The sequence below is a fragment of the Alkalihalophilus lindianensis genome (assembly GCF_032843265.1).
Taxonomy (GTDB): domain Bacteria; phylum Bacillota; class Bacilli; order Bacillales; family Bacillaceae_D; genus Alkalihalophilus; species Alkalihalophilus lindianensis.
Map to the genome: position 1 here is coordinate 576,713 of NZ_JAWJBA010000002.1, position 57,671 is coordinate 634,383.

Below are 57,671 nucleotides of genomic sequence, written 5' to 3' on the forward strand. Positions count from 1 at the left end.
GGTTGTGACACGGATCATATTGAATTCAAAGATCAAATTATTGATGGATACAATTTCACAACGGATGATAACGGAGAAGCGACTAACTACGAAGACTATAATGGACATGGCACACATGTATGCGGCACAGTCGCTGCTGCTGAGAACGGAGTGGGAGTGATTGGTGTCGCTCCTAAAGCGAAGCTTCTTGTCATCAAAGTTTTAAGCGGACAAGGATACGGGGATACCAAATGGGTTACTGAGGGCATCCATCACGCCATCAAGTGGAGAGGTCCTAATAATGAAAAGGTTCGCGTGATTTCAATGTCACTTGGTGGACGTATTGATACACCTGAGCTTCACCAGGCCATTAAGCAAGCTGTAGACGAAAATATATTGGTAGTTTGTGCAGCTGGAAATGAAGGAGACGGGAATCACGATACGGATGAGTACGCTTACCCTGGCGCTTATCCGGAAGTGGTTCAAGTCGGTTCAGTTAATTTAGATGAAGAAATCTCTGAGTTTAGTAACACTAATTGTGCCATTGATCTTGTAGCTCCTGGTGAGGAGATTGTCTCCACTTATTTAAACAATGGATATGCCGTACTCTCAGGTACTTCTATGGCCACCCCTCATGTCTCAGGTGCCGCCGCACTTTTAATTGAACAATGTGAAAGAGAATTCGAACGGACACTGACAGAAACAGAATTATTTGCACAATTAATTAAACGAACCGTCTCTCTAAACTTCAGTAGAAGAGCTCAAGGGAGCGGAATTCTCAAACTAACCTCTGGGCTCGTTTCTAAAACTGAAGAGCCGATGATTTCCACGTTAGAAAAATAAAAAAGCCTGACCTGCTCATAATGAGCAGGTCAGGCTTGTTCATTTCTTATTTCTTTTTTTCAGCATCTTCTTTTAATCCAAGAATCCATGTAGCAACAAACGCGCCACCTGCTGCGATTAAAATACCAATGGCATAATTTATAATATTTGCCATTCCAAAAGGTGCTACAATCGCAAACATAGGAATCCCTGTTAATCCGTATGCATTTGTGACAACATTTGTGAATACAACATACGCACCACCTAAGGCACCACCGATTGCCGCTCCGATAAACGGTCGCATAAAGCGCAAGTTAATACCGAAAATAACCGGTTCCGTAATACCAAGGAATGCCGAGAATGAAGCTGGAATAGCAATCTCTTTAATTTTAGGGTTTTTCGTTAAGAAGAATACCGCAAGACCGGCTCCCCCTTGTGCCACATTTGCCATTGCCCAGATTGGTAGTAGGAAGTTAACTCCAAAGTCAGCAATAAGTGCTGCTTCGATTGCGTGGAAGCTGTGATGTACTCCTGTAATGACAATCGTCGAGTATAACCCACCAAAGATCAGACCAGCAAAAAGGCCAGCTGTGTTGTAAATATAATCAAGACTCCATGTTAAGCCATTTCCAATCAGTGTTCCAAGAGGTCCAACAAATAGCATTGCAATAAACCCTGTTAAAATTACTGTAACAAATGGAGTAACTAATAGATCAATTGCATTTGGTACTACTTTTCGTACGCCACGTTCAATCTTACTCATGATATAGACTACGAGTAAAATCGGAATAACCGTTCCTTGATAACCAAGTAAATCAACATTCATGCCAATAAATTGGATTGTTTCCGGTTCTGCATCAGCCAAAGTCCACGGATTTAATAGTGCCGGGTGAGTCATAATTCCACCAAGTACAGCGCCAAGGTAAGGATTGGCACCAAACTCTTTTGCTGCACTAAAACCAATTAATATAGGCAAGATGATAAAAGCAGCGCTTGAGAACATATCAAGAAATAGAATCCATGGGCTATCAGGTGGCACTAGTTCAAATGCCTGCATCATTCCCAGTAGACCCATCAAAAGACCACTCGCAACAATTGCCGGGATAATAGGCACAAAGATATTCGATAAAGTTCTAGCAATTCTAGCAAGAGGATTCATCTTCTTTTTGGCTGCTTGGGCATGATCAACCTGCTTCTCTCCACCATCTGTATCTTTTGAGCCGACGCCAGTCAACTGAGCAAATTCAGCATACACTTTATTAACAAGACCTGTTCCAAAAATAACTTGGTATTGTCCTGAAGCTTTGAAAACACCCTTTACTCCTTCTAACTCTTCAATTTCTTCTTTATTAGGCTTATCGTCGTCATTTAAAACGATTCGAAGTCGGGTTGCACAATGGGTAGCACTAACAACATTGTCGGCTCCACCTAGTAACTCAACAAGCTCGTGGGCTACTTTTTTTGTATCCATCTCTTTTCCTCCTCAAATGAAAATCTCTATAGTTTTTGTATAAGCAGAATCATTATCCAAAGAATGCAAAAAAAGACCTAAAATGGCCAAGGTTTACGTATTTAGGTAGACGTATCCCATTGGTTCATTTTAGGTCTTGCCTGCTTTATCAGTAACAATCCCGCTTATTATGTTTTCGCTTACATTTTACCCGCTTTGGTTCGTTTTCGTCAAATGGTTTGTTTACTTTTTGGTTTTTTATTTCGAATCACGATCTCATCAACAGAAAGATTGGATCTCTCTTCTAAATTATGGATAATGATCTCTGCAATATCATCCGGACGCATCAAAGTTTTCCTCTTTTCCTCATTGAAAATCCCATCCCAAAAAGGTGTATCCATACCACCCATATAAATGCCACTCACACGAATCATCGTATCTGCTAGTTCAGCTTGCAAGCTTTCCGTAAAACCACGTACAGCAAATTTACTTGCGACGTAACCTGATTCATTTGCTTTCCCTTGAAGTCCTGCAGTTGAGACGACCGAAACAATCGTTCCCTTATTACGTGTTTTCATCTTGGGTAAGACTGCTTGTGTACAATAGATCGTTCCTTTGACATTGACATCTAGCATCGTACTAATCTCTTCTTCTTGTAGGTCTTCTGCTAAACCGAAGTAGCCAACCCCTGCATTATTAATCAGCATATCAATAGAGCCATACTCGTTTTCAATTTCTTGAAATACGTTTGCCACATCTGTCTTGGTTGTAATATCTAAAGAGTGGATTGAATAGCTGCCCACTGTATTCTCCACCACTTTTTCAAGTGTTGTATTCGATCTTCCTAATAAACATACATGTGCATCCTGTTTCAAATATTGCTTTGCTAGTGCAGCACCTAAGCCACTACTTGCCCCTGTTATCGCAATGATTTGTTTTGTCATATTGACCACCTACTTATCATTTGATAGTGAATGTCTGTCAATTAGAGAGGCTGGGACAACAGTATTTTAACTAATGGAAAATCGAACATTACTGATGCGGTCTAGTTATACCGCTCCTGAAATATACTTCGCTTTCCGCGGGAAGCTGGTGAGCCTCCTCGTGCTATGCACTGTGGGGTCTCACCTCTGCTTTTCATCCCGCAGGAGGTCTACGTATATTTCATCCGCTCATTTAGCGCTTCGTTCGTATCTTGAGTTAAACCTCTAGATATGTCCCAGCCCTCTTCATCATTTCATTAGAAAATTAAATGGGCCATTAACACAACGACCGGCAATGTAATTAGTGTACGCTCAATAAAAATAATTACTAGGTCAAAAAACTTAACAGGTAGCTTTGATGCAAGCAATAAGCCACCAATCTCAGACATGTAAATCAGCTGAGTAACTGATACACAGGCAATAATAAAGCGAGTCATTTCACTTTCAATACCACTACCAATAATGGCTGGTAAGAACATATCGGCAAAGCCAATAACCATTGTTTGCGCTGCTTCTGTCGCTTCTGGAACTTGCATAAGCTGAAGAAGTGGAATAAATGGTGCCCCTAACCATTGGAAAATGGGTGTGTATTCCGCAACGACAAGAGCAATTGTTCCAAGCGCCATAACAACTGGAATGACACCTAACCACATATCAAGTACATTTTTCAATCCGCCACTTACATTTTTAGCAACACCATTATTCGTTGTTGCACGAGTTAATGCTTGCTCTAATCCTGATTTAAACGAAGCAATAAAGCTTTGTTTCTCTTCTGTTGCATCAAATTTCTTTTCTGTAATATACGTATCTGCCTTTCTTGATAAAGGGGGGATACGCGGGCAAATAACAGCCGCTACAAAACCAGCAAGTACAATTGTGCCGTAATATTGTAAGAATAAGTGCTCTAAACTCATGTACGTTAAAATAACTATACTAAATGTGATCGAAACGACCGAGAATGTTGTTCCAATAACTGCTGCTTCACGCTTTGTATAATAGCCATCCTCATACTGCTTGTTCGTAAGTAATACGCCGATCGTACCGTCTCCCATCCAAGAAGCCATACAATCAATCGATGATCGACCAGGAAGGGTAAATAAAGGACGCATGATGCGGTTTAACACCGATCCAACTAACTCCATTAAGCCAAAGTTCATTAATAAAGGTAAGAAGAATCCGGCAAAAAGAAAGACTGAGAACAAGATTGGAATGAGTTCAAAAAGCAATAAACCACCTGTATCTTCAGACCAAATGAATTCAGGTCCCCACTCCATTAGTGTAAGAACCGCAAACAATACTCCGACTGCACGGATAATCGTCCAAGTCCAACCTACATCAAATAAAGCTTGTGCCATTTGACTTTTCTTTACGAAAGCAGGCTTTATTGCCACAACGATAACCGTCATAATGACCGATAGAATAAGTAAAATAGTCATCCATAACGGAAGCACATCTATGAGCGCCTCTTCTAGAATTCCTGCAAGAAAAGCAACAGGAATCGTGATCTCCTCATTAATGACGAGAGGAGTCATAAAAAGTAAAATACCGATTAAAGAAGGAAGGATGAAGGCTAAATAATGCTTAGCTGTAAATCTCTTCTTTCCTTTCACCTGTTTATACGAATCCATACTATCCCTCATTTCAACCAACTAATTTCTAGTATGACCTAAAACCATGATGAGTGATCAATCATCTCATCGTATAAATATGCTTTTATTACAAAGAAAAAAGTCTACACATTGACCCTTGCTACGGTTGTGTAGACTTTGTGCGTTTAGTTGTCATACTAGCTTAGTATAACATCCAACCTCTCAATTGAACAGATGCAGCTTGTCCCGACTTAAAGGTAATACTTTTCTCCTCAACGTCAGGATAGATACGGGCTGTGAAAACTTCTTCTCCATCATTAATGAAAATCTCAATGGTTGAAGAGTCTAAAAATACCCTTAAATTACGAAGCTCTTCTAGTTGACAATGACGCTCTTCAATCGTCTTTCCATCAACAAAGCTAATACGTGTTAATGTAAAGCTTTTGTTCTCAGCGGAGTAAATAATCGATGCATGATTACGTATGTCAATGGTAATCGGTCCTGTTGGCTGTTCTTCTAATTTAAGCTCAAACTCTAAACGCTCTCCTTCAATCCCAACAAAAGCTTGCTCCGTTTCATTTAGTATGACATCAGGATAGCTTACCTCGTCGTGTCGAAGTTTCTTCAATTCGTCCACTGGTAATTGAAGAAGCTTACCATCTCGCACGCGAAGTTCCCGAGGCAGCGTCATGGCATGAATCCACTTATGTTCAATGGTTGGATGATCTTCTTCCCGCTCTTCAGGAATACCAAGCCATCCAAATAAGATTCTCCGTCCTTTATCATCCAGAGTCGTTTGCGGTGCATAAAACTCAAAGCCGCGATCCATCTCAATAAATTCACCATGGTTATAGCGCACATTTTCGTAATCCATTTTCCCAATAAAATAACCAGCTTGATAAATATTGTTATATAATATTCCGTCAGCTTCTATTCCTTGAGGTGAGAAAATAAATACATCTTCACCATCAAGTTCAAACAAGTCCGGACACTCCCACATGTAACCGAAATCCTCTAATGATCCCATATGAGCTCCCGCAATAGCACCAAGATGTTTCCAATCATAGAGGTCCGAGGAACGAAGAAGAGCGACTTTACCTGTCAGCTCCTTACTTTGGGCACCTACCACCATATAGTAGTATTCACCGTGCTTCCATACTTTCGGGTCACGAAAATGAGCTGTATAGTCCTCCGGGAGTTCCACGACAACTCCTTTTTTCTCAAAAGTGTAGCCATCACGAGACTCCACAAGCACTTGGTAGCTCTCACGTTGGTTGTTTTCATCCTTCACGTTCCCTGTGTAGAATAAGTACATTTTCCCTTCATGCTCTATGGCACTCCCGGAGTAACAACCATTTTTATCAAACCAATCACTTGGAGCAAGAGCTATCTCATGATGATCCCAATGAACCAAATCCTCTGATGTATAATGTCCCCAGAATTTCGCACCATGGCCTGTACTAAAAGGATTCCATTGATAAAACAGGTGATACACTCCGTTAAATTGGATAAAGCCATTCGGGTCATTTAATAATCCGACTGGTGGCATGAGATGATACCCTAATCGAAAATGGTCCTCCTCTACCGTAGCTTTATATTTTTCTACTTCTTTATAAGCAGCCTCGCGTAATTGTTTGTCACGATCTATCATCTAGCATCGTCTCCTTTTTGAACCGTTTAATCACTAAGTCAATCTTCTATGCGTTATCGTATCGCAGAGCGAGTTGAGGTGCAACTTCTTCCTTTTACTTTATTCGTATCTCCAAGCAAGCTATTACCTTATCTTCTAGATATACGTTATAATACACATATCTTATAAGATTAATAAGGATTAATGAGAGGAGCTTTTTGATGAACGCTAAAATATACGTTATTCATGAAAATGATGAGTGGACTGAGCCACTTCAGAAAGAGTTAGAAGTACTTGGTTACCCGTTTGAAACATGGCACCTTGACCAAGGAAACATCGATCTTACAAAAGAGCCTCCTAAAGGCATTTTCTATAATCGTATGAGTGCCTCTTCTCATACACGAGAGCACCGTTTTGCCCCTGAATTTACTGGCGCCGTTCTTGATTGGTTAGAGGCTCATGGGCGAGTCGTACTTAATACGAGCCGCGCCCTAAAGCTTGAAGTTAGTAAAGTCGCTCAATATACATCACTTGAAGCCTTTGGAATTGAAACTCCGAAAACTCTTGTAGCTGTCGGGAAAGAACATATTTTAAAAGCTGCAGAATCTTTTAAAGATGAGTCTTTCATTACAAAGCACAACCGTGCAGGTAAAGGACTTGGCGTGCAGTTATTTGATAACCATGAAGCTTTGAAGAAATATGTTGAGGGACCAACCTTTGAAGAACCGGTTGATGGCATCACCCTTTTGCAGCAATATATTAAATCATCTGATTCGACGATTACTCGTTGTGAATTTATTGGTGGTAGATTCTTTTATGCTGTAGAAGTAGATACATCAGAAGGGTTTGAGCTATGCCCAGCGGACGCTTGCCAAATTGGGGATGCCTTTTGCCCTACAACGGAGCAACCACGTGATAAATTCACAATCATTAAGGACTTCGATGATCCAATTATTTATAAATACGAGGCATTCTTACTTGCCAATGACATTCATTTTGCAGGCATTGAATTTATACGTGATGCCCAAGGGAATTTGTACACTTACGACGTAAATACAAACACGAACTATAATCCAGACGCAGAGCAAAAAGCCGATATGTATGGAATGAAAGAAATTGCTAAAGAGTTAGCTGCTCAACTTGAATCAGCGTATCAGCTTTCATAAACAAAAATCCTGGTCATCTAAGTGATGAACCAGGATTTTTTTGGATCTATTTTATTTCACAAAGCTGACGCTGAGGAAAAAGATTAAAAGGCTTTAGCTGTTTTTCTTACTTCTTCTAACCCGTCTGCAATGATTGTTTCTGCTTGATCAGGCATTTGGTTATGACCTTCGATGACTACAGTTGAAAGTTGCTCAACGCCCCAGAATCCCATCACATTACGCATATAATTCATTGACATTTCAAGCTGTGCCGTTGGTCCATTTGAATAGATACCACCACGAGCGTTAAGTAATGCCACTTTTTTATCGCCCATTAGACCAAGAGGACCTTCTGGTGTGTATTTAAACGTTTTGCCCGCTCGACTTAAGTAATCTATATACGTATGAAGAGCTGCTGGAATTGTAAAGTTCCATAGTGGGAAAGCAAATACAACTTTGTCCGCATCAATAAATTGCTCAAGATAACGATCCGACGTTTCTCTTGCTGCATCTTCCTCAGGAGTTGTCGCAATTTGTTGGAGTGGCTTGAATAATCCATTTAACATATCTGCATTTAAATACGGCAGATTTTCAGCGTACAAGTCTAATTCTACAATTTCATCTTCTGGGTTTTCTTGTTTATAAGTAGAGAGGAACTCTTCATACATCTTGACACTAACTGATTCCTCTTTTGTTCTTGGATTTCCTTTTACAAATAATACAGTAGCCATTTCTGATCTCTCTCCTTTTGTAATAAATAAGTAAACTTTCTATACTTTTTTGTTTACTTACTAAAGTATAGTTACGATTTTTTAATACGTCAACTAATTAGCTCACTAGCCTGTAGATTATTTTTCCCAAATATCAAGATTTCATCATTTAACTCTTTAGTGCAATCCCGTATAATGGAGAACAAGCAAATCGACTATATTAGGCAAGACCTATACAGAAAAGGGAGTGGACATCTATGACAATGAAAAAAGCATTAACCGTTGCAGGTTCAGATACAAGCGGAGGAGCAGGATTACAAGCAGATCTAAAAACCTTTCAAGAGCTAGGTGTTTACGGAATGAATGCCTTAACCGTTGTGGTAGCCCAGGATCCTCATAACAACTGGAATCATGAAGTGTTCCCACAAGATGTTGGACAATTAGAGAAACAAATGGAGACGGTATTAGCAGGTATTGGAATCGATGCTGCTAAAACAGGAATGCTCGGACGCACGGAGATTATTGAGCTTGTTGCCAAAAAAGTGGACCAATATCAAATCTCTAACTTTGTAGTTGATCCCGTAATGGTGTGTAAAGGAGCAGATGAAGCTCTAAATCCGGAAACAGATGCTTGTTTACGTGATGTGCTTGTTCCAAAGGCACTAGTTGTCACACCTAACTTATTTGAAGCCGGTCAACTTAGTGGACATGGATCGATTACTACAATCGGAGAAATGAAAGAAGCAGCCGCGACAATTGCCGAACTAGGAGCGAAGCACGTTGTCGTAAAAGGTGGAAGTAAACTTGATCATGATAAAGCAGTAGATGTTTATTTTGACGGTGAAGATTTTACTTTACTTGAATCTGAAAAAATTGATACAACTTTCACTCATGGTGCTGGTTGTACGTTTGCAGCAGCTATTACAGCGGAACTTGCAAAAGGAAAATCAGTAAAAGAGGCCATTCATACAGCTAAAGATTTTGTAAACACTGCGATTAAACACTCTTTCCGTTTAAATCAATATGTTGGTCCACTTAAGCATATTGCCAATAGAGGATAGATCGATTCAGGCCTGACTCTTCGTCAGGCCTGCTATATTTATAAGAAAGGCTGTGACATCTTGCAACAGTCGGAACATCGGGTCGGTATGATAGCAGCAATTTTCGCTTACTTATTATGGGGGATCCTTCCGCTTTACTGGAAGCAATTAGAGCATGTGACCCCAGGTGAGGTGCTCGCCTACCGTATCATTTGGTCGCTTGTTTTTATGATTGGCATTCTTGCCCTTCGGAATCAACTTGGCTTTTTTGTGGTAGAAGTTCGGAGGCTACTGACAAGTAAGAAGCAAACTTTCGGCATGATTTTAGCCTCTGTTTTTATTTCAATGAACTGGTTCGTCTTTATTTGGGCGGTGACAAGTGAACGCATGATAGAGGCAAGTCTAGGCTATTACATCAACCCTTTAATTAATGTTTTATTAGCCATGTTTTTTCTTAAAGAACGGTTTACACGCTGGCAAGGGATCTCTTTTGCTCTCGCTTTTACTGGCGTTTCTCTTATGACCGTTTATTATGGCGTTATTCCATATGCTGCCTTTTTACTTGCGTTCACTTTTGGCATTTACGGATTAATGAAGAAAATGGTTAATGTCGGGGCTCTCGTAGGACTTACGATTGAAACGTTGATCATGACACCTTTTGCACTGCTTTATGTATGGCTATTTCATTCATCGACTTTAAATCTAGCAACCTATTCAATAGAGACATGGGGCCTCTTAATGGGAGCCGGGGCTGTCACAGCGATTCCCCTTCTGCTCTTCTCAATCGGAGCAAAGCGAATCTCTTTATCTCTTATCGGCTTTTTGCAATACATCGGGCCAACTTTAATGCTGATTATGGGTGTATTTTTATATAACGAACCATTTAGTATCGTTCAGTTGATCGCCTTCCTCTTGATTTGGAGTGGATTGCTCATCTTCACAACCTCTAAGACTCCAGCCTTTCAAAAGGTTACAGCCAAATGGGGGTTCCCGGCAAAAACGAAAGAGAAAAGTATGTAAACAAATAAAAGCACGCAGACCTTTTGGTTTGCGTGCTTTTTCACCTTAAAACTTCGCTTGATATGCTGCCACTTCCCAATCTGAAACCGTGGTACGGAAGTCATCCCACTCGCCACGCTTTAATTCGACATATTCCGTGTAGGCATGCTCACCTAGAGTATTTCGACCAATCTTTCCACTTTCAAAATGATCAAGTGCCGACTCAAGGTTCGTTGGTAGATTTTGAATTCCACGCTCAAAGCATTCTTGACGAGACATGCTGAAAATATCATCATTAATTGCAGGCGGTGCTGTTAACTCACGCTCTACCCCATCAAGGCCAGCTGATGCTACTACCGCAAATGCAAAGTATGGATTAGCTGAAGGATCTGGACAACGAATTTCAACGCGTGTCCCTGCTCCGCGTGTGGCTGGTATACGAATTAATGCTGAACGATTCGATGCTGACCAAGCGATATAGCAAGGAGCTTCATACCCTGGCACCAATCGTTTGTACGAGTTAACAAGTGGATTTGTAACAGCTACAAAATCTTTCACGTTATCAATTAACCCCGCAATAAATTGGTAGGCTGTTTCAGATAAACCAAGCTCATCTGCGTCATCAAAGAAAGCATTCTCTTGTTTCTCAGTGTCAAAAAGTGAGATATTCGTGTGCATTCCACTTCCATTTGCTCCTGCAAGAGGCTTCGGCATAAAAGTTGCGTGTAAGCCGTATTGGCCCGCCACTGTTTTAACAACCCATTTGTAAGTAGTAGCAGCATCAGCCGCGCCTAGAGCATCTGCATATTTAAAATTAATCTCATGTTGACCAATTGCTACCTCGTGGTGAGATGCTTCAATCGTGAAGCCCATTTTCTTTAATGCTTTATAGATCGCTAAACGAACTTTTTCTCCGTTATCTTTAGGCGAAGGTTCAAAATAACCGCCGACATCCTGTGTTTTTAAAGTAGGTTGCCCTTCTTCGTCTGTTTCAAATAGGAAAAACTCAAGCTCAGGTCCAACATTGATTGAATAGCCTTTCTCTTCAGCACGCTTAACTGTTTCCTTTAAAACGTTGCGGGGGTCGCCTAAAAAGTCCGACCCATCAGGCTTTTTTACACTACATAAAAACCTCGCTTCAGAATAGCCATCTTCTTCTGTCCAAGGTAAAACAGCAAATGTATTTAAATCTGGAGTTAGATATAAGTCTGATTGGTTAATAGGAGTAAATCCAGTTATAGACGAGCCATCAAACATCACTTGTCCATTTACTACTTGATCAAGTTGTTCTGACGTCACAGTAACATGCTTTAATGTTCCTTCAATATCAACAAATTGCATATGAAGTAACTCTACATTTTTCGTTTCAATCGTTGCACGAATCTCTTCAATTTGGCTCTCTCTAGTCGGTACAGAAACAGTTGTCATCCCCACACACTTCCTTTTCCTTAAATATTTTCTCTGTTTTTTATTACTTTATGTCGTTGAGTGAATTTTCGCAATACTTACGTTAGATTATCTGACATAGAATATGAGCTCACTAATTTTCCCCATAAAAAAAGGAGCTAGAAAGGAATTCTAGCTCAATGAAAAATGAAAAAAGGTTAAGGGGGTCGTTCTAAAAAATGGATTGCTAGCTGCTACACCCCTACCTTATCAAGAACGACAAAGAGTGACAATAGCTTTTCCTGACTCTTAATAAGAACTCAACACACTTTATCTTTTCTTTACATAAACAGTTATTTTGTCAATCTCATTAATGATTGAATCGTACTTAAATGCATTGCTTCATGACCTACTGCAAACATCGCTAAATCCCCAATAGTCGGCATGTTAAAAATATTTCCTTTAGGCTCCTCACCTAAACGACCTTGTATACTATCTTGTAGTTTTTCTACTTGTCCTTCTAGCTCGGCCATAATTTCATTCAACGATGGTACTTGATCATCCCAATCATCAGGACTTGTCCCTTTGTCAAAATACGTGGCATACCCATCTGGATAGCTAGGAGCCTCGCCAAGCATTTGTGCGGTTAGACGATCATGGATCACTACAATATGACCTGCATTCCAACGAATATTATTATTGAAACGCTCAGTGATTTTATCGACCTGAGCTTCTTCTACTCTTTGTAAGGTTTTCAAAGTAAGTGTACGCCATGTATTCCATTGTCTAAAAATCTCAGTTTCCATCTCTAACGCCTCCTAGAAAGTAGTTTCTCTTTCAGTTTAAATGGATCAATCAAATTAAGAAAGCGATTACACCCGCTCCTGGTACAACTTAATAAGCGCCTGTGTGCCCTCATCCTCACTGCCACGCTCGATTAACTCTTCATACATTTTTTTTGCTAATTCAAGTCCTGGAGTCTTTAGACCGAGTTCTTTTGCTGACTCGAGAGCAATCGTCATATCTTTAACAAAATGCTTAATATAAAACCCTGGCGAATAATCTTGCACTATCATTCTCGGTGCTAGATTGCTTAGTGACCAACTTCCTGCTGCCCCGTTTTCAATACTATGTAAAACTCTACAAGGATCTAGCCCTGCTTTTTTCGCATAGCTAATCGCTTCTGATACACCAATCATATTTGAGGCAATCGCTATTTGGTTAACCATTTTTGTATACTGGCCCATTCCCGCTTCGCCTTGTAAAACAACGTTTGTGCCCATCGCTTCAAATATTGAAAGAGCTTCAGTGTATGCCTTCTCTTCTCCACCAACCATAATCGTCAAACGAGCTTCTCTTGCTCCAATATCTCCGCCTGAAACAGGAGCATCAAGAGCCGTCATATCCAGCTCTTTTGCAGCTTTTGCAATTTCTTTTGCTAGAGTAGGACTCGATGTGGACATATCAATTAAGATGGTTCCTTTTTTACAGTTTCTTAATAGACCTTGCTCATCAAAATAAACGTCTTTTACCTCACTTGGAAAACCGAGCATCGTAATGACTACGTCAGAAGTGTTGGCTATTTCAGAAATCGATTCACACCAATGGCAACCCTCGTCAAGAAGGTCTTCCGCTTTCGATTTCGTTCTTGTGAAAACTTCTACTAAAAAGCCAGCTTTCATTAAGTTACGAGCCATGCTTTTCCCCATAACTCCTAATCCAATAAAACCGATCTTTACTTGTGTACTACTCATTTTCAACACACCTTTCGTATATGTCTAGTATTCTCCTTTTCATTTTATATTCCTTTAATACAATAAAAAAAGTCCACCTTCACATCATTTTCTGTTGTAAAGGTGGACAATATGTCTTATTCGATTCCAGCACTTACTTCTTGTACCATTTCAGATACAGCCGTTAAACCGCCACTCGTAATATACCAGTTAACAGCATCAAGGTAGACGATCTTACCCTCTTCATAAGCTCGAGTAGTTTGTACTAGTTCATTTTCAATCGTCTGCTGACCTGATGTTTCACCACCGACAACAGCTACACGATCAATCACAAATAAGTATTCAGGATCTTGCTCAACAATGTATTCAAATGAGATATTTTGACCGTGGTTTGATACTTCAATTGTTTCATCTGTAGGAGCTACACCAAAGTCATCATGCAAAAGACCAAATCGTGAACCAGCACCATACGCACTAATATCGCCATCATTAGCCATAATCAATAGACCGCTTGCTTCTTTAGCTGTCGCTTTTTCATATAGATCATCAATTGATTGTTCAATTTCAGCTATCTTCTCTGATGCTTCATCTTCTTTTTCAAAAATTTCTGCTAGTGTTGTTACATTTTCTTTAAATGATTCTACGTAATTTGTTGTATCAACACCCATGAAGATTGTTGGAGCAATATCATTTAATTCCTCATATGCTTCAGAAGCACGACCGCTAATAATAATAAGATCTGGATCCATGCCATAGATTGCTTCAAAGTCTGGTTCAAATAATGTTCCAGCATTTTGGTAATCATCGCCTTTATACTTCTCAAGGTAATCTGGGACATTTTCTTGTGGTAATGCCATTACATCTACTCCAAGTGTATCTAATGTATCTAGAACACCCATGTCAAAAACTACAACTTTTTCAGGATTTTTAGGAACAACCGCTTCTCCTAAATCATGCGTGATCGTAAGCTCGGCACTATCTGAAGCTTCCTCATTTTCTTCCTCTTCGACTACTTCTTCAGTCGATTCTTCTGCCTCTACCTCTGCTTCTGAGATCGTTTCAGTAGCATTATCACTACCGCAAGCCACAAGGGCAATTGTTAAAAATACAAGAACGAACATGAACATCAATGAACGTTTCACTCCACTCACTCCTCTATCTATTTTTCTATTTATTTAATAGAATGACGGTTAAATCATCCTTCTATTACTAGTAGAACTAAACAAAATATACACACACTCGTTGGTTATTAATATCATTGATTTGAATATCCATATCATAGATCTCTTTTAAAGCCCCATTATTAATAATTTCATGAGTAGGGCCTTCTTTAACCACTCTTCCATCTTTTAAAGCGACAATATAATCTGAGTAGAAGGAAGCAAAGTTAATATCATGAAGGACAATGATGATCGTTTTCCCGAGATCTTTCACCATTCTCTTTAATACCTTCATGATTTGTACAGAGTGCTTCATGTCTAAGTTATTAAGCGGTTCATCTAAGAGAATATACTCAGTGTCTTGAGCAATAACCATCGCAATAAATGCTCGCTGTTTCTGACCTCCACTTAACTGATCAAGGTACTTATCTTGAATGTCACGCAACTCCATATAATCAATGGCCTCATCAATAAAGGCCCAATCTTCTTTCGTTAAATTTCCTTTTGAGTATGGAAACCGACCAAATGAAACTAAATCTCTAATCGTTAACCGAATGTTGATATTGTTTGCTTGCTTTAAAATCGATATTTTTTTTGCGAGATCTCCACTTTTGGTTTCATTGACCTTCGCATTATCAATAATGACTTCACCCGTGTCCGCATCAATGAGACGACTAATCATTGATAGTAACGTACTTTTCCCTGCGCCATTCGGTCCAATAAAAGACGTGATTTTCCCTTTTTGAATCGTTACCGAGACGTTATCGACCACTTTCTTTGCACCGTATTCTTTCGTGATGTTTAGGACTTCTACCATTTTTTACTCTCCTTTAATAAAAGATAGAGGAAGTACACACCTCCAACAAAATTCACAATGACACTGAGCGGCGTTGCAAATGAAAAGATCCTTTCAACAATTAACTGACCACCAACAAGAGCGATGATGCTAATAAAAATGGACGCGACGATGATGTAGGAATGCTTGTACGTTTTCATAAACTCATAGGCTACGTTGGCCACGAGTAAACCTAAAAACGTAATCGGCCCCACTAGAGCAGTTGCAATTGATATCATCATCGCAATGATTACGAGCAACCGCTTAATAACATAGTCATAATCAACACCTAAATTAATCGCATGCTCCCTTCCTAGCGAGAGTACATCAAGGTATTTATTAAACTTGAAATAATACAGGCAAATCATTCCAAACAATAAAAGAGAAAGCCATAAGAGGTCTGTGTTCACATTGTTAAAGCTGGCAAACATTCGATTTTGAACCGATAAAAATTCATTCGGATCAATAATAACCTGCATGAATGTGGAAAGACTGCCAAACAATGTCCCAAGAACGATACCGACTAACAAAAGGAAGAAGATATTTTGTCCGCCTTTTTTAAATAATGCCCGATATAATACCCCTGCAAAAAGCACCATCACAATGACTGAAATACCAAAGTTCACATGCTTATTTAGTACCAATACACTCGTTGATCCAAATGAGAAGATCAAAAACGTTTGAATAAGCATATACAATGAATCAAGCCCGATAATACTAGGCGTTAAGATTCTGTTGTTGGTAATCGTTTGAAAAATGACGGTAGAAAAGGCGATAGCAGCGCCTGTAATGATGATCGCTAAAATTTTCGTCGCTCTTCTAGGTAGTGCATACTCCCAGTTATTCAAGTCAATGAATAAAAAGAGCGTAACCAATGTTAATGCCAAGACGATTAATAGATAAATTTTTGTTTTAGAACCCATGTTTTGCTCTCCCAAGTAACAGATAAAGAAAGATTCCACTTCCAATTACACCGACTGTTAAGCCAATTGGGATCTCATATGGATAAATAATAATTCGGCCAAGAATATCACAAGCCAATACGAAGACTGCACCTAATAAAGCCGTGTGAGGTAAGTTTTCTCTTAAATTATCTCCTTTGTAAATCGTTACGATATTAGGAATAATTAATCCCAAAAATGGAATCATTCCCACTGTGAGGACAACGACTGATGTAATAGCTGCCACAATCACTAAACCAATGTTTACGACTTGCTTGTACTTCAATCCTAAATTCTTTGAAAATTCCTCACCCATTCCCGCAATGGTAAAGCGGTTTGCAAATATGTACGCAAGTATAAGTAATGGAATGCTTATGTACAACAACTCATATCGCCCGCGAATAATGACAGCAAAGTTCCCTTGTAGCCAAGATGACATGTTCTGGATTAAGTCATATCGATAAGCAAAAAATGTGGTGATCGATCCGACGATATTTCCAAACATCAAGCCCACGAGTGGGATGAAAATGGTGTTTTTAAATTTAATTCGCTCAAGTATTTTCATGAATATGAACGTACCAGCTAAGGCAAAAAGAAAGGCAATAATCATTTTGTGAAGCGGACTAGCTGATGCAAACAAAATCATACTCACTAAGATTCCTAGCCGGGCAGAGTCTAGAGTCCCCGCAGTAGTCGGAGAAACAAATTTATTTCTCGTTAACTGCTGCATAATTAATCCGCATATACTCATCCCCACACCAGCAATAATGATACTAACTAGCCGAGGAATGCGACTCGTTAAAAAGATATGCGCTTGCTCCTCCGTCATACTAAATATTTCTAAAGGCGAAATACTAGACACACCTACAAACAATGAAGCAATCGATAACACAATAAATAACAATACTAAGTATTTAATCTTCATAGCTCTTCCTAACCTGTTTTAAACGTTTATCAACATGAAAATTTATTTGATATTCATTATCATTCTCATTAGTAATGATATTCATTATCATCAATAATGTCAATCATTCTTAATGAATTTGACGAAACTTTTTTAAGTTACTGGTCATTTTTTTCGTTTTTTCACACAAAAAAAGTCATCCTCAAGTTGAGAATGACTTTTTACCAAGCTATTATGCTTGTTTAGATTTACGGTATTGTCCACCACTACGGCTACCTTGGCTTTGGCCACCTGAACGACGATCGCGGTTACGATCATCTTTGCGGAAGCTGCCACCTGGGCGACGACGATCACGACTGCGATCATCACGACGTCCACCACCGCTACCACTACGGTAAGGCTTACCGCCACCTTGTGAACGATGCTTCTTAGCACGTAATGGTGCTTCACCAGTTAACTTCACTTCAGTCGTATCTGGCTCTTTTGTAAGAAGCTTTAATGCAGCTGCAAGAGCAGTTGTTGCATCTGTTTCTTGAAGAAGTTCTTTTGCAATCACACGGTATGCATCTGCATTGTCCTCTGTGATTAATTGACGAAGCTGATCAACTGCAAGCCCTTGTTGGCCTTTAATTGCTTCCTCGTATGAAGGAACATCTTTACGAACCATTTTCTTTTTAGAAACTTGTTCGATTGCTTTAATATGATCTTTCTCTCGTGGTGTAGCAAATGTTAATGCTACACCTGATTTACCTGCACGTCCTGTACGTCCAATACGGTGAACATAGCTTTCAGGATCTTGTGGTAAGTCGAAGTTATAAACATGTGTAACGCCGCTGATATCTAACCCACGTGCCGCAACATCTGTTGCTACAAGGACGTCAATTAAACCACCTTTAAACTTACGTAATACGCTATCACGCTTCGCTTGGTTTAAATCACCATGAATCCCCTCAGCACGGAACCCGCGTTTTGATAATGCTTCAGAAAGCTCATCAACACGACGCTTTGTACGACCAAATACAATCGCAAGCTCAGGTGCATGGATATCCATGAAACGACATAGAGTATCAAACTTTTGACGTTCATGTACTTCTACATAGAACTGTTCGATATTTTCCATTGTAACTTCTGTTGATTTTACAGCAATCAGCTTTGGCTCAGTCATAAATGTTTGAGCAAGCTTTTCGATACGCTTAGGCATTGTAGCTGAGAACAACAATGTTTGGCGCTCTTTAGGCGTTTCACTTAAGATTGTTTCGATATCTTCAATGAAGCCCATGTTTAACATTTCATCTGCCTCATCAAGAACCACTGTTTCTACTTCTTGAAGACGGATTGTTTTACGACGCATGTGATCCATTAGACGACCTGGTGTTGCTACAACCACATGTGGTTTATTTTTAAGGTCACGGATTTGTTTACGCATATCTTGACCACCGTAAACTGTTACCGTACGAACGCCTTTAAATTTACCAAATGCGAATAATGATTCTGCTACTTGATTAGCAAGTTCACGCGTTGGAGCAAGAATTAATGCTTGCACGTGATCTTTATTAATATCAATACGATCAATTAATGGTAAACCAAATGCACCTGTTTTTCCCGTCCCAGTTTGTGCTTGACCAATAATATCTTTACCTTCTAGTGCTGTTGGGATTGTTGCTGTTTGAATCGGTGTTGCTTCCTCAAATCCCATTTGTGTTACTGCTCGAACTACCTCTGCGTTCAAACCAAATTCATAAAAAGTTGCCAAATCAAAAATCTCCTTTATCTTAACTGATTTTAGCGCCTTGGTGAGCCGCGACACGTGAAAGATGTCACATAAAAGAGTCATACCACCTCTTTTGGCTCCCATAAGCCTAACATCTTCTCAATTAGCTATATTATACGTACGTAGAAAGACCATACCCCACAACGATCTGGAATATGGTCGTTATAACGATGCTATGTGTCGCCTATTCCTAAAAAGGTCGGCGCAAATTTCTTTTTAAAAACAAATTCAATCATAACACGTGCAACAAGGAAAAGCAACGTAGCATGAAAGAGAATTATTTTATGCATCTTTACGACTACCATTAAAAAAGTGTGGGTATGAGCGAAAACGCATCACTTATGTGCGGTTCTCGTTAAAGATAGAGCGCAAATTTTATTATAAGTGCGAAATCACACCTACTATGTGCGCTATATATATTTTATGTTCAAATCAAGTTTTTATGTGCGCACAAGTACTCTTATGAGCGAACGACACTAAGTATGATCTCAACAAAAAAAACAGCAGCCCCTCCTAAGAAAGACTGCTGCACCTTTTACTCATTATGCTAAACGATACATTCTTGCTTCATAAGGACGTAGAGTAGTTACTGAACCTACTTCTTGATAATTTCCAAGTAGTAATTCCGTATCTTCTTTTACTTCAATAGTTGCGAGGTCGACATCTACACCTGTTGCAAACAAATTCACAACGACTAAGATTTTCTCATCGTTTAACGTTCGCGTATAAGCATAGATTTCCTTATGCTCTGGTAACAATAAGTCATAATTTCCGTACATCAACACATCAGAGGATTTACGTAGTGTAATCATTTTTTTATAGTACTGCAAAATTGAATCCGCTTGCTTCTCTTGTGCTACCACATTAATCTCTTTATAGTTTGGATTTACCCCAAACCAAGTTGAATCTCCAGTAGAGAATCCACCATTAGCACTATTATCCCACTGCATGGGCGTTCTTGAGTTGTCACGACCCTGCTCCCATATGATCTCCATGATTTCTTGATGAGAACGACCTTTAGCCGTTTCAATCCGGTAGAAGTTTTTCATTGACACATCATCATATTCTTCAATTGTATCGAATTGAACATTGGTCATCCCAATTTCTTGACCTTGATAAATAAATGGCGTTCCTTGCATAAAGAAGAACATGGTGGCTAGTGCTTTTGCGCTCTCAGACCAATATTCTCCGTCATTGCCCCAGGTAGAAACACTACGTGGTTGATCATGATTTTCAAGGAATAGAGCATTCCAGCCACGACCTTCTAAGCCCTTTTGCCATTTTGTTAATGTTTCTTTTAGGGAGATTAAATCAAGCTCTCCACCCGTCTCTTTTCCCCAAAGACCAAGGTGCTCAAATTGAAAAATCATGTTGAATGCTCCGTTTTTTTCTCCAACCCAACCATCAGCCTGATCAAGTTTCACCCCATTTGCTTCGCCGACGGTCATTACGTCATATTTAGCAAGTGTTTCATCCTTCATCTCTTGTAAGAATTTATGGATACCTGGGCGGTTCATATGTCCCTCAAAAGAAGGTACATAATCGAGCCCTTCTGGATTAGGAAGATCAGGTAGGCCATCAATTTTTTTAATATGAGAAATAGCATCTACACGGAAACCATCAATCCCTTTGTCCATCCACCAGTTCATCATGTCATATAAAGCATGTCGGACATCTTGATTTTCCCAATTTAAATCAGGCTGCTTTGTTGAAAAGATGTGCATATAATACTGCTTTGTCTTCTCATCAAATTCCCAAGCCGGTCCATTAAAGATCGATTCCCAGTTGTTTGGCTCACTCCCATCAGCACTCGCATCGCGCCAGATATACCAGTCACGCTTTGGATTATCAAGTGATGAACGCGATTCAAGAAACCAAGGATGCTCATCAGAAGTATGATTGATCACTAAGTCAATGATGAGCTTCATTCCACGACTGTGGACTTCTTCTAATAATTGATCAAAGTCAGACATTGTACCAAAGTCAGACATAATATCTTGATAATCACTAATATCGTATCCATTATCATCATTAGGAGAACGGTACATCGGACAAATCCAAATCACATCAATGCCGAGACCCTTAATATAATCCAGCTTTTGAATAATCCCTTGTAGATCACCAATTCCATCTCCATTTGAATCCATAAAACTTCGAGGATACACTTGGTAAGCGACTGCCTCTTTCCACCACTGTCTTTTCATTTAAACCCCTCCAACTCTTTATACAGTCAAAATAAAACGTTTACATTATTAAGTATCTATAAGATCTTCAGTATCTCATCTTACTTCAATTATCACACGAGACAAACGTTTGCGCATACTATTTGCTCATTTATTATAAAACGGAATGCCAAAAGATACAATGCTTTCTCTAAATTCCTCTTACAAATGTAAATATTTACAAATGATATTGTTTATTTTATCTTTTAAGTTAGTTTCTAAAAAAAGAAAATCACCTTTAAAAACGCTTACCTTCAATAATAATTTGGTTTTCAGAAAATGTTTCAACTAGGAAAATTCCAAAAAACACTTGCAACCTAAAAAAAGTTTTACTAAAATTACTCATGTGCAAACGTTTGCTCATTATCGAGTGAACTTGTTTATGAAAACGGATTCTGAAAACGATTTAGTTTTTTTGTACAAACATAAAAATATAACTATTAGAGGAGGAACAAAGATGAAACAGCTAATTTCATTTGATTTTTGGCAAAAGCTAGGAAAAGCATTGATGGTCGTAGTAGCTGTTATGCCAGCTGCTGGGATTATGATCTCTCTTGGTAAGCTAATTGCGATGACTGGTGGAGACATGATGGTTATCCAAACTCTTGCACGAGTAATGGAGGATATTGGATGGGCCATTATTACAAACTTACACATTTTATTCGCTGTTGCCATAGGTGGATCGTGGGCGAAAGAAAGAGCAGGAGGAGCATTTGCTGCTTTGATCGCCTTCATTTTAATTAACCGGATTACTGGTGCACTTTTTGGTGTAAATGGGGACATGCTTCAAGATCCTGACGCAACAATATCCTTTTTTGGTCGTGAGTTAATTGTTAGCGATTACTTTACATCCGTACTTGGTGCTCCTGCCCTTAATATGGGAGTCTTTGTCGGGATTATCGCTGGTTTTGTAGGGGCCGTGTTATTTAATAAATTTTATAACTTTAACAAATTACCAGAATCTCTGTCATTCTTTAACGGAAAACGCTTTGTACCATTTGTCGTAATTCTTGGATCTACCATAACAGCACTTGTGCTATCATCATTCTGGCCATTTGTGCAAACGCTATTAAATGACTTCGGTCAATGGATTGCAACATCGCGTAACACTGCACCTGTAGTGGCGCCATTCATTTTTGGTACATTAGAACGTCTACTCTTACCATTTGGTCTACACCATATGTTAACGGTTCCAATTAACTATACAGAGCTCGGCGGAACATACGTTATTCAGACTGGTGAGAATATTGGCCGTGTGGTTGCCGGACAAGATCCATTATGGCTTGCTTGGGTGACTGATTTAACGAATATGCTACGCGCTGGTGATCTAGCTGGGTACAACCAATTACTAGAAGATGTTACTCCTGCTCGTTTTAAGATTGGACAAATGATCCTATCGTCTGCTGCTTTAATTGGTGCGGCACTTGCAATGTACTTAAACGTTGATAAAGAAAAGCGTCATAAGTATAAGCCTATGTACTTGTCAGCTGGACTTGCTGTTTTCTTAACAGGGGTAACGGAGCCAATTGAATTTATGTTCATGTTTGCAGCTCCTGTTCTCTATGTTGTGTATGCTATATTAACTGGCTTTGCTTTTGCTGCGGCTGATGTGATTAACCTTCGTATTCACTCATTTGGATTTATTGAATTACTGACGAGAACACCGATGTCTATTTATGCAGGACTTGCTCGTGACCTAATTAACTTTGTTGTGGTATGTCTTGTATTCTTTGGCTTAAACTTTGTAGTCTTTAACTTCTTAATCAAGAAAATGAACTTACCTACGCCAGGTCGTAACGGAAACTACCTTGAAAATGAAGAAGAAGCTAATCGTTCAAAAGACAAAGAAACTGGAAGCAAGGATGAGCTTGCAGGTAAAATCATTGCTTTACTTGGTGGGGAGGATAACATTGAAGATGTAGATGCTTGTATGACTCGCCTTCGTGTAACAGTGAAAGATACTGAAAAAGTAGCGACTGAAGCTGATTGGAAAGAAACTGGTGCACTTGGCTTAATCGTTAAGAGCCGAGGAGTTCAAGTTATTTATGGCCCAAAAGCGGATGTCATAAAATCTGATGTACAAGATCGATTAGGAGCGTAGATACTGTTGAAGCTTTTAACTTTAAATGTTCATGCCTGGCAAGAAGATCAACAAGATGCAAAAATCAATGAACTTGCACAGGCCATTTACGAAGAACAATACGATGTAATTGCCATTCAAGAAGTGAGCCAACACCGAGATGCAGAATTGATTGATGGCGATGTTAAAGCTGATAATTACGGTTACGTCTTGCTAGAAAAACTTACATCTCTTGGTGGAGACCATTACAAAATGGTTTGGGCTCCCTCCCATTATGGTTACGAGGTATATGAGGAGGGGCTTGCTCTCCTCACTCGTCATCCAATTGTTGACTTCTCTCATTTTTACGTAACAAAAAGTAAAGAGATGACAAACTGGAAGGCTCGCACAATCGTTCATGCAAAAATTGACGTGAACGGATTCATTTCTAATTTCTATTCTTGTCATCTAGGCTGGTGGGAGGATACAGAAGAACCTGCACGAGAACAAATGGAAAAACTTCTAAACCATCTTCCCTCTAATGAGCGTGTGTATTTAATGGGAGATTTCAACAACCACGCAGATCTCCGCGGTGAGGGTTACGATTTTCTTTCGCAAAATGGATTTTTAGACACGTATCAACTTGCACAGGAGAAGGATTCGGGAGTAACAGTTGAAGGAAAAATTGCCGGATGGGACCAAAACAAACAAGACCTTCGAATTGATCTCATTTTGACCAACCAACCTACAGTTGTTTCTACATCGAATGTCGTGTTTAATGGAAAGAATCGTTCTATTGTATCTGACCATTATGGTGTTGAAGTTACGGTTTCACCGAAAAGTGAGTGACCAATCCGGTTACTCACTTTTTTACGTTATAAGTTAAGCCTTCTCTTCACTTTGCTGAGCTGCACTGAACCCTTTCATGAAGTAAGCAGCCGGAAGTAATAAGCCGATGCTTGCTTGAATGATAGAGAAGAATCTAGCCACCCCAATTGGTACAAGGTCTCCGTAACCAATTGACAACATCGTAACCCCACTAAAGTAAAGAAAATTTGCAAAGGTCTGCTCTGCTGGTTCTCCGGTTGGATCATTAATAATCAGAACCGGCTCCTGTATAGAAAGTAGATAATAAAGACATGCAAATCCTACTGTAGTAGCAACCAACACGTAGAACAATTTATAAAAAAGCACAGGGCAAAAGTAGCTCTTTTTATAAGATTTATTGGTAAAAAAATAATAAAGGTTGGCCACCAAAAATAAAATAGTGATGGCAATTAATATCATCGAAGCCACACTCATCCCTCCTTTCATACCTATTCACCTTTTCAGAGTAAGCAAACCTCTATTTCTATTTAACAAGAGTGATAACAAAACGAAATGAACGATCCCAAGCAATACATCGCTTGGGATCGTTCATTATTCAAACCGTTCAGACCTACCCTCTAGCCATTCACTTAAAAATTCTGGTATTTCTCCTTTGAGCGCTAGACTTATATGTCCTCCACTTACTCGCTTGTACGTTTTGTCTATACTTGCCACTATGTTCATTAATGGTTTAGTCATCTCCTCAGGAACAATCAAATCTTCTGTTGTCGAAACGACTAAAAGATTTGTTGTAAGCTTTCGGAGATCCACCTTTTGTCCATTTATTTTAAGTTTGTTTTTTATTAGTTTATTTTCTTTACCAAGGTCATTCATTAATTGTTTAAGTGCAGCACCAGCAAAAGGGATATGACCATTTACCCATTCACCCACTAATTGTTTTTTTAGCGAATAAACGTCATCTTCTTGGGGACCAATTCGCGATAATAGTTTATCAAATGTAAATGGGGATGTAGCTGTACGCATCCCAAACTCTACTAATTTTGCCGGGATCACTCTATATTCATCGATTAAAGAATCCAAACTTATTTCTTCTTTTTTTAATGCTTCAGCCCATTTTGATAGAATAGGAGGCTCACTAAAATCAAGCGGTGGAGCAAATAATATGAGGTTTTTAATAGATTCTCTAGCAAGAGCTGCAAATATTAAAGCAAGTGTTCCGCCAAGACAATATCCTATTACAGTTAGATTCTCGGTTCTAGAATGGTGTAACGCTCGTTCTACTCCTTTTTTTATATACTTTAAAATGTAATCATCTAGCGAAGTGTCTCCATCCTCATATCCTGGTTTTCCAAAGTCGAGCAAATACACATCATATCCGCTTTTAGTAAAAGCTTCGATCATACTCATCCCAGGGGCTAAATCAAGAATATATGATTGATTTAATAGGGAATACACCAAAAATAATGGTGTATTGAACCTTTTCCGCTTTGCTGGGTAATACCAAAGTGTTGCTTTGTTTTTCTTCCAAACTGCTTTACGGGGTGTTTGTCCTATTTCACCATTAACACGTTTCTGCATTCTACTACCACTCCCGCTCCACCATTTTTTGAAGATCATAGAGAAAATGTCGAGGATCTGTTATATGAGGATTGACCTTGAGTAATGGCGAAGCTGCATCTAAATTTTTTAATGGCGTTGCAGTTTCCTTAGCTGATTGGCTAAGAGTCATCACCTTCTCCTCTAAAGTATCTATTTTTTCTTCTAATTGAATAATGAGTTTTGCTATCCTTGCCATATCATCTTTTGTAGGTAGATTTAATTGTTGTGCAACTAGCTCTGAATACTCTCTAAGTTTACTTAGTGCCTCAACGTGCTCCTCTAAAAAATCGTTTACCTCTTGAATAGTTAAAGGATGATCTAACCATTTATGCACTTGGGTATTTAACTCTCTTTCTAGTTTCTTCCCAACAGACTTAAGCTTTTTCCGCTCACTTTTTTTCCCCATCTGCTTAACTTCCTCTCTTTTAGAATGATGTCGGCTCTCTAATTGCCTTTTATACTATATACAAGCTTCTCTTATCAGGTGCCAAAATCAATCAAACGTTTGCTAAGCGATATCATCAAATCCTTCCCTTTTCCGCAACTATACCTATCAACTTTTTCATCTCTTCATACTCTAATTAAGTCAATAGAATAAAATTGAGGATGATAGTGATGAAAACTAGATATGAAGTAAAGCAACAGATAGTCCCTGGTCCAAAAGGGCATTGGTTACAAGGGAATCTACCTGAATTTAAAAACGATCCCCTTCAATTTTTAATGAACCAATCCAACCAATATGGAGAAATAAGCAGGTTCCGCTTCGGTCCCTTTCAACAGGTTTATTTTGTCAATGATCCTGTACTGATCAAAGAGGTACTTGTCACTAAGCAAAAATCATTTATTAAATCTCGTGATATTCAAATGTTGAAGACCGTCGTCGGAGAAGGCCTTTTAACAAGCGAAAAAGAGGTTCATATGAAGCAGCGAAGGCTTATTCAACCAGCTTTTAAGAAAACACATATCGCTCAATATGCTCAAGATATGATCAATACTACTTCTAGTTATATAGAGGGTTGGAGCAATGGTGAGAAAAAGTCTATAACCAACGAAATGATGAACATTGCCCTTGGTATAATCACTAAAACCATGTTCAGTATGGATATAGGAGAAGAATCAAAAAGAATCGAAGCACCGATGGAGGCCGTAATGAAGTTAGGTGTGAAAAGAATGCGCTCTCTTATCACTATTCCACTTTGGATTCCGACCAAAAACAATCGAAAATTGAAAAGAGCAGTAAAGGAATTAGATGATGTCCTCTTTTCTATTATTAAAGAAAGAAGAATGGAGCCTAGTGAGCATACTGATTTATTAGGGATTTTAATGCAGGCAAAAGATGAGGAAAACGGACTCGGAATGACTGACAAACAATTGAGAGATGAACTAATGACTATTTTTCTTGCCGGACATGAAACAACAGCTAACTTATTGTCATGGACATTCTACCTCTTATCCCAGCACCCCGAGGTTGATGAAAAGCTCTACACTATAATTGAAGAATTAACACAAGGGAAGCCAATCACACCAGAACTCTACCCTCAATTAACGTATGCTCAACATATCATCTCAGAGTCGATGAGGCTTTATCCACCAGCCTATGTGATTGGTAGACAAGTGGAGGAAGATATAGAGATCGGCCCTTATCAGATGAGAAAAGGGGATATGGTGTTAATCAGCCAGTATGTTATGCACCGAAACCCTACTTACTATGACAACGCCGAAGCGTTTATTCCTGAACGCTTTGAACACAATTTCATTAAAACCTTGCCTACCTATGCCTACTTCCCATTCGGAGGTGGACCTCGGGTATGTATCGGTAATCATTTTGCGATGATGGAGGCCACACTTGCTCTCGCCACTATTGTTCAAAAATACCGCCTTACGCTATCAGCTGATCATCATACAGTGAAGCCACAGCCCCTTGTGACTCTTCGTCCCAAAAGAGGGCTTTACATGACTTTAAACAATAGAAAATGAGGCTGAGGCAAAAGTATTTTAACTTATGGAAAATCGAACATTACTGATGCGGTCTATGTAGACCGCTCCTGAAATATACTTCGCTTTCTGCGGGAAGCTGGTGAGCCTCCTCGCGCTAAGCACTGTGGGGTCTCACCTCTGCTTTTCATCCCGCAAGAGGTCTACATATATTTCATCCGCTCATTTAGCGCTTCGTTCGTATCCTGAGTTAAACCTCTTAGATATGTCCCAGCCCCATTTCTTAATCGACACAATCTTTACTTATGACACGATCATCAAGTTTCATATACTTAGACCTACCAAGGTAAAGTGGTATTGATAATTTTGTTAAATTAGGTAGTCCATTTTCAAGGAAACACTCTTCGTCCCGATAGAAACCTACTAGATCTGCTACAAAGAAATCATGATCCCCATATGTGTTTATATCGATTGTCTTGCACTCATAGGCTACATACGATTCCTTTAAGATAGGTGCACCGGTCTCTACACCTTCTTCAAACGAAAGAGTGGCCAATTTATCGGTCTTAGCTCCTGTTAAGATCCCGGCCTTCTGAATCTCCTCAGCTTTTTCAAAGGGGAGAAAATTAATCGCAAACATACCAGCTTCCTTCATTAGTTCATATGTGTAACGCTCCCGGCCTATCGCTACTCCATAAATTGGTGGCTCATACGAAATATACGTATGCCAACCTGCAGCCATGATGTTTTTCTTCTCATTAGCCTTCACCGTCACTAAAGCTACAAGACCAGGATAACTAACTATGCATAACTGTATGATCTACTTTTGTCCTCATCTAGTAACCCCCTACTCTTGTCCAAATTTCTCTATGTCATCAGATTGAATAATTGTCACACCCTCGCTTGCTTCTCTTATAGCTCGTCTATACATGGCACGAGCAACGACCTCATCTTTGATTCCTCTGTACTTTCGCATTGGCCCAGCTAATACTGGTTTAAGCAATTTCACCCCGATCTCGCCCATCTTCTCCCCAAAACGACATTCCTCTCTTTCTCCTAATAAAAGTGAAGGCCTGAAGATATCAACATGTGGATAACTCAATTCCTTTATCGCTTCTTCCATTTCTCCTTTTACTCTACTATAGAAAACACGCGAACTATGATCTGCTCCAATAGCAGAGATAACTAGGAGTCTTGAAGCACCTTTATTCCTTGCCATAGTAGCTACTTTTAGAGGGTAATCAAAATCAACTTTTTTAAATGCTTTTTTTGTTTTTGCTTTTTTAATCGTCGTGCCTATACAAATAAAAACATCATTCACATGTGGAAAACTCTCTTCAACCAAAGAGTCGAAATCGACCACATGTACAATTTGTTTTGGGTTCGTTTTATCCACAGGTCGTCTAACAAGTAAATGAACCTCTTTATATTCCGAGGCACTTGTCAGGTCCTTTACTACTTGTCTTCCAACAAGACCCGTCGCTCCAAGTATAAGTGCTGACCGTTTTCTCAAAACTACCCCCTCCTTTTTATTAATTATAATGAAGTTATCAAAAATGAGCGAAATCTTTCCTTGATTATTAAAACTTACTCATGATAGGATCAATTTGTAAGATAACTTAATAGCATTAACTAGGGGTGTCCAATGAGTTGGGCTGAGAGAAAGACGCAATGAAGTCTTTAAACCCTTCGGACCTGATCTGGCTCATACCAGCGTAGGGAAGTTAGACTCCTCAATTATGTCTATTTGACTACTTCTACATAGTGTAAGCCGGGCCCATTTTATTTGGACTCGGCTTTTTTATGTACTCCCCTATTCTTTTCATGTACAGATCTCGTCCTTTTATTTAAAAAATTAAAGGAGAGATGAATGATGTCCCAAATTATGCAAAAAAATGTATCGATTATGTCTAGCTTTTCAGGAAGCAAGAAAGTGTATGTGGAAGGCTCTCGTAGTGACCTGCTTGTTCCTATGCGTGAGATTGGTTTATCTAAAACAACTGGCGCTTTTGGAGAGGAAGAAAATTCGCCTATTCGTGTATATGATACAAGTGGTCCTTATACTGATCCTAACTATACAGTTGACTTAGCTAAAGGTCTGCCTCCCCTTAGAAAAGAGTGGATTATAGAACGAGGTGATGTAGAGGAGTACGTAGGTCGTAAAGTAAAGATAGAAGATAATGGGTATAAGGACGAGGCAGACCCTCGGGCAACATATAATGAATTTCCGCTTCTATATCATAAACCGCTTCGTGCTAAATCAGGGAAAAATGTAACACAACTTCATTATGCTAAAAAGGGAATTATTACGCCTGAAATGGAGTTTGTAGCCATTAGAGAGCAAGTAAATCCCGAATTTGTTCGGGATGAAATTGCAAATGGAAGAGCCATTATTCCTAGTAATATTAATCATCCAGAATCAGAACCGATGATTATTGGTCGTAATTTTCACGTGAAAATTAATGCAAATATCGGAAACTCTGCTGTGACTTCTTCAATTGAAGAGGAAGTAGAGAAGATGACGTGGGCGACACGTTGGGGTGCCGATAATATTATGGATCTCTCAACCGGAAAAGATATTCACAAAACACGTGAATGGATCATCCGAAACTCTGCCGTTCCTGTTGGGACAGTACCAATCTATCAAGCTCTCGAAAAAGTAAACGGAGTAGCTGAGGACCTGACCTGGGAAGTGTACAGAGACACACTAATAGAGCAGGCAGAACAAGGGGTCGATTATTTTACCATTCATGCGGGAGTCCTCCTGCGCTATGTTCCACTAACTGCTAAGCGAGTGACTGGAATCGTTTCTCGCGGTGGATCCATTATGGCGCAGTGGTGCTTATTCCATCATCAAGAAAGCTTCCTCTATACTCATTTTGAAGAGATATGCGAAATTATGAAAAGATACGATATTGCTTTTTCATTAGGAGATGGACTCAGACCTGGGTCAATTGCCGACGCCAATGATGAGGCTCAGTTTGCAGAGCTCGAAACGTTAGGAGAACTAACCCAACTAGCTTGGCAGCATGATGTACAAGTGATGGTAGAAGGACCAGGTCATGTGCCCATGCATTTAATTAAGGAAAATATGGATAAGCAACTTGAGTTATGTAAAGAAGCTCCATTCTATACACTAGGACCGTTAACAACAGATATCGCACCAGGTTATGATCATATTACTTCCGCTATTGGAGCTGCGATGATCGGTTGGTATGGTACAGCTATGCTCTGCTATGTCACCCCGAAAGAACACCTTGGCTTACCTAATAAAGAAGACGTACGAACAGGCGTAATCACGTATAAAATTGCTGCTCATGCGGCTGATTTAGCTAAAGGGCATCCTGGGGCACAAAAAAGAGATGACGCCCTCTCAAAAGCTCGTTTTGAGTTTCGGTGGAGAGATCAATTTAATTTGTCACTAGACCCCGAGCGTGCCATTGACTACCATGATGAAACCTTGCCTGCACAAGGAGCTAAAACAGCTCATTTCTGCTCCATGTGTGGTCCTAAATTTTGCAGCATGAGAATTTCTCAAGATATTCGCGACTATGCTAAAGAACATAATCTAGAGACGAAAGAAGCGATTGAAAAAGGGATGAGAGAAAAATCACAGCAGTTTAAAGACGGTGGTAATGACCTTTACCTTTAATAAAGGAGTGTTTCGATGATCGAGCAGTTGCAAGAAGAGATTCGTGAACTTGATGCACAAATGAAAAAAATACAATTGCAAATTGAAGAATTACAACGAACGTGCGACCATGATTTTTGCGGGGACTCTTATTACGTTAAATGTTCAAAATGCCAAAAGATTGAAGCCCTCTATTATTAACGTTATTTCGCTGACTCTATCAACTTGGAGTCAGCTTTTTTATTAAGATCACGTAAAGCTACTCCACATAAAGAGGATTGAACGGATACATTTTGAATATATAATAAAAACCGAGAAATGAGGTGTCAGCATGAAGGAAACATTCTCACAGAGGAAAGTACTCGTAATTGGAAGTGGTTTTTTTGCTCTAACCTTAATTTGGACCTTCTACAATGCTTACATGCCATTAATACTTGCTAATCACATTGAGCGAACAAGTATTATCGGAGCGATTATGGGGCTCGATAATTTACTAGCAGTCTTATTGATCCCGCTTATTGGAGCTTGGTCAGATCGTGTGAACACACGATTTGGAAAGCGACTCCCTTTCCTTATGATTGGCATGCCACTTGCTGCTCTTTTCTTTGTCTTACTACCTTTTATGCAATCGACACTTTGGACACTTCTTTTTATTGACATCTTATTTTTATTAGCCATGACACTCTACCGTGCTCCCGTCATCTCATTAATGCCCGACCATATAGCACCGGAGAGACGATCTCTTGCTAATGGTTACATTAACTTAATGGGTGGCATTGGAGCGATTGTAGCCTTGTTTGGTTTATCTCAACTTTATCAAGTCAACTCATCCTACCCTTTTATCGTAACCAGTATTCTTTTAATGACTGCTTTTCTTTTGTTATTTCGCTCAGTCGATCGTCACCCGCCCTACACAACGAATACAAATAATGATCAAGATGAAGTTCAAGCTAGACGTTCAGTTACAAGAGGACTTGCCGAGCTCTTCTTGAAAAAGCACCGGGGTCAAGCATTTATTTTATTCGCTATCTTTGTTTATTTTATCGGCTATGCCTCTATTGAAGCACTGTTCACTTTATACGCTACTAGAACACTTGGCTTTACAGAAGGCCTTGCTGGATTAACACTCGGCTTTTTCAGCTTATCGTTTGTCCTATTCGCCGTTCCTGCAGGTTGGATTGGACAAAAACTTGGCAAGGTTGAAACGATGGTGATCGGGTTAATCTTGTTGCCCCTCTTTTTTGTAGCCATTCCGTTTATTAGCACCCCGCTCCTCTTACAAGTTGTTCTATTTTTAGCCGGTGTAGCCTGGGCATTAATCAATGTGCAAGCCTATCCACTCGTTGCTGATCTCGGTGGTCTTGCCAAAATTGGACTGTTTACTGGTCTTTACTATTTATTTTCAATGTCAGCACAACTGATTGGTCCGACTCTACTCGGCTTAATGATGGATTTCTTCGGTGGGGCAGCTCTCTTCTTTACTGCTTCAGCTACATTTGTGGTTGCCTACTTTCTATTGCAACACGGTAAAAAGAAAATCGAACAAACTAAGTCAATCGCTGCATAGTGTAAAGCTGCTCCTATCTGAGGTATGGGCAGCTCTTTTATGTTTAAGAGAGCTTTTATTGTGATACATAAAAACATACCATCTTGGACAAATTATGGAAGAGAATAAGATCAAGGAGGTTTTTAGATGAATGAGCAAAAAACCAATCGGTTGCCTGAAAGACCTGAACCATATTGGCGGATTACGACTCAACTTGCCAGCTTCCCAGCACTGAAAGAAGATATCTCAACGGATGTCTGTGTGGTTGGAGGCGGAATTAGTGGGATCACAACAGCCTATTTATTAGCGAAAGAAGGGCTAGATGTCACATTAGTAGATGCAGATGTTTTAGTAAATGGCACAACTGGTCATACGACCGCAAAAATCACGGCTCAGCATGATTTAATCTACGATGAATTGATTCAAAATGTTGGGGTCGAGAAAGCAAAGCTCTATTATGATGCCAATGACGCTGCACTAGCCTTCATGCGCAAACTCGTAAAAGATGAAAAGATGGCCTGTGACTTTACAGATGAAGATGCCTACCTTTACACAACGAATAACCGAGGCGTAAGTAAGCTTGAACATGAATACAAAGCTTATCAAGAGCTTGGTATTGATTCAGAATGGATTACCTCCATGCCTCTAAACATTCCAATTAAAGCTGGTATTGTGATGCGAGGACAAGCTCAGTTCCACCCCATTAAATATTTAGCACACCTTATTAAAATGTTTACGGAATTGGGTGGCAAAATATATGAACATACCGTAGCAACTGATATAAAAGAAGGAGAATCACCTGTAGTCCTAACCCGTGATGGAGCAAAAATTAAAGCTAACCATGTTGTAGCTGCCACACATTTTCCCTTTTACGACGGGGCAGGGTTTTATTTTTCAAGGATGCATGCCGAACGTTCCTATGTTATTGCAGTTGAAACCGAAGAAGACTTTCCAGGCGGGATGTATTTAAGCTGCGATGAACCTAAACGGTCACTTCGCTACACTGATATGGATGGAAAAAGACTAGTCATCATAGGTGGTGAACAACATAAGGCAGGTCAAGGCATGGATACTATGTATCACTACGAATCGCTACAGGATTACGCCAATAAAGTGTTTACGACTCGTGCCATTCCTTTCCGCTGGTCAGCCCAAGACCTGATTACGTTAGATAAAATTCCTTATATAGGAAAGCTATCACGGATGCATCCGAACGTATTTGTGGCAACAGGCTTTAGAAAATGGGGAATGACAAATGGTACAGCTGCAGCTCATGTCATCACCGATCTGATTGTAGGGCGACCGAGTCCTTATGAAGAGCTTTATAAGCCATCTCGATTTGTTGCTGACCCAAGTATTAGGCACTTTATGTCTGAGAACCTTGATGTTGCAAAGCATTTAATAAAAGGAAAATTCGATGATGCTGATAAATCAATTGATGAAATAGCTTTAGACGAAGGCGCAGTAGTGAAAGTTGATGGAAAACGTGCGGGTGCCTACAAGGATAAAGAAGGATGTCTCCACTTAGTTGACACAACTTGTACTCATATGGGCTGTGAAGTGAATTGGAATCACGGAGATCGTTCGTGGGACTGCCCATGTCATGGCTCACGTTTCTCATATAAAGGAGAAGTCATTGAAGGTCCTGCCACTAAGCCTCTTAAAAACATAAAGCATAATAAATAATAGAAACAGGGCTTGCCTATATTGGGTGAGCTCTTTGTGTCTCCATCATAATGCATGGGATAATAAAGACTTCTTCTAGGATCTACCCAAAGATTGAGGTATGATAGAGAGATCAATTGCGTCAAAGAAAGGACGTTTCAAATGAACGGACAAAATCGATCTGCCATTAAAATCGGACAAAGAGTTAAGATTGTACTAAAAAAAGACCAACGAACAGGGACATTGACAGAGGGTACAGTTGCTAACATCCTTACAAATTCCCCTAGCCACCCACACGGCATTAAAGTAAAGCTTTCTGGTGGACAAGTTGGACGAGTAAAAGAGATCATTGGCTAGAAAAAGATGAGTGTAACGACTCATCTTTTTTATTTTGTTCTTTCGACATGAATTTCAATAATATGGCCATCTGGATCTAAGCAAAAAATCTGGGCAAATCCACTTTTACTAGTAGGTTTTTCTACCACTTCTACTTCCCTCTTCTTTAACCACTTAAGAGCTTCATCGTAGTCTTCAACTCGAATGGCAAAATGATGTCCTCTTGAATCAATAACTGCCCTACCCTCTTCTCTAGTATGATTCTCTATTAAATGTAATTGCTGCACTCCAATCGCAAACCAAGCACCCTTAAAATCAAAAGTAGGACGGTTTAATTCTTCTAAAAGAAGGATTTCTTTATAAAATTCTTTAGAGACTTCTAAATCCTTCACCTCTAGACTCACATGATGTAATTCCACACTTTTAAGCATATTGACCTAGCTCCTTTGTCATTTTTTATTAAATTTCTCTCACAAATAACCGATACTATAATGAGAGGTTTATTTTTAAGGGGGATGGGGTAAGTGAAATCGATTCAAGCTAAACTTATTACCCTCATCTGTACCTTACTGTTTATTACGTTAGCTATCGTTTCTACTTTAACGTATTTACAAGTAAAGCAACAGGTGGAGGAGAATGTTCGAGTAGAAGGTCAATCACTCGTTCAAGAAAAAAGTGACTTAATATCATTGTACCTAGAGAATTTCGCATCATCCATTGACCGTTATAGTCAAGATAATCGTGTGGTGACGATGTTGCAATCACCTGAGGAAGAAAGAGAAGAAGCTTGGGCCATTGTTAATGAAGATTTCCAAACGTTCAACTCTTTAAATGAACATATCGCCGTTACGTACATCGGATCAAACGAAGGGGAGTTTTTTACTGAGCCTTTTATTGACGTTGGCTCTGATTACGACCCACGCACTCGTCTTTGGTACACAGACGCAGCAGCGAGTCCAGATACCGTTATCTGGACTGAACCTTATGAAGATGCTAGTACAGGTGAATATGTCGTAACAGCAGCTAAAGCCGTTACGAGTGGAACAACCATACTTGGGGTGGTTTCGTTTGATTTATACTTAGAAAATTTAACCGCAATCATCAACTCTAGTAATCCTGGTTATGAAGGATATTTCTTCTTATTTGACCAAACAGGGATTGCGCTTGTTCACCCAACATTAAGCGGTAATAGCGTAGACAATCCAATCGTGTCTCAAATTGTTCAATCAGAAAATCCAAGTGACTTTTTGGAATACAATTCTGAAGGAGAAGATCGCCTTCTTTACTATGACACAGTCGAACAAACTAGCTGGCGAACCGGGGCTGTCTTCTCACATGAAAATATGATGGCTGGCGCTAGAGATTTACGTAATACTATTATTGTGATTGCTTTGGTTGCCATCTTGTTATCTGGTGGTATTGCTTATCTTTTCTCAAGGAGAATCTCTAAACCAATCGTAGCGTTAAAAAAAGAAGTCAGCCGAGTTGCTCGTGGCGACCTTACGGCAACAATGGTTACTTCTTCTAAAGATGAAATAGGACAATTGACAACAGACTTCAACGTCATGGTAGGATCGATGCGTGAATTAGTAGAATCCATCCAAGCTTCTGTTGAGCAAGTGAACGACTCTGCTGAAAGCTTAAGTGCTGTTTCTGAGGAGACGATTGCATCGAGTGAAGAAGTGGCTAATGCAATTGGCGAAGTTGCCTCAGGCTCTACACAGCAAGCTGAAGATGTCGATGGCGCAAAAGACCTTACGATTGAATTATCTAACCAAATCGTCAAGGTAGACCAACACTCAGATGAACTTGTGTTGCTTTCTCAAAGGGCAACGGCCGAAAATCAAAAAGGCTCAGAACAGGTGGCTCTTTTGCAAGAGAAGACACGTGCTTTCAATACTGTCATCGGAAATGTTGAAGGTGTAGTAGAGACCCTTGCTAACAGAATTAAAGAAGTAGAACAAGTGATTAATACGATTAATGACATTTCAAACCAAACGAACTTACTCGCATTAAATGCAAGTATTGAAGCAGCTCGTGCTGGAGATAGTGGTAGAGGTTTTGCTGTCGTGGCAGATGAAGTAAGGAAGCTTGCCGAACAAACATCCCAAGCAACCGAAAAAGTCCGTCATACGATTGAAGGAATTGAAGTTGAAACCTCTAAAGTGGTAGATGAAGTGCAATCAACTAAAGCGATTACTACTGAACAAAATACAGCGGTTAAATCTACTGAGCAATCCTTTAATGAAATTGAACTGGTCGTTGGAGACATTACGCGAGCTATTGAATTAATTAAAGATGAAGTCAAACACATGAATGAACGTAAAGATTCTGTTGTGGCTTCGATTGAAAACATTGCAGCAATTTCACAGCAATCAGCAGCTGCAGCAGAGGAAGTGACCGCTTCAACTGAGGAGCAAATGCGTGCTCTCTCTACTGTTTCTGAATCTGCAGAGGTCTTAAGTAACGCAAGTGAGCTGTTAACAGAACGTATGAACCGCTTTAAAGTATAAAAAGGGATAACCTAGCTTGAGTTTAATACTCAGAGCTAGGTTTCTTTTTATTTATCTAATTTTAGCTTTGCTAGGGCATCCGCTAGAGCAGAATTACTGAAATCCTCTTTTTTATCTTGCTTCTTCATATAAGTGGAGACTTCTCGCTTTGATACTTGTTTATTTTTATTCTTCTTTCTACGTTCATTGAAGACCGATAGTTTTTCACGATGTCCACATACACATGCAAATGTTTGGCCCTCACCTTCTCCTCTAAGCTCAAGCTTCTTCTTACACTTAGGACAACGAGCATTGGTCACTTTTGCGATGTTTTTCTTATATCCGCACTCACGGTCCTGACAGACACGCATCTTCCCTTTCTTTCCATTAACCTCAAGCATTAACTTCCCACATTCAGGGCATTTACTCCCTGTTACATTGTCATGGCGGAACTTCTTATCGCTTGCTTTCACTGCACCTACAATTGATTTCGCGTACTCTTTCATCTCAGTAATAAATGCCTCTTTTTTAAGCTCACCGTTTGCAATTGCCTCTAGTTTTTGTTCCCATTCCCCTGTAAGAGCGGGCGAACGTAAGTCGGCAGGTACAAGTGTAAGCAGCTGTTTTCCTTTTGAGGTAATCACAATCTCTTTTCCTCGCTTCTCAATTAAGAAGGATTGGTAGAGCTTTTCAATGATATCAGCTCTTGTAGCTACTGTTCCAATGCCACCGGTTTTACCAAGCGTCTCAACTAACTCATCTGTTTTGTTCTCCATAAATGCCTGCGGTCGCTCCATTGCTGTAAGGAGCGTACCTTCATTAAAACGAGCTGGAGGGTGTGTCTGACCTTTTGTCACTAACACTTCCTTGATAGTAAACTGATCTGCTTCAGTTATTTCTGGCAATGTTGTTGATTGTTCTCCCCCATTGGCTTCATACACTGCCTTCCACCCACGTGAGAGTATCCGATCACCTTTCGCACTGAAGTGCTCTCCTGATGCTGTTGCTTCCACTTTTGTCTGCTCATATTCATAAGCTGGATAAAGTACAGCTAAAAAGCGACGAACAATTAATTGATAAAGCTTTGCTTCACGTTCAGATAATGCGCTAGGTGCAGGGGATTGTTCTGTTGGTATTATGGCATGATGGTCTGTTACTTGGCGATCATCCACAAAATTTGAATGTGCTTTTAATGGACGCTTCCTTATATCAGATACTAACTTACGGTATGGTTGAACATCACATGCCTTTAGACGATCACCTAGTGTCTCAACCAAGTCTGACGATAGAAAACGCGAATCTGTCCGTGGATAGGTAACAGCTTTATGTTGCTCATAGAGCTTTTGTAAAGTAGATAACGTTTCTTTCGCTGAAAATCCAAATTTTTGGTTTGCATCACGTTGCAATTCTGTTAAATCATATAATTTCGGTGCTAATGTTTGTTTTTTTGTCTTTGAGACAGATTGAATCGTAAGCTTTTGACCTTGAAGCTTCTGTCTCAACTGTCCTGCCTGCTCTCCGTTAAAGATTCGACGTTCTTTTGTTTCTTTATGATACCAATGAAACGTCACACGATCTTTAGAGAGAACCGCTACTTGATCAAAACTCTTTGGCTTGAACTGACCTATATCTTCTTCTCTTTTAGCAATCATCGCCAGCGTCGGTGTCTGCACCCGACCACATGAAAGTTGAGCATTGTATTTTGTTGTAAGGGCTCTAGTTCCGTTCATTCCTACATACCAATCTGCTTCTGAACGTGCCACAGCTGCATCATATAATGTTTCGTACTGTTTACCATCACGTAAATGGTTAAAACCTTCTTTAATGGCTTTGTCTGTAACAGAAGAGATCCACAGACGTTTTATTGGCTTTTTAACATTTGCTTTCTCTAGTATCCAGCGTGCCACAAGCTCCCCTTCTCTTCCTGCATCAGTCGCAATAATAATTTGATCAACATCACCACGATTCAACTGTGATTTGACGGCATAAAATTGTTTGCTTGTTTTTTTCATAACAACTAGATTTAAACGAGATGGCAACATGGGTAAATCCTCTAGCTTCCACGTTTTATATATGTCACCGTAACTTTCAGGGTCAGCTAACGTCACTAGATGCCCAAGTGCCCACGTTACAATATAGGAGGTCCCCTCAAAATAACCATTTCCTTTTTTTTCACACTTCAATACTCGAGCTAGATCTCTTGCCACTGAAGGTTTCTCTGCTAGAACAACTGACTTTTTCATTCAAACACCCTTTCCACTTAATCCTTCAAATATGATAGCATCACTGCCTATAAAAAGATATGAAGCCTCCGTTCCACGTGAAACATTCTGATAATTCATTGTACGTTTCACGTGAAACAAGACGATAGTACAACTTTAGGGTAAAACATTTGCATACACCAATTTACTAGAGGTTATCACTTGATTTGACCTAGGTCTTACTATGGTTTAATAGTCTTCTTGGAACTTGATCAGCACTTATATGGGATTATCTAGAAGTTGCTCCCTATGATAGACTAATACTTTTCCAATCAGTTCCATCAAGTGATTTTTTTGTGTCCTATTCAATAGGTCATCTTACTAATCAAGCTATGAATCTATAAGAAAGTCCCTAATTCATTCCTTTTGAGCCCCTAAGATGGTCTCTTGTTTGAGGCTGAAAGGCTATGAAACAATAAATATAGCAACAGAACATCGTGGTCAATCCAAGTCCATCTGTTGCCATGATGTTTAAAAATAATGAATTGGTGGTAAACAGACTTGGTTAACATTATCAAAAAATCAATCTATCGAGGAGAGATGATGAATGAAACAGTTATTTTCAATTAGCAAAGCAATCGTCGCTTTGGCTGCACTATTTTTCGTATTTCCATCGGAAGGACATGCAAGCAGTCTTCTTAAAAATGGTGATTCTAATGCCGAGGTAAAAGAACTTCAAAAACAATTAATTGAACTAGATTACTTAGATACTGATGCTACTGGACACTACGGACCGTTAACGGAGCAAGCTGTTCGAAATTTCCAAAGTGATTTTAATTTAGTTGTAGACGGTATTACAGGTGTTGCCACACATAGTTTATTGGAAGAAATACATAAACTAGCACGAATTGTATATGGGGAAGCACGTGGAGAAGCTTTTGAGGGACAAGTGGCAGTTGCTGCTGTTGCCCTAAATCGCGTTGAGTCAGATGAATTCCCTTCTACCCTTGCAGGTGTCATTTATCAACGAAATGCATTTACAGCTGTCCATGATGGACAATATGATTTATCACCTGATGCAACAGCATACCAAGCAGTAAGAGAGGCATACAAAGGGAATGACCCTAGCCAAGGAGCTCTTTATTATTTCAATCCAGCCATCGCAACTTCTGAATGGATTCAAACAAGAACGATTGAACGCACCATTGGCAATCATGCCTTTGCAAATTAACGAACAACAGCCAGGCTTCGGTACCGAAGCCTGGCTACTTTGCTATCCTTTAACCTTTTTTACGATGACTACTTTTAAGTAATTCCCTTCAGGAAAAGCTTTGATCGTCCGGAAATCATCTGGTAAAGAGAAAGTTTCCTCGATTTTGTAGGAGAACCCTTCTTTTTTAAAGGCTTGATCAATAAACCCTTTGAACTTCTTCATTCCAAATGTACTGCAATTGGTTGACGCGACAATTACACCATCGTCTTCCGTAATTTGAATCGCCTCTTGTAAGAGACTCGTATAATCTTTTTGTGCACTAAAGGTATGTTTCTTAGATCGCGCAAAGCTTGGTGGATCAAGAATAACGACATCAAAGCTTAGTTCTTTACGCTTAGCATATTTAAAATACTGGAATACATCCATCACTTTGATGTCTTGTGCATCGTAATCAATTCCATTTACACTAAACTGTTCAATCGTTTTAGGTAGACTTCTGTTAGCAAGGTCCACACTCGTTGTTTTCGTGGCCCCACCAAGCGCTGCAGCAACGGAGAATGCCCCCGTGTAGGAAAAGGTATTAAGAACGATTTTTCCCTCTGAATAGTTATCACGAATCTTTTTACGCACTTCTTTTTGATCGAGAAACACTCCCACCATAGGACCGTCATTTAAATAGATAGCAAAATGAAGACCATTCTCCTTTACGAGCAATGGAAATTCGCCACGCTCACCAGAGACATAATCGTCATCCTCCATATAAGTTCCTTTTTTATCAAACCGTTTTTTCTCATATAACCCTCTAAATTGTGGGGCCGTTTCTAGCGCTTCAATCACCCAGTTACGAAAACGATATATTCCTTCGCTATACCAAGTCATCACGTAAAACCCATCATAATAATCAATTGTTAGTCCACCAATGCCGTCCCCTTCACCATTGAACACGCGAAAGGCTGTTGTATCATTAGACTCAAAAAACACGGCACGATTCTCAATCGCTTTGTGAATACGCCCTAGAAAAAAGAGTGGATCAATCGCTTCTCGTTCGTTTCTCGATAAAACCCATCCATACCCTTTATTCTGACGCCCATAGTATCCTCTACCAATAAAAGTCCCTTGTGAATCAACAAGCTTCAAAACCATCCCTTCCTCTGTGAGGGGTTTTGTATTTTGTATCGCATCTTTTTCGAGTAATGGAGAACCTGCTTTGATTTTTTTGATATGAGAATCTTTTATCTGCACTGTTAACTCTTTCATTCATACGTCACCCTATCATTTCTTTATTTTCTTGCAAACTAAACTACAACATTCACGCTCGGTTATCTGTAGGCTGATTATATCATTGATTTCTTTAGAACGAAATTGATGCTCCAAAGCAAAATATGTTAGAATTTTCTAATATAAAATACAATCCATGGGAGCTGCTATAAACTTGAAACTCGATAACTTTGATAAATACAAAGACCCTCTATTATACGATGTAGAAAACGATCATTTTGAGGATGATCTAGCCCTCATAGAAGAATATGCAGCTCGGACAAGTGGACCGATCATTGACCTTGCCTGCGGGACAGGTCGAACGGCTCTTCACCTTGCTCGACTTGGGCATGATGTGGTCGGCATTGATATTCACCAAGGAATGCTTGAACATGCGAAAAATAAAACTCAGCAAGCTAATCTGAAAATTGATTTTCAGCTTCAAGACGCGACCACCCTCTCTCTTTCTCTAAAGGGGAGCTTTCTCTTTTTAGTTGGTAATGCCTTTCAGCACTTTTTAACTAACGAAGATCAAGATAAGCTACTCGAGGGTATTTATACACATATAGAAGAGGACGGGATTTTCCTATTTGGAACTCGTTTTTTAGAAAAAGAAGATATAATTGGTACCGCACCTTACAATCGAACCTTTAGAGATCACTTAGGACGTGAGATTACTGAATGGCATATTGAAACCTACGATCCACTAGAGCAAATTCTAACATGTAATTCGAAGGTTCAAATGATAGATGGTGTTCAAGTGAACGGAGAAGAGGAAACGATTCGACTTCGTTATGTCTTCCCTAAGGAAATGGAGAGGCTTTTAACAAGTAAAGGCTTCTCTATCATACATGCCTATGCAGATTGGAAAAAGACACCTCTACACGCTCGGAGCAGACAGATGATTTACGTCTGTAAAAAAATTAAGAATCATAGTAAGTAACTATTTTTCAGACAAAAGGTTAAACGAAAAGAGGAGCTCAATCTTGAGCTCCTCTCGTCTATTATTCTTTATCCTCTTTATATTGCATGTAGACCACATGCGTGACTAAGTAGTCATCTAGACCATGCTTACCGTCTGCTCCACCTAAACCGGACTTACGCATACCGGCATGATAGCCTTGAATCGCTTCGAAATTTTCTCGGTTAACAAATGTTTCTCCATACTCGAGTTCAGCGGTAGCTCGCATAACTTCATGATAATTTTCACTGTAAATAGAAGAAGACAACCCATATTCCGAATCATTGGCCATACTAATAACCTCATCAAAATCACGATAAGTTGTAATTGGAAGCACCGGCCCAAAAATCTCTTCTTTCATAATAGGAGTATCGTGTTTAACATCTTTTAGCACGGTTGGCTCAAAGAAAAAACCTTTCTCTACATCAGCCGGCTGTCCTCCAGTTAAGATCGTTGCCCCGTCCTTTACCGCTTCTTTCACCATATCATAGACGCCTTCTAAATGATCCTTACTAATTAATGGCCCAATATCGGCCTCTTTATTTTCAAGCGGATTTCCATAAGTTGAGTTCTTCATTGCATCAACCATCTTTAAAATAAATTCATCAGAAACATCCTCGTGAACAAACACTCTCTCTGCATTTGTACAAGCTTGTCCTGAGTTTGTCAGACGGGATGCTTTAATGCTTTCAACTGCTACATCTAAGTCAGCGTGTTTTGTCACAATAGCAGGAGCTTTACCTCCTAGCTCTAAGTTAACTTTCGTAATTTGCTGTGCTGCCGCTTCCATTACTTTTGTTCCTGCTTTTACACTTCCAGTCATTGTCACCATGCTCACTTTTGGGTGTGAAGCCATCACGTTGCCAATTTCTGAGCCTCTCCCCGTCACATAGTTATAAACACCCTTTGGCAGACTAGATTTGTGTACAAGCTCATTAAACTTTGCAGCGGTATTAGGCGTTTGCTGACTAGGTTTTAATACGATGGTACAACCAGCAATAAGTGCTGTGGCCACTTTTCTTGCTAATATAAAAACAGGGAAATTCCAAGGGACAATCCCTGCAATGACACCAATTGGTTTTTTATGAATAAAGATTTGTTCATTGGTTTTATCACTTGGAACGATCTCTCCTTCAATCTTTCTACCCCACTCAGACATATAATAAAAATAATCAATGGCGGTGTCGACTTCCCCTGTTGCAAGCTCGTAACTCTTACCTTGTTCCTCTATAAGAAGTCGAATAAAGGTTTCACGCTCTTCTTTTAAAGCATCTCCTAATTCACGCACCATTTTACCTCTTTCATTTGATGGTACCTTCTTCCAAGATTTTTGCGCTTCATACGCAGCATCAATGGCTTTATTCGCATCCTCTTCGCTTCCATTAGCAATCCTTGAGATGATTTCTTCTGTAGAAGGGTTTATTACATCAATCGTTTCTGTAGACGTTGAATCAACATATTCTCCTGCTATATATAATTTATGAGTTTTCACGTTTATGCCTCCTCTTACTATTGTGCTTAAAGAAGGTTTTCCTACTTTATACGAATGTTAAACATGTTTTAGACAATGAATGTACTATAAGACCCTCTTTACTTTTTTGATACTTTCACAAAGATGTTAGAAACCCTTCATGTAGAAAGGCTTTTATCCAACCTCCAATAAAAAACGAAGGATGGTTGGTTTGATTTTATTTCAGCCGGGTACACATTTATCAAGGAGGCGATAATGATGAATCCAAACTATAAAGAGTTCCAAAATGATGAAGAAGTTGTACGTGAAATTGAAACATTGAAAGCTAGAGGTGTTGACCCAGCTACAATGTATGTCATCACACATGATGATGATCGTACAGACCGCATTGCTGATAATGCTGATGCGAACACAGTTGGAGCAAGTGAAGTAGGACTTGGTACCTCTATTAAAAATGTTTTCCGTAAAAAGGGTGATGAGCTGCGAGCTAAATTTTCAGAGTTAGGCTTTACAGAAGCTGAAGCAGAGAATTTAGAAAACAAGCTCGATCAAGGCAAGGTTATTCTTGTTTTAAAAGAAGATCATCCTGTTAATATGTAACTATAAAAATAAGCGTGAGCTGATTGAATCAGCTCACGCTTATTTTTTATTTATGAATAGATGTTAATTGATCCATTTTATCGTGAATTTGTTCCACAACCCTATCTAACGATTGTTCATCTACCGGCTTGCTAAAATAATACCCTTGTAATTCATCACAGTTTGATTGCAAAAGCATTTCAACCTGTTCTTTGGTTTCTACCCCTTCTGCTGTTACGGTTAGACCAAGCTTTCTAGCTAAAGAAATGATTGAATGCACAATATGGTACTCCTTTGCTAGCTTTTCGATATTGTGAATAAATACTTTATCTATTTTAATTTTATTTACTGGCAAAACACGCAAATAATTTAGCGATGCATTACTTACGCCAAAGTCATCAATAGCAACACTAAATCCTAGCTTCTTCAAACGGAACAGTTTATCAATAATCGCTTGTTCATTTCGCAATAGAGAGTGTTCGGTAATTTCTAACTCCAATTGACTTGGAGAAATTTGATATTTTTCGATTACGGTTTCTAACATCGATTCCAACGTATCAGATGCTAACGTTTTGGTTGATAGGTTAACTGCTACTTTAGCAGATGGATCCTTCGATGTGTAAATAAACTCGCTTGCTTTATCTATGACCCACTCATCTATAGTTTGAATAAAATCTCGGTCCTCAGCAACAAGAATGAATACATCAGGTGGAATGGTACCGAGCTTTGGACTAAACCATCGCAAGAGGGCCTCAAAATGAATTCCCTTCGTATGCACATCAATAACTGGCTGAAAGTAAAGGGTCAGTTCTTTTTTAGTCACAGCCCTGCGTAGCTCTCTTTCTATAATCGGTTTATTCATTACTTCATTTGTATGTTCATTAAAATTAAAGACAGTGATAGCTTGTCCACCCTTTTGTTTCGCTTGAAACATCGCATGGTAGGATTGATTAATCAAATGCTCTACAGGTAACTCCTGGCTTATTTTGTACGATATTCCAATAGAAGTGGTTACTTCTAATTCCATTTCATCGACTAAATATGACGCTTGGACCTGTTTTTGGATCAATGCTGCCACATCGCATATTTCATTTTCAGACACGATATAAAAAAGAAACTCATCGCCCGCTATTCTGGCTAATCCACTTTCTTCATTTCTCAAAACACGCAATATCCGATTTGTCATCTCTACAATAAAGTCTTCTATCGATCCATGACCAATTAAATCAACCACCTGGTCAAATTGATTGATTTTCAAATAACAGACTGCTATCTTTTTATCAGGGAATTGCTTCACTTTCGTCTCAATTTTTTCTTTCAACCCTTTAATACTAGGTAAACCCGTTAACGTATCAAAGACATAATCATCATGACTCAGTTTTTCGGTATAACAAACTAAGTACTTAATCACACCATCATCTTCAATAATAGGCGCAATAACAGACTTACCTAACTGATTCATTGATTCGACATTCATCTTATCTTTATAAGTAATCGGCTTTCTTTTTTTGAGAGCTTCTATATACATTTGATTGAGATGCTCTGCAATATAGGTAGGGTATACTTCATCAATATATTTCCCAAGACACTCCTCAGATAAAGAAGCATAATCGAGTGCACCCTTGCTAAAATAACTATACTTAAAACGACCTTGTTCATATTCCATTAAAAAAACAATATCATGCAGTTCCTCAAGTGTTTTTAATATGAGGCTTAATTGAATTGTCTTATTTCCAATGCTCTCGTCCATCAAAGCACCTCTTCCCACTCTAGATCGCACTGATGCCTTATTGCATTTAAAGAACAATAAGGACTTATTTAATCCATCGTTCTTTTTAGACAAATTCCTCCTTTTATTTTAGCGAATTTTATCGATAAGCGAAATATTTTTTTTAGGAATGTAAGCTTTATAGGGAGATTTTTCAAATAATCAGTCATTTTTATCAAGAAAGGAAAAACGGAGTATAAAAAATAGTCGGCTCAGCTTTTAGAAGTGAAACCGACTACTTATTTTTATCGAGGAGAAGTGGGATTGGCTCGCTTTTGTTGCTTTCTTTTATTTAAAAACTTTCTTACAATCGGATAAATAATTGGTGCCCATTTAATTAAACGTCCTATAAATCTTCCCAAACAAAACGCCTCCTTTTGTTCTTTTACAATACCCCTGAACCCCTCCTTTAAAACCTAGAAGAAACAGACAGTTCTTTTTCTTCACATTCATGCATAGGATAGAGTAATAACAGTATGGCAGCATCGCCAAGTGGTAAGGCAAAGGTCTGCAAAACCTTCATCCCCGGTTCGAATCCGGGTGCTGCCTTCAGCAAAAAACCTCGCTTAATTAAGCGAGGTTTTTTCGTTCAACTAATTGGGGTCCCATTGGGCAAGGACACATCTGGTCGAAGGAGCACAACATCACCCTCTCCTGGTACACCTCCTAAAACGAGAACCTCTGACTTAAAACCTGCTACTCTACGCGGCGGAAAATTCACTACAGCCACTACTTGCTTTCCAATTAACTCTTCGTCGTTGTATCGTTTCGTAATTTGGGCACTAGACCCTCGCACTCCAATCTCTTCTCCAAAATCAATTACTAATTTAATTGCAGGTACTCGAGCTTTCTTAAGAGGTTCTGCTGATTGAATTGTCCCTATCCGAATATCTAGCTTCATTAAATCTTCAATCGTTGCCATACTAATCACTCCCTTATACTCTATTTCTTTTTCAACAACGATCTTCTATTTCCTACTACAACTTACCGTTCACATCCCTCCGAAACCCATATTGATGCTGCAGCACTATTTAAAGATGAAAAATAAACGAGGACGGGACAAAAGTATTTCAACTTATGGAAAATCGAACATTACTGATGCGGTCTGTGTATACCGCTCCTGAAATATACTTCGCTTTCCGCGGGATGAAAAGCAGGAGGTCTTCCTATATTTCATTCGCTAATTTAGCGCTTTGTTCGTATCCTGAGTTAAACCTCTTAGATATGTCACAGCCCCTCACTTATTTACATGCAAGTCGAATTTCAATTCCAAAAGGATCAGTAAACACGTAGAAATCTTCATTCGTTTTCACGTCTATTCCGTTCTTATCTAGTCTCTTTATAACGTCATTTCTTGCTGTTGAATCAGGCAGAATAATGGTGTAATAGACTAGTCCAATCGCACCTTTAGGTGGGCTTGGTGCACCAATACCTGCCCAAACATTGAGGCCAATATGGTGGTGATAGCCACCAGCTGCAATAAATAGAGCTCGCATTGCTTTATAGTCGCCAACTACTTCAAATCCAAGCTTTTCTACATAAAATTCTTTTGCTAATTCAAGATCACTTGCATGAAGATGAATATGGCCTATGATTGTTTCTTGAGGTAATCCGTTCCATTGCTCATCCTTAGCCTCATCAAGCAATTCTCTCCACATTATTGGTTCGCTCCCCATCACATAGTGATTTGACGCATCTCGTTTCCATGTAGAACGAGGTCGATCCGCATAAATTTCGATTCCATTTCCATCTGGGTCGCTTAAATAGAGCGCTTCACTTACATAATGATCGGATTGCCCAATATCCATTTTTTGTTCCAACATGTGTTGAAGGACGACTCCTAAATCTTTTCTCGTTGGCACAAGTAATGCAAAATGATATAAACCAGTGGTTGTACGTGGTTGAACTCGCACAGCATCAACATGCTCCTCGATTTCCACTAGTACCGATTGTCCATTAGCGCTTAAATAAGCCGTTTTTTCTTCTCGTTTTAGTACATTCAAGCCAATCACCGATTGATAAAACTCGATTGACCTTGTTAAATTATGAACTCTTAGCCGTACCAATCCGATTTGTGTATCTGAATGTATAACAGTATTCATTGACTAATCCTCCCAGTGTTTCTCCTTTATTCTTATTATGCTCCCTCTATCTTTCATTCGAAAGTAGGCAGTTTAAAGTGGTATAGTATACAAAAAGATACCAAAGGCGGAATCAATATGTCTGAATGTAAAGTAGAAACAGCTCTTGAAATTCTCACAGGAAAATGGAAACCAAAAATTCTTTTTCAACTGCTTAATCATAAAACAATGCGGTTCAATGAATTAATGCGTATGATTCCAGGCGTTACACAACGAATGCTCACTCAACATCTACGCGAACTTGAAGAGCAGGATATCGTTACTCGTACTGTCTATGCTGAGGTTCCTCCTAAAGTAGAGTATTCAATATCAGATTATGGTTCGACATTAGTACCCGTCCTGCAAACGATGGATGCATGGGGACGAAAGCACGCTGAACATATTCAAAATAGAGATGAAACAAACTAATTATTGATTGCTTCCAATTCCAAGTCGTTTTATTACGATACCCGAAAGATAGTTGATACAATAGATGTATGGATCTATTAGAATGATTTAAACATTCCATTTCCATGTACTATCGATAGGAAAGAGTTGAGATGATGACAATTAATCATAAAGCAAGAACACTAAAAGATATTAAATTCTCCGTCCTAGATCTTGCCCCCGTTATTGTTGGGGGCACACCTAGTGATTCATTTCGTAATACCGTTGACCTTGCTCAGCACGCTGAGAAATTAGGGTTTGAGCGTTACTGGCTAGCTGAACACCATAATATGCCCGGTATTGCGAGTTCTGCTACCTCAGTTGTAATTGGTCATGTAGCAGCTAATACCACCACTATCCGTGTAGGTTCTGGTGGAATTATGTTACCTAATCATGCTCCACTAGTTATTGCTGAGCAATTCGGCACTTTAGAGTCCTTATTTCCTGGAAGAATCGACCTTGGGTTAGGACGAGCTCCTGGGACAGATCAAGTAACCGCTTATGCCCTTAGACGTGACCGTAGAAGCAATGGCCAAGACTTTCCAGAACAGCTTGCTGAACTACGTGAATTCTTGCAACCGACAGAAGAGATGAGAGTAAGAGCTGTTCCTGGTGAGGGATTAAATATTCCGATCTGGCTCCTTGGTTCTAGTGGGTTCAGTGCACAATTGGCAGGATCTCTTGGCCTTCCATTTGCCTTTGCAAGTCATTTTTCACCAGATAACACTCTACCAGCGCTTAAAGTCTATCGTGATCACTTCAAGCCATCTGGTGTCCTTAGCGAACCGTATGCTATGGTAGGCGTTAATGTCATCGCTGCTGAAACAAATGAAGAAGCACAACGACTATCGACGTCTATGCAGCAACAGTTCCTAAATCTTGTTCGTAACCAACCTACTCAGCTGCAACCGCCAGTTGAGAGCATGGATAAGTTATGGACACCTTTTGAAAAACAAACACTCCACCAACAACTAGGTTCCTCTGTTGTTGGCGATAAGGAGACCGTAAAAGAAAAGCTTCAAGCCTTTTTAGATGAAACAGGAGCAGACGAAATGATGGTCAATGCTCAAATCTATGACCACAAGGCACGTTTGCGTTCATTTGAAATTGTTTCTGAAGTTGTACGTTAACACATGAGAGGTACAAACCTGTGCGGTTTGTACCTCTTTGGTTATTCTCTAATCATATGATAAAGATGAGCCATATCTCTTTTATATAATATTTTAGGTACGGGATATAATGGGTTTGCTTCCTTTAAGGCTCTCTCAACCATTTGTGGGATATCACTCTCAATGATACGATCAATTTTTCTAGGGAGGCTCATTCTTTCATTTAATAATTTTATCGCTTCAATAAAATTCTTTGCCTTTTGTTCATTTGTGTCTGTTGTTTCACCTATGCCTGCAGTATCAGCTAGTTCAGCTAAAGGCTTGTGCACAGAGGAACCATAATATTCTAGGATATAAGGTAGAATAATAGCATTAGCTAGTCCATGAGGAACGGAATAAAACCCTCCAAGAGTATGAGCAATAGCATGAACATATCCAACATAAGCACGAGTAAATGCGACACCAGCCAAATATGATGCACGCTGCATATTTTTTCGTGCAGAGACATTCTCTCCATTAGAATATGCTTCATAAATGTTATCAAATATTAATTTAACAGCTTCTTTACTACATTTCTTTGTTTCCTCTGTATTTCCTCTACCAATATACGCTTCAACCGCATGAGTTAAGGCATCCATTCCAGTAGCAGCAGTAATGGAGGGTGGAAGCTTTTTCGTTAATAACGGGTCAAGGACTGCATAATCTGGGATTAAGACCGGATCACTTATCGCATATTTTTCATGTGTCTCACTGTTTGTGATCACCGCTGCTAGCGTCGCTTCACTTCCTGTGCCTGAAGTTGTGGGCACAGCAAAAAGGGGAGGAGTGTCTTTTTTAACCTTTAACACTCCCTTCATTTGTTCGATATCTTTCTCAGGTCTTGCTAGACGTGCCCCTACACCTTTTGCACAATCTATAGATGACCCACCACCAAAAGCCACGATTCCTTGACAATGATTGGATTTGTATAAGTTCATTGCCTCTTCAATGTTCTCAATCGTTGGATTCGGTACTGTCTTGTCGTAGAGGACAAACTTCACATTCATATTTTCTAAACTTGCTAGAAACCCATCTATCAATCCTATAGAAGTAATCCCTTTATCACTAACGATCAAAAGATGATCAATCTCTCGTTCTTTAATGAGTGGTGGCAGTTTTCTTATACTATCTTCTCCCTCTAGCAATACTGGTTTTCTCCAAGGTAAGAATTGAGAAATCATTTTAAGAGCAAACTGACAAGTTCTATAATAAACTGCACGCATACGATTACCTCACTTCCTCTTAATGAAGGCTTCACCGTTCAAACTGCTTCATGTTGAACCGTTCTTTTCTAGGTATATATGTACTATATACCTAAAATATCCAAATAATCAAAATTTTTATCTTATATTGATATACCAGCAAGTAGAAGGTTGTTCATTAAAAAGCGCGAGAAAGAACGCAAAGGCCCACTGACACCTTTACGTTCTTTTACCCTACATCAGCGATTTATGGATCCAGATGGCTGCTTGCAAACCTTCCCCCATTGCAATAGCAGCCTGCTCTGAGTGTGCTACCACATCACCAGCTGCCCAAGCATGCTTTACTGTAGTCATTTTTGAGCGTGGATCAACAACAACATGCTTATTTTCAAGCCGCTCTGCTCCAAGCTGATCTGCTAAGCTAGAGCGTACGTCATTTCCTCCAAAAGCAAGAAACCCTTTTTCTACACTTATTTTTTCTTTGTTTATAAGATTAATTTCCTCCAATATTCCGTTTGAAGCACTTAGTGAATGAATTTCTTTTTCTATGTATTTAATGTTGTGATCTTCTAATTTCTGAAGAACTTCTTTGTCGACCGGTTGTTTTTCATGATTAATATAAAGAATATTCTTGGTCCAATAAGTGAGAGTAAGTGCCATATTTGCTCCTACATTTCCACTCCCTATTACTGCTGTTTTCTTCCCATTTATTTCATAGCCATCACAATCCGGGCATATATAGACACTTAGTCCTAAACAGGGAATTAACCCCTCTAATTTCGGAAACCGGTCCATTACTCCTGTAGCTAGCAATATACGTTTACCTCTAATCTCTTTACCTTTATCTGTTTGGAGCGTGAAATGTTGCTCTGTTTTCTCAACTGTTTCCACTTTACCATTTTCAAATACCACATCAAGACCTTCTGCATGTTCCCTACCTTTTTGTCTTAAATACTCTCCACTTACCCCGTCTGGATAGCCTAATATATTATGGTAGCTCTTGCATAAACGAGATCTTCCGCCTTCATTATCAATTACTAATACACGGTGTTGATACCTGCCTAATTGGATAGCAGCTTGCAACCCAGCAATCCCACCTCCAACAATTACGCAATCATACATATTTCTCACCTCCACATTACTATACCCAGAAAAAAAATAAAAAAACAGCTTACCCCTGATTGGCACCAGAAGAAAGCTGTCGATTCTATTTATTCATTTTAGCAAGAAAATCCCCAAGTAAATCATCTGCATCTTCTTCCTCTTCCTCAATCTCAACTTCCTCTGTAGCAGCTTGCTCATGTCTCGCCTGATTCCAATTGAAGTTCATTAAATCATCGTCTGAGAAAGGGCTACTACCAACTTCCTCTTCTTCCGTAACGTCTGGTACAGATGGGTTCTTTTGTTGCTCCCTACTAGTGGACAAAATATCTTGTTCTTGTAAGTAAAGAGCCTCATCTATATCAAGCGAAGAACTATTTAAAGCTGCTAAAACGGACGTAGCTCTAAGAGGATCAGCTAATAACTGGTATACAATACTTCCTAATAAGGCTTCTGAATGTGAATGTTTAAGCCAATTACGCTGTTCTTTACTTAATTGCTTTGGTAGAGGGATCGTAACCGTCTCTCTTTCTTTTGAAAGCGAGTTACCCACACCCTCTAATACATATTCAGCCATTTTACTTGAGAAGTTCCGTCTTTCAGTTTCCTTAAGTGTCTGAAGTTGCCTGAGAATATGATCAGGTGTATCAGAAGGAAGACGAAAGGTAATCGCCTGCCCTCTTTCAATACCTGTTGACCCCGTTTTTTTCATAGCGGCACCCTATTATTTCTTATTCGCTTTTTTATCTGAAATAGGTTCTTTAGTAGCTGCTACTTGGTTCGTTTTACGATCGTAATCTGCAATTAATTTATAATAAGCATTTGCCATCATCCAAATGCTTTCCTTTTCATCTTCAAAGAATGCAATGTTATAGCCATCTAAATTGTTATTTAACGTCTTAAGATACTCTTTTAGAACCATCGCACCTCCACCAACGAAATAACAAATTTCCGTTTGAGAGTTCTTTTGCCATACATTACGTAAATGACGGTATTGCTTTTTCGCTAATTCGAACAAAATACGATCTGTGATGTCATGAACACTTGTGCGACTTCCTTTTACCATAATATGATTGCGATCTTGTTTTTTCGTAATCACTTCAACGACATCACGACGACTATCTAACTCTACTCCATGCTTAGTTCTAATTTCTTCTCGAATCGCCTCTAATGATTCAGAAACCCCTAAATTAAAGCCTTGTGCTTTATCATCGTCTACGTTACGGTTTTTAATTACAGCAATATCAGTTGAAAGACCACCAATATCTTGAATAAGAATTCTCTTATCAACGAGGTCACGATTAATAATATTTAAGTCTTTATCCATTACCAGATTAATATAAGCTGCAAAGCCCTCAGGATAGATCTTAACCTGATCAAAACGGATATTTACTTTTAACCCTTGATATTTTGGTGTTACTAAGAACTCTACTTGGTGAACAGAGCTTAATAGTTGAGAGCGATATCCAACATCTTTTCCTTCTTTTACTTCACGAAGGGGTAGACCAGTTCCAAGTGTATAATTGGCGTCTACAACTTGATTATTTTTCTTAAATAGATCGCTATTTTCCTCTCGAACAGCATCAAGCGCCAATGTTGCAAATAACATAACCAACGTTTGATCCTCTTCGGATTTACTACTTCCTGGATCAAGCTCAGTAGCATTATCACTCTTTGTTGCTAAGCTCCCTACACGATAAATAGCATTATTATCATTTAATGCTGGGGAGTGTACGCGAATATGTATTCCATCTAATGGATCTTTCTCATTTAATTCTTCAATCCCAATTACAGGACGGTCCTCGGTATCTCTAGCGGTTACATTAGGAATATTAAGTTCAAAATCCGCTTTGCCAAACAATGCTTTAACAGAATCATTACCTACGTCAATTGCAGCAATTCTACTTCTTGTCATAAAACAATCAAACCTTTCAAATAGAATAATGGCTCTTTAACTATCATTTACCATTTGACTCAAGAGTATCTTAGCAGCCTCAATTCGTCAATCATCCATAAGTTGCATTCACCATGTAAACAAATTTGTAAACATGCATACATTTCCGTTTACAAAATATACAAATTGTATACATCCCTTTAAATCAATATGTATTCACTTTTGTACACTTGTATACTTTTTGTGCACACATTAGTTACAATTTGTTTACTTGTATACATTAATGTAAACATCTAAACATTTCCAAATAAATGACATCATTTCAGTCGGATATACTACTAGTGATGTCGCTTCAACCCTCCCCTACTTTCTTAATTCGGTGAACAAGAAGCTCTAAGAACATGGATTTAGACTTATAACTATACTTTTGTACCAATATACAGGGGATCCAATTGATCATCTTCTATCTCAATAACCTTAAAGAAGCATAAAAAAGGTAGGTAAGAGACTCTCTTACCTACCTTTTTACAGATTAACTTATTGAATAGTTACATCTTTTAATTGGTATACACCAGATGCATCTGACCAGAAACCTTCAACACCTTCCCCTACTCCCATAATGTGAGATGGGTGGTATAAGAACGCCATAGGAGATTCTTCATTTAAATAGTTCGTAGCTTCTACATACATTTGTAAGCGTGTGTCTTCATCTTGCTCAATACGAGCGTCATACAACATTTGATCGAATGTTTCGTCCTCCATGAATACACGGTTACCTGAACCAACACTATCAGAATGGAATAGCATATGCATTGGGTAATCGGCGTCACCTGTACCTAGAGATAAGCCTAAAATAAACATATCATGCTCTCCAGCAGTAGTAGCATCTAAATACGCTCCCCATTCAACTACTTTAATGTCTACTTCAATACCAATCTCACTTAAGCTAGCTTGGGTTAACTCAGCAATATCAATGCGTTCACGGTTATCATTTGTCCAAATCGTTGTGCTGAAACCATCCTCATACCCAGCTTTTGCAAGTAACTCTCTAGCACCCTCAACATCACGTTCGATTGATTCTACATCTTCACTAAAACCAAAGTTCGTATCATTAATAGGACCAATGGCAGCTTCACCAGTGCCATCTAAAATCCCGTTTAGCATAGCTTCTTTATCAAGAGTCATGGCGATTGCTTGTCTTACTAATTTGTTATCAAACGGTTCTTTATCCATATTAAAGCCTAAGTAAGTGATACTTGCTGCATTACGTACGTAAGCTTCAGTACCCTCCATGTTTTCTACTCGGTTTAAATCACTTGGTTGCACCGGATCAATGATATGAGCTGAACCAGTCTCAAGTTCTGCAATACGAGTTAGATCCTCTGGAACAACTCTGAATGTCACAGTATCAACATGTGCATTCTCACCCCAGTAGTCTTCAAAGTTATTTAAGATAAGGTGATCCCCTGGTTGCCAGCTTTCAAATTCAAAAAAGCCTGTACCAATCGGATTGTCGTTAATATATGTACCCGGTTGATCTCCATTTTCAACTGCCTCGTTATCAGCATCGATTACATCTTTACTAATAATACTAGAAGCATAGTGGGCCATGTGGGCCGGTAATGGAGCAAATGGTTGTTCCGTTTTAAATTGAATCGTATGATCGTCTATAACGGTAATCTCTTCAACAATTTCAAATAATATCGCACGTGGAGAAGCAGTAGTTTCGTCTAGAATACGCTCAACATTAGCTTTTACAGCATCTGCGTTGAATTCAGATCCATCATGGAAGTAAACATCTTCACGAAGCTTAAATTCCCAAACATCCTCTTCAATTGGAGTCCATTCCTCAGCAAGAAGGGGTTCAAGCTCCATATCTGTGTTGTACTTAACTAATGTTTGATAAATATTTGATTGGACATTTCCACTCGGAACATCACTAGATGTGTGTGGATCAAGTGATGTAGCATCAGATAAAACAGCGACAACAAGATCGCCGCCCTCATTGCTTCCCCCTTCATCTACACCCTCTGTAGTACTACCATTAGATGATGGTTCACTTGCACACCCTACAAGTGCAAGCGACATGGCAATTGAACATACGCCAGCTCTCAAAAATTTACTTTTAATCATGACATCCTCCTCTAAAATAGTCTTTTGTACACATACAAAACTACTATATTGTTACACAATTGTAAACAATATTAACAGAAAATTTTATTTTTTTATTATTTTTAGAAACTATTAACCACTAAATAATTGAATTTTTACTCATGTCATTAAGCAAATCAAAATAAAATGTATATATTTACCTGGTAAAAGCGATAATTTTATACATAAAGGTTCAAATGAAACTATTTAATAATAACTTTTTCACTTACGTCATCATCATAAAGATAAAATAAAAAAGAGAGGGTGTCCCCTCTCTACGTACAATGTTCCTTTATTAACGATTCCAATGTCGATGTTCAGCAATGGCTCCTGCAAAGTTTTGACTAAATACTTTCATATCCTTACCTGTTACCACACCTTGCTTCTCAACTATTTCCACTTCTTTTAACCAAGATATACCGCCATGAGTGGCTCCAATTGGTTTAAAGTGAGAGAAAGCTTCTTTTATGAAGTAAATGGCATCCTCTTTAAAGGATTGCTCAAGACTTTTACCACCAACAACATATAAAGCATCAAACAATACAGATTCACCCGTTAAGAAAGTGTGATCGATTTCAAACTCAATACCATCTGCTCCCTTTTTCACACCTAATTTATCACTAACAAACTCCGGTTGGATTCCTTGAGTTTTTAGTTCATCCAATACCGTTTTTACTTCATTACCATTAAAGTCTTGGTCAAGAATGACACCTACTTTACGAGTATCTGGTTTCTTAACTGAATTTTCTTGGCTGAGAGCTGGCGAAA

51 protein-coding genes, 1 tRNA gene and 1 riboswitch (2 of these 53 running past the window's edge) are annotated in these 57,671 nt (G+C 39.1%); of the genes, 19 read left to right on the forward strand and 33 right to left on the reverse strand.

Going from position 1 to position 57,671, the window contains the following annotated elements; all coding sequences use genetic code 11:
- On the forward strand, positions 1 to 822 hold the 3' portion of the coding sequence (locus RYX56_RS09485) for a S8 family peptidase (protein WP_317121815.1). 150 nt of this gene lie to the left of the window's left edge; only the last 822 of its 972 coding nucleotides appear in the window; its start codon lies beyond the left edge, outside the window; the stop codon is at positions 820 to 822.
- 46 nt (positions 823 to 868) lie between these two features.
- Here RYX56_RS09485 and RYX56_RS09490 read toward each other — a convergent pair whose 3' ends face one another.
- The 4 genes from RYX56_RS09490 to RYX56_RS09505 form a co-directional block, all read right to left on the reverse strand.
- A complete protein-coding gene (locus RYX56_RS09490) occupies positions 869 to 2,272 on the reverse strand; it encodes a sucrose-specific PTS transporter subunit IIBC (protein WP_317121816.1) in 1,404 nt (467 codons plus the stop codon).
- A 209-nt stretch (positions 2,273 to 2,481) separates the two neighbouring features.
- The gene (locus RYX56_RS09495; RefSeq protein ID WP_317121817.1) at positions 2,482 to 3,195 is read right to left on the reverse strand and encodes an SDR family oxidoreductase; all 714 of its coding nucleotides are present in this window, start codon (positions 3,193 to 3,195) and stop codon (positions 2,482 to 2,484) included.
- A 296-nt stretch (positions 3,196 to 3,491) separates the two neighbouring features.
- Positions 3,492 to 4,862: a YjiH family protein gene (locus tag RYX56_RS09500; protein WP_317121818.1), complete on the reverse strand. Its 1,371-nt coding sequence runs from the start codon at positions 4,860 to 4,862 to the stop codon at positions 3,492 to 3,494.
- Between the two features lie 163 nt (positions 4,863 to 5,025).
- Positions 5,026 to 6,474 (reverse strand): glycoside hydrolase family 32 protein, encoded by a 1,449-nt coding sequence (locus RYX56_RS09505; protein ID WP_317121819.1) that lies wholly within the window; start codon positions 6,472 to 6,474, stop codon positions 5,026 to 5,028.
- 200 nt (positions 6,475 to 6,674) lie between these two features.
- On the opposite strand from RYX56_RS09505, the gene RYX56_RS09510 reads away from it, so the two are divergent.
- Positions 6,675 to 7,619, forward strand: coding sequence for an ATP-grasp domain-containing protein (locus RYX56_RS09510; RefSeq protein WP_317121820.1), 945 nt, complete (start codon positions 6,675 to 6,677; stop codon positions 7,617 to 7,619).
- A gap of 83 nt (positions 7,620 to 7,702) precedes the next feature.
- On the opposite strand, the gene RYX56_RS09515 is transcribed toward RYX56_RS09510, so the two are convergent.
- Positions 7,703 to 8,329, reverse strand: coding sequence for an FMN-dependent NADH-azoreductase (locus RYX56_RS09515; RefSeq protein WP_317121821.1), 627 nt, complete (start codon positions 8,327 to 8,329; stop codon positions 7,703 to 7,705).
- Positions 8,330 to 8,565: 236 nt separating this feature from the next.
- Here RYX56_RS09515 and pdxK point away from each other — a divergent pair, with 236 nt between their 5' ends.
- Positions 8,566 to 9,369 carry a pyridoxine/pyridoxal/pyridoxamine kinase gene (gene pdxK, locus RYX56_RS09520; RefSeq protein WP_047972574.1) on the forward strand — a complete coding sequence of 268 codons (804 nt, stop codon included), beginning with the start codon at positions 8,566 to 8,568 and terminating at the stop codon, positions 9,367 to 9,369.
- A 60-nt stretch (positions 9,370 to 9,429) separates the two neighbouring features.
- Positions 9,430 to 10,368, forward strand: a complete 939-nt coding sequence (rarD, locus tag RYX56_RS09525) for an EamA family transporter RarD (protein ID WP_317121822.1) — start codon at positions 9,430 to 9,432, stop codon at positions 10,366 to 10,368.
- Between the two features lie 45 nt (positions 10,369 to 10,413).
- On the opposite strand, the gene glnA is transcribed toward rarD, so the two are convergent.
- The 9 genes from glnA to RYX56_RS09570 form a co-directional block, all read right to left on the reverse strand.
- Positions 10,414 to 11,775, reverse strand: coding sequence for a type I glutamate--ammonia ligase (gene glnA / locus RYX56_RS09530; protein WP_317121823.1), 1,362 nt, complete (start codon positions 11,773 to 11,775; stop codon positions 10,414 to 10,416).
- A gap of 311 nt (positions 11,776 to 12,086) precedes the next feature.
- Positions 12,087 to 12,539: a DinB family protein gene (locus tag RYX56_RS09535; protein ID WP_317121824.1), complete on the reverse strand. Its 453-nt coding sequence runs from the start codon at positions 12,537 to 12,539 to the stop codon at positions 12,087 to 12,089.
- Between the two features lie 66 nt (positions 12,540 to 12,605).
- The gene (locus RYX56_RS09540) at positions 12,606 to 13,487 is read right to left on the reverse strand and encodes an NAD(P)-dependent oxidoreductase (RefSeq protein ID WP_317121825.1); all 882 of its coding nucleotides are present in this window, start codon (positions 13,485 to 13,487) and stop codon (positions 12,606 to 12,608) included.
- A 116-nt stretch (positions 13,488 to 13,603) separates the two neighbouring features.
- Positions 13,604 to 14,608 carry a siderophore ABC transporter substrate-binding protein gene (locus RYX56_RS09545; RefSeq protein ID WP_317121826.1) on the reverse strand — a complete coding sequence of 335 codons (1,005 nt, stop codon included), beginning with the start codon at positions 14,606 to 14,608 and terminating at the stop codon, positions 13,604 to 13,606.
- Between the two features lie 76 nt (positions 14,609 to 14,684).
- Positions 14,685 to 15,443 carry an iron ABC transporter ATP-binding protein gene (locus RYX56_RS09550; RefSeq protein ID WP_317121827.1) on the reverse strand — a complete coding sequence of 253 codons (759 nt, stop codon included), beginning with the start codon at positions 15,441 to 15,443 and terminating at the stop codon, positions 14,685 to 14,687.
- Entirely contained in the window at positions 15,437 to 16,384 is a 948-nt protein-coding gene (locus tag RYX56_RS09555) for an iron chelate uptake ABC transporter family permease subunit (protein WP_317121828.1), read from the reverse strand. Before RYX56_RS09555 ends, RYX56_RS09550 begins: the two co-directional genes overlap by 7 nt.
- Entirely contained in the window at positions 16,374 to 17,327 is a 954-nt protein-coding gene (locus RYX56_RS09560; RefSeq protein ID WP_317121829.1) for an ABC transporter permease, read from the reverse strand. The genes RYX56_RS09555 and RYX56_RS09560 overlap by 11 nt, the downstream gene beginning before the upstream one ends.
- Before the next feature lie 211 nt (positions 17,328 to 17,538).
- Positions 17,539 to 19,059, reverse strand: coding sequence for a degradosome RNA helicase CshA (gene cshA / locus RYX56_RS09565; RefSeq protein ID WP_317121830.1), 1,521 nt, complete (start codon positions 19,057 to 19,059; stop codon positions 17,539 to 17,541).
- A 560-nt stretch (positions 19,060 to 19,619) separates the two neighbouring features.
- On the reverse strand, positions 19,620 to 21,281 hold the full coding sequence (locus RYX56_RS09570) for a glycoside hydrolase family 13 protein (RefSeq protein ID WP_317121831.1): 1,662 nt from the start codon (positions 21,279 to 21,281) through the stop codon (positions 19,620 to 19,622).
- 475 nt (positions 21,282 to 21,756) lie between these two features.
- Between RYX56_RS09570 and RYX56_RS09575 the strand changes: the two genes are divergently transcribed.
- Together RYX56_RS09575 and RYX56_RS09580 are read left to right on the forward strand one after the other, a co-directional pair.
- On the forward strand, positions 21,757 to 23,400 hold the full coding sequence (locus tag RYX56_RS09575; protein ID WP_317121832.1) for a PTS transporter subunit IIBC: 1,644 nt from the start codon (positions 21,757 to 21,759) through the stop codon (positions 23,398 to 23,400).
- A 6-nt stretch (positions 23,401 to 23,406) separates the two neighbouring features.
- Complete coding sequence (locus RYX56_RS09580) at positions 23,407 to 24,207, forward strand: endonuclease/exonuclease/phosphatase family protein (RefSeq protein WP_317121833.1); 801 nt, start codon at positions 23,407 to 23,409, stop codon at positions 24,205 to 24,207.
- A 33-nt stretch (positions 24,208 to 24,240) separates the two neighbouring features.
- Here RYX56_RS09580 and RYX56_RS09585 read toward each other — a convergent pair whose 3' ends face one another.
- From RYX56_RS09585 to RYX56_RS09595, 3 genes are all read right to left on the reverse strand, one after another.
- Complete coding sequence (locus RYX56_RS09585; RefSeq protein WP_317121834.1) at positions 24,241 to 24,660, reverse strand: potassium channel family protein; 420 nt, start codon at positions 24,658 to 24,660, stop codon at positions 24,241 to 24,243.
- Between the two features lie 117 nt (positions 24,661 to 24,777).
- Positions 24,778 to 25,764: an alpha/beta fold hydrolase gene (locus tag RYX56_RS09590; protein ID WP_317121835.1), complete on the reverse strand. Its 987-nt coding sequence runs from the start codon at positions 25,762 to 25,764 to the stop codon at positions 24,778 to 24,780.
- 4 nt (positions 25,765 to 25,768) lie between these two features.
- Positions 25,769 to 26,191, reverse strand: a complete 423-nt coding sequence (locus RYX56_RS09595; RefSeq protein ID WP_317121836.1) for a hypothetical protein — start codon at positions 26,189 to 26,191, stop codon at positions 25,769 to 25,771.
- 209 nt (positions 26,192 to 26,400) lie between these two features.
- On the opposite strand from RYX56_RS09595, the gene RYX56_RS09600 reads away from it, so the two are divergent.
- Positions 26,401 to 27,762 (forward strand): cytochrome P450, encoded by a 1,362-nt coding sequence (locus RYX56_RS09600; RefSeq protein ID WP_317121837.1) that lies wholly within the window; start codon positions 26,401 to 26,403, stop codon positions 27,760 to 27,762.
- Between the two features lie 241 nt (positions 27,763 to 28,003).
- On the opposite strand, the gene RYX56_RS09605 is transcribed toward RYX56_RS09600, so the two are convergent.
- Positions 28,004 to 28,462, reverse strand: a complete 459-nt coding sequence (locus RYX56_RS09605; RefSeq protein ID WP_317121838.1) for a flavin reductase family protein — start codon at positions 28,460 to 28,462, stop codon at positions 28,004 to 28,006.
- 105 nt (positions 28,463 to 28,567) lie between these two features.
- Positions 28,568 to 29,233: an NAD(P)H-binding protein gene (locus tag RYX56_RS09610; RefSeq protein ID WP_317121839.1), complete on the reverse strand. Its 666-nt coding sequence runs from the start codon at positions 29,231 to 29,233 to the stop codon at positions 28,568 to 28,570.
- A gap of 111 nt (positions 29,234 to 29,344) precedes the next feature.
- Positions 29,345 to 29,459: riboswitch (TPP riboswitch) on the forward strand.
- A gap of 134 nt (positions 29,460 to 29,593) precedes the next feature.
- On the opposite strand from RYX56_RS09610, the gene thiC reads away from it, so the two are divergent.
- The 5 genes from thiC to RYX56_RS09635 all read left to right on the forward strand — a co-directional run bounded on the left by thiC (position 29,594) and on the right by RYX56_RS09635 (position 34,919).
- The gene (thiC, locus tag RYX56_RS09615; RefSeq protein WP_317121944.1) at positions 29,594 to 31,372 is read left to right on the forward strand and encodes a phosphomethylpyrimidine synthase ThiC; all 1,779 of its coding nucleotides are present in this window, start codon (positions 29,594 to 29,596) and stop codon (positions 31,370 to 31,372) included.
- Positions 31,373 to 31,387: 15 nt separating this feature from the next.
- Positions 31,388 to 31,552 carry a hypothetical protein gene (locus RYX56_RS09620; protein WP_317121840.1) on the forward strand — a complete coding sequence of 55 codons (165 nt, stop codon included), beginning with the start codon at positions 31,388 to 31,390 and terminating at the stop codon, positions 31,550 to 31,552.
- A gap of 130 nt (positions 31,553 to 31,682) precedes the next feature.
- On the forward strand, positions 31,683 to 32,918 hold the full coding sequence (locus RYX56_RS09625) for an MFS transporter (RefSeq protein WP_317121841.1): 1,236 nt from the start codon (positions 31,683 to 31,685) through the stop codon (positions 32,916 to 32,918).
- A 126-nt stretch (positions 32,919 to 33,044) separates the two neighbouring features.
- On the forward strand, positions 33,045 to 34,583 hold the full coding sequence (locus RYX56_RS09630) for an FAD-dependent oxidoreductase (RefSeq protein ID WP_317121842.1): 1,539 nt from the start codon (positions 33,045 to 33,047) through the stop codon (positions 34,581 to 34,583).
- Between the two features lie 141 nt (positions 34,584 to 34,724).
- Positions 34,725 to 34,919, forward strand: coding sequence for a YwbE family protein (locus tag RYX56_RS09635; protein WP_317121843.1), 195 nt, complete (start codon positions 34,725 to 34,727; stop codon positions 34,917 to 34,919).
- Positions 34,920 to 34,948: 29 nt separating this feature from the next.
- On the opposite strand, the gene RYX56_RS09640 is transcribed toward RYX56_RS09635, so the two are convergent.
- On the reverse strand, positions 34,949 to 35,329 hold the full coding sequence (locus RYX56_RS09640) for a VOC family protein (protein WP_317121844.1): 381 nt from the start codon (positions 35,327 to 35,329) through the stop codon (positions 34,949 to 34,951).
- 93 nt (positions 35,330 to 35,422) lie between these two features.
- On the opposite strand from RYX56_RS09640, the gene RYX56_RS09645 reads away from it, so the two are divergent.
- A complete protein-coding gene (locus tag RYX56_RS09645; protein WP_317121845.1) occupies positions 35,423 to 37,411 on the forward strand; it encodes a methyl-accepting chemotaxis protein in 1,989 nt (662 codons plus the stop codon).
- 47 nt (positions 37,412 to 37,458) lie between these two features.
- On the opposite strand, the gene RYX56_RS09650 is transcribed toward RYX56_RS09645, so the two are convergent.
- Entirely contained in the window at positions 37,459 to 39,633 is a 2,175-nt protein-coding gene (locus RYX56_RS09650) for a DNA topoisomerase III (protein WP_317121846.1), read from the reverse strand.
- A gap of 565 nt (positions 39,634 to 40,198) precedes the next feature.
- On the opposite strand from RYX56_RS09650, the gene RYX56_RS09655 reads away from it, so the two are divergent.
- Positions 40,199 to 40,822 (forward strand): cell wall hydrolase, encoded by a 624-nt coding sequence (locus RYX56_RS09655; protein ID WP_317121847.1) that lies wholly within the window; start codon positions 40,199 to 40,201, stop codon positions 40,820 to 40,822.
- Positions 40,823 to 40,864: 42 nt separating this feature from the next.
- Here RYX56_RS09655 and RYX56_RS09660 read toward each other — a convergent pair whose 3' ends face one another.
- Positions 40,865 to 42,061, reverse strand: a complete 1,197-nt coding sequence (locus RYX56_RS09660) for a class I SAM-dependent rRNA methyltransferase (RefSeq protein WP_317121848.1) — start codon at positions 42,059 to 42,061, stop codon at positions 40,865 to 40,867.
- A 175-nt stretch (positions 42,062 to 42,236) separates the two neighbouring features.
- Between RYX56_RS09660 and RYX56_RS09665 the strand changes: the two genes are divergently transcribed.
- A complete protein-coding gene (locus RYX56_RS09665) occupies positions 42,237 to 43,004 on the forward strand; it encodes a class I SAM-dependent methyltransferase (RefSeq protein ID WP_317121849.1) in 768 nt (255 codons plus the stop codon).
- 61 nt (positions 43,005 to 43,065) lie between these two features.
- Here the strand turns inward: RYX56_RS09665 and aldA are convergent, their stop codons facing one another.
- On the reverse strand, positions 43,066 to 44,514 hold the full coding sequence (gene aldA / locus RYX56_RS09670; protein ID WP_317121850.1) for an aldehyde dehydrogenase: 1,449 nt from the start codon (positions 44,512 to 44,514) through the stop codon (positions 43,066 to 43,068).
- A 237-nt stretch (positions 44,515 to 44,751) separates the two neighbouring features.
- Between aldA and RYX56_RS09675 the strand changes: the two genes are divergently transcribed.
- On the forward strand, positions 44,752 to 45,093 hold the full coding sequence (locus RYX56_RS09675) for a YflT domain-containing protein (RefSeq protein ID WP_317121945.1): 342 nt from the start codon (positions 44,752 to 44,754) through the stop codon (positions 45,091 to 45,093).
- A gap of 46 nt (positions 45,094 to 45,139) precedes the next feature.
- On the opposite strand, the gene RYX56_RS09680 is transcribed toward RYX56_RS09675, so the two are convergent.
- Complete coding sequence (locus RYX56_RS09680; protein WP_317121851.1) at positions 45,140 to 46,822, reverse strand: putative bifunctional diguanylate cyclase/phosphodiesterase; 1,683 nt, start codon at positions 46,820 to 46,822, stop codon at positions 45,140 to 45,142.
- Between the two features lie 263 nt (positions 46,823 to 47,085).
- Positions 47,086 to 47,202: a small protein YxzF gene (gene yxzF / locus RYX56_RS26535; protein ID WP_317121852.1), complete on the reverse strand. Its 117-nt coding sequence runs from the start codon at positions 47,200 to 47,202 to the stop codon at positions 47,086 to 47,088.
- Between the two features lie 116 nt (positions 47,203 to 47,318).
- Here yxzF and RYX56_RS09690 point away from each other — a divergent pair.
- A tRNA-Cys gene (locus RYX56_RS09690) sits at positions 47,319 to 47,389 on the forward strand.
- A gap of 40 nt (positions 47,390 to 47,429) precedes the next feature.
- Here the strand turns inward: RYX56_RS09690 and csaA are convergent.
- Positions 47,430 to 47,762, reverse strand: a complete 333-nt coding sequence (gene csaA, locus RYX56_RS09695; RefSeq protein WP_317121853.1) for a chaperone CsaA — start codon at positions 47,760 to 47,762, stop codon at positions 47,430 to 47,432.
- Positions 47,763 to 48,081: 319 nt separating this feature from the next.
- Entirely contained in the window at positions 48,082 to 48,942 is an 861-nt protein-coding gene (locus tag RYX56_RS09700; RefSeq protein ID WP_317121854.1) for a VOC family protein, read from the reverse strand.
- A 117-nt stretch (positions 48,943 to 49,059) separates the two neighbouring features.
- Between RYX56_RS09700 and RYX56_RS09705 the strand changes: the two genes are divergently transcribed.
- Both RYX56_RS09705 and RYX56_RS09710 read left to right on the forward strand, forming a co-directional pair.
- Positions 49,060 to 49,389: a winged helix-turn-helix transcriptional regulator gene (locus RYX56_RS09705; RefSeq protein ID WP_317121855.1), complete on the forward strand. Its 330-nt coding sequence runs from the start codon at positions 49,060 to 49,062 to the stop codon at positions 49,387 to 49,389.
- 134 nt (positions 49,390 to 49,523) lie between these two features.
- Entirely contained in the window at positions 49,524 to 50,537 is a 1,014-nt protein-coding gene (locus RYX56_RS09710; RefSeq protein WP_317121946.1) for an LLM class flavin-dependent oxidoreductase, read from the forward strand.
- Positions 50,538 to 50,578: 41 nt separating this feature from the next.
- On the opposite strand, the gene RYX56_RS09715 is transcribed toward RYX56_RS09710, so the two are convergent.
- The 6 genes from RYX56_RS09715 to RYX56_RS09740 all read right to left on the reverse strand — a co-directional run.
- Complete coding sequence (locus RYX56_RS09715; RefSeq protein ID WP_317121856.1) at positions 50,579 to 51,778, reverse strand: iron-containing alcohol dehydrogenase; 1,200 nt, start codon at positions 51,776 to 51,778, stop codon at positions 50,579 to 50,581.
- Between the two features lie 213 nt (positions 51,779 to 51,991).
- Entirely contained in the window at positions 51,992 to 52,879 is an 888-nt protein-coding gene (locus RYX56_RS09720; RefSeq protein WP_317121857.1) for an NAD(P)/FAD-dependent oxidoreductase, read from the reverse strand.
- An 85-nt stretch (positions 52,880 to 52,964) separates the two neighbouring features.
- Positions 52,965 to 53,570, reverse strand: a complete 606-nt coding sequence (locus tag RYX56_RS09725) for a hypothetical protein (protein ID WP_317121858.1) — start codon at positions 53,568 to 53,570, stop codon at positions 52,965 to 52,967.
- Between the two features lie 12 nt (positions 53,571 to 53,582).
- The gene (locus RYX56_RS09730) at positions 53,583 to 54,773 is read right to left on the reverse strand and encodes an Alp7A family actin-like protein (RefSeq protein WP_317121859.1); all 1,191 of its coding nucleotides are present in this window, start codon (positions 54,771 to 54,773) and stop codon (positions 53,583 to 53,585) included.
- A 516-nt stretch (positions 54,774 to 55,289) separates the two neighbouring features.
- A complete protein-coding gene (locus RYX56_RS09735) occupies positions 55,290 to 56,885 on the reverse strand; it encodes a glutathione ABC transporter substrate-binding protein (protein ID WP_317121860.1) in 1,596 nt (531 codons plus the stop codon).
- 313 nt (positions 56,886 to 57,198) lie between these two features.
- Positions 57,199 to 57,671, reverse strand: the final stretch of a protein-coding gene (locus RYX56_RS09740) for a catalase (protein ID WP_317121861.1). It continues 1,558 nt past the right edge of the window; only the last 473 of its 2,031 coding nucleotides appear in the window; the start codon falls outside the window, past its right edge — the gene reads right to left on this strand; the stop codon is at positions 57,199 to 57,201.

Excerpts from the sequence above, each read along its gene's own strand:
- RYX56_RS09490 (WP_317121816.1), bottom strand. The coding sequence starts at position 2,272 with ATGGATACAAAAAAAGTAGCCCACGAGCTTGTTGAGTTACTAGGTGGA.
- RYX56_RS09495 (WP_317121817.1), bottom strand. The coding sequence starts at position 3,195 with ATGACAAAACAAATCATTGCGATAACAGGGGCAAGTAGTGGCTTAGGT.
- RYX56_RS09500 (WP_317121818.1), bottom strand. The coding sequence starts at position 4,862 with ATGGATTCGTATAAACAGGTGAAAGGAAAGAAGAGATTTACAGCTAAG.
- RYX56_RS09505 (WP_317121819.1), bottom strand. The coding sequence starts at position 6,474 with ATGATAGATCGTGACAAACAATTACGCGAGGCTGCTTATAAAGAAGTA.
- RYX56_RS09510 (WP_317121820.1), top strand. The coding sequence starts at position 6,675 with ATGAACGCTAAAATATACGTTATTCATGAAAATGATGAGTGGACTGAG.
- RYX56_RS09515 (WP_317121821.1), bottom strand. The coding sequence starts at position 8,329 with ATGGCTACTGTATTATTTGTAAAAGGAAATCCAAGAACAAAAGAGGAA.
- pdxK (WP_047972574.1), top strand. The coding sequence starts at position 8,566 with ATGACAATGAAAAAAGCATTAACCGTTGCAGGTTCAGATACAAGCGGA.
- glnA (WP_317121823.1), bottom strand. The coding sequence starts at position 11,775 with ATGACAACTGTTTCTGTACCGACTAGAGAGAGCCAAATTGAAGAGATT.
- RYX56_RS09535 (WP_317121824.1), bottom strand. The coding sequence starts at position 12,539 with ATGGAAACTGAGATTTTTAGACAATGGAATACATGGCGTACACTTACT.
- RYX56_RS09540 (WP_317121825.1), bottom strand. The coding sequence starts at position 13,487 with ATGAGTAGTACACAAGTAAAGATCGGTTTTATTGGATTAGGAGTTATG.
- RYX56_RS09550 (WP_317121827.1), bottom strand. The coding sequence starts at position 15,443 with ATGGTAGAAGTCCTAAACATCACGAAAGAATACGGTGCAAAGAAAGTG.
- RYX56_RS09555 (WP_317121828.1), bottom strand. The coding sequence starts at position 16,384 with ATGGGTTCTAAAACAAAAATTTATCTATTAATCGTCTTGGCATTAACA.
- RYX56_RS09560 (WP_317121829.1), bottom strand. The coding sequence starts at position 17,327 with ATGAAGATTAAATACTTAGTATTGTTATTTATTGTGTTATCGATTGCT.
- RYX56_RS09570 (WP_317121831.1), bottom strand. The coding sequence starts at position 21,281 with ATGAAAAGACAGTGGTGGAAAGAGGCAGTCGCTTACCAAGTGTATCCT.
- RYX56_RS09575 (WP_317121832.1), top strand. The coding sequence starts at position 21,757 with ATGAAACAGCTAATTTCATTTGATTTTTGGCAAAAGCTAGGAAAAGCA.
- RYX56_RS09585 (WP_317121834.1), bottom strand. The coding sequence starts at position 24,660 with ATGAGTGTGGCTTCGATGATATTAATTGCCATCACTATTTTATTTTTG.
- RYX56_RS09590 (WP_317121835.1), bottom strand. The coding sequence starts at position 25,764 with ATGCAGAAACGTGTTAATGGTGAAATAGGACAAACACCCCGTAAAGCA.
- RYX56_RS09595 (WP_317121836.1), bottom strand. The coding sequence starts at position 26,191 with ATGGGGAAAAAAAGTGAGCGGAAAAAGCTTAAGTCTGTTGGGAAGAAA.
- RYX56_RS09600 (WP_317121837.1), top strand. The coding sequence starts at position 26,401 with ATGAAAACTAGATATGAAGTAAAGCAACAGATAGTCCCTGGTCCAAAA.
- RYX56_RS09605 (WP_317121838.1), bottom strand. The coding sequence starts at position 28,462 with ATGGCTGCAGGTTGGCATACGTATATTTCGTATGAGCCACCAATTTAT.
- thiC (WP_317121944.1), top strand. The coding sequence starts at position 29,594 with ATGTCCCAAATTATGCAAAAAAATGTATCGATTATGTCTAGCTTTTCA.
- RYX56_RS09620 (WP_317121840.1), top strand. The coding sequence starts at position 31,388 with ATGATCGAGCAGTTGCAAGAAGAGATTCGTGAACTTGATGCACAAATG.
- RYX56_RS09625 (WP_317121841.1), top strand. The coding sequence starts at position 31,683 with ATGAAGGAAACATTCTCACAGAGGAAAGTACTCGTAATTGGAAGTGGT.
- RYX56_RS09630 (WP_317121842.1), top strand. The coding sequence starts at position 33,045 with ATGAATGAGCAAAAAACCAATCGGTTGCCTGAAAGACCTGAACCATAT.
- RYX56_RS09635 (WP_317121843.1), top strand. The coding sequence starts at position 34,725 with ATGAACGGACAAAATCGATCTGCCATTAAAATCGGACAAAGAGTTAAG.
- RYX56_RS09640 (WP_317121844.1), bottom strand. The coding sequence starts at position 35,329 with ATGCTTAAAAGTGTGGAATTACATCATGTGAGTCTAGAGGTGAAGGAT.
- RYX56_RS09650 (WP_317121846.1), bottom strand. The coding sequence starts at position 39,633 with ATGAAAAAGTCAGTTGTTCTAGCAGAGAAACCTTCAGTGGCAAGAGAT.
- RYX56_RS09655 (WP_317121847.1), top strand. The coding sequence starts at position 40,199 with ATGAAACAGTTATTTTCAATTAGCAAAGCAATCGTCGCTTTGGCTGCA.
- RYX56_RS09660 (WP_317121848.1), bottom strand. The coding sequence starts at position 42,061 with ATGAAAGAGTTAACAGTGCAGATAAAAGATTCTCATATCAAAAAAATC.
- RYX56_RS09675 (WP_317121945.1), top strand. The coding sequence starts at position 44,752 with ATGAATCCAAACTATAAAGAGTTCCAAAATGATGAAGAAGTTGTACGT.
- RYX56_RS09680 (WP_317121851.1), bottom strand. The coding sequence starts at position 46,822 with ATGGACGAGAGCATTGGAAATAAGACAATTCAATTAAGCCTCATATTA.
- csaA (WP_317121853.1), bottom strand. The coding sequence starts at position 47,762 with ATGGCAACGATTGAAGATTTAATGAAGCTAGATATTCGGATAGGGACA.
- RYX56_RS09700 (WP_317121854.1), bottom strand. The coding sequence starts at position 48,942 with ATGAATACTGTTATACATTCAGATACACAAATCGGATTGGTACGGCTA.
- RYX56_RS09705 (WP_317121855.1), top strand. The coding sequence starts at position 49,060 with ATGTCTGAATGTAAAGTAGAAACAGCTCTTGAAATTCTCACAGGAAAA.
- RYX56_RS09710 (WP_317121946.1), top strand. The coding sequence starts at position 49,524 with ATGACAATTAATCATAAAGCAAGAACACTAAAAGATATTAAATTCTCC.
- RYX56_RS09715 (WP_317121856.1), bottom strand. The coding sequence starts at position 51,778 with ATGCGTGCAGTTTATTATAGAACTTGTCAGTTTGCTCTTAAAATGATT.
- RYX56_RS09720 (WP_317121857.1), bottom strand. The coding sequence starts at position 52,879 with ATGTATGATTGCGTAATTGTTGGAGGTGGGATTGCTGGGTTGCAAGCT.
- RYX56_RS09725 (WP_317121858.1), bottom strand. The coding sequence starts at position 53,570 with ATGAAAAAAACGGGGTCAACAGGTATTGAAAGAGGGCAGGCGATTACC.
- RYX56_RS09730 (WP_317121859.1), bottom strand. The coding sequence starts at position 54,773 with ATGACAAGAAGTAGAATTGCTGCAATTGACGTAGGTAATGATTCTGTT.
- RYX56_RS09735 (WP_317121860.1), bottom strand. The coding sequence starts at position 56,885 with ATGATTAAAAGTAAATTTTTGAGAGCTGGCGTATGTTCAATTGCCATG.